Origin of the sequence: Cohnella nanjingensis (assembly GCF_014212125.1) — a bacterium.
GTDB classification, from domain to species: Bacteria; Bacillota; Bacilli; order Paenibacillales; family Paenibacillaceae; genus Cohnella; species Cohnella nanjingensis.
Genome location: NZ_JACJVP010000045.1, coordinates 67513 through 124256, shown reverse-complemented (window position 1 = coordinate 124256; position 56744 = coordinate 67513). Strand labels below are relative to the sequence as shown.

Annotated in this window: 50 protein-coding genes and 1 other RNA gene (1 of these 51 running past the window's edge); 15 read left to right on the top strand and 36 right to left on the bottom strand. The window is 61.7% G+C overall.

Annotated elements, in window-relative coordinates:
• The 3 genes from H7C19_RS27030 to H7C19_RS27020 form a co-directional block, all read right to left on the bottom strand.
• Positions 1 to 1542 (bottom strand): AAA family ATPase (locus tag H7C19_RS27030; RefSeq protein WP_185672197.1); only part of this gene is annotated, 1542 nt, incomplete at its 3' end.
• Between the two features lie 12 nt (positions 1543 to 1554).
• Positions 1555 to 2919, bottom strand: a complete 1365-nt coding sequence (locus H7C19_RS27025; RefSeq protein WP_185672196.1) for a metallophosphoesterase family protein — start codon at positions 2917 to 2919, stop codon at positions 1555 to 1557.
• Between the two features lie 44 nt (positions 2920 to 2963).
• Positions 2964 to 4112, bottom strand: coding sequence for a glycosyltransferase family 4 protein (locus tag H7C19_RS27020; RefSeq protein WP_185672195.1), 1149 nt, complete (start codon positions 4110 to 4112; stop codon positions 2964 to 2966).
• Between the two features lie 98 nt (positions 4113 to 4210).
• Here H7C19_RS27020 and H7C19_RS27015 point away from each other — a divergent pair, with 98 nt between their 5' ends.
• The gene (locus tag H7C19_RS27015) at positions 4211 to 5410 is read left to right on the top strand and encodes a GGDEF domain-containing protein (RefSeq protein ID WP_185672194.1); all 1200 of its coding nucleotides are present in this window, start codon (positions 4211 to 4213) and stop codon (positions 5408 to 5410) included.
• Between the two features lie 790 nt (positions 5411 to 6200).
• Positions 6201 to 7604 (top strand): RsmB/NOP family class I SAM-dependent RNA methyltransferase, encoded by a 1404-nt coding sequence (locus H7C19_RS27010; protein ID WP_185672193.1) that lies wholly within the window; start codon positions 6201 to 6203, stop codon positions 7602 to 7604.
• Positions 7605 to 7941: 337 nt separating this feature from the next.
• Here H7C19_RS27010 and H7C19_RS27005 read toward each other — a convergent pair whose 3' ends face one another.
• The 6 genes from H7C19_RS27005 to H7C19_RS26980 form a co-directional block, all read right to left on the bottom strand.
• Positions 7942 to 8706: an SDR family oxidoreductase gene (locus H7C19_RS27005; protein ID WP_185672192.1), complete on the bottom strand. Its 765-nt coding sequence runs from the start codon at positions 8704 to 8706 to the stop codon at positions 7942 to 7944.
• 122 nt (positions 8707 to 8828) lie between these two features.
• The gene (locus H7C19_RS27000; RefSeq protein ID WP_185672191.1) at positions 8829 to 9692 is read right to left on the bottom strand and encodes an NAD(P)-dependent oxidoreductase; all 864 of its coding nucleotides are present in this window, start codon (positions 9690 to 9692) and stop codon (positions 8829 to 8831) included.
• A gap of 184 nt (positions 9693 to 9876) precedes the next feature.
• Positions 9877 to 10452 (bottom strand): TetR/AcrR family transcriptional regulator, encoded by a 576-nt coding sequence (locus H7C19_RS26995; RefSeq protein WP_185672190.1) that lies wholly within the window; start codon positions 10450 to 10452, stop codon positions 9877 to 9879.
• A 185-nt stretch (positions 10453 to 10637) separates the two neighbouring features.
• Positions 10638 to 11435, bottom strand: coding sequence for a Cof-type HAD-IIB family hydrolase (locus H7C19_RS26990; RefSeq protein WP_185672189.1), 798 nt, complete (start codon positions 11433 to 11435; stop codon positions 10638 to 10640).
• Positions 11432 to 12295, bottom strand: a complete 864-nt coding sequence (locus H7C19_RS26985; protein WP_185672188.1) for a pseudouridine synthase — start codon at positions 12293 to 12295, stop codon at positions 11432 to 11434. The genes H7C19_RS26990 and H7C19_RS26985 overlap by 4 nt, the downstream gene beginning before the upstream one ends.
• Positions 12296 to 12332: 37 nt before the next feature.
• Positions 12333 to 14171 (bottom strand): RsmB/NOP family class I SAM-dependent RNA methyltransferase, encoded by a 1839-nt coding sequence (locus H7C19_RS26980; RefSeq protein WP_185672187.1) that lies wholly within the window; start codon positions 14169 to 14171, stop codon positions 12333 to 12335.
• Between the two features lie 102 nt (positions 14172 to 14273).
• Here H7C19_RS26980 and H7C19_RS26975 point away from each other — a divergent pair, with 102 nt between their 5' ends.
• Positions 14274 to 15242: a helix-turn-helix transcriptional regulator gene (locus H7C19_RS26975; RefSeq protein ID WP_185672186.1), complete on the top strand. Its 969-nt coding sequence runs from the start codon at positions 14274 to 14276 to the stop codon at positions 15240 to 15242.
• A 110-nt stretch (positions 15243 to 15352) separates the two neighbouring features.
• Positions 15353 to 15757 carry a VOC family protein gene (locus H7C19_RS26970; protein ID WP_185672185.1) on the top strand — a complete coding sequence of 135 codons (405 nt, stop codon included), beginning with the start codon at positions 15353 to 15355 and terminating at the stop codon, positions 15755 to 15757.
• Between the two features lie 179 nt (positions 15758 to 15936).
• Here the strand turns inward: H7C19_RS26970 and yjbM are convergent, their stop codons facing one another.
• Positions 15937 to 16740 carry a GTP diphosphokinase gene (gene yjbM, locus H7C19_RS26965; RefSeq protein WP_185672184.1) on the bottom strand — a complete coding sequence of 268 codons (804 nt, stop codon included), beginning with the start codon at positions 16738 to 16740 and terminating at the stop codon, positions 15937 to 15939.
• Between the two features lie 96 nt (positions 16741 to 16836).
• On the bottom strand, positions 16837 to 17931 hold the full coding sequence (locus tag H7C19_RS26960) for a quinone-dependent dihydroorotate dehydrogenase (protein ID WP_185672183.1): 1095 nt from the start codon (positions 17929 to 17931) through the stop codon (positions 16837 to 16839).
• A 235-nt stretch (positions 17932 to 18166) separates the two neighbouring features.
• Here H7C19_RS26960 and H7C19_RS26955 point away from each other — a divergent pair, with 235 nt between their 5' ends.
• Positions 18167 to 18310: a hypothetical protein gene (locus H7C19_RS26955; protein ID WP_185672182.1), complete on the top strand. Its 144-nt coding sequence runs from the start codon at positions 18167 to 18169 to the stop codon at positions 18308 to 18310.
• Between the two features lie 7 nt (positions 18311 to 18317).
• Here H7C19_RS26955 and H7C19_RS35560 read toward each other — a convergent pair whose 3' ends face one another.
• The 6 genes from H7C19_RS35560 to H7C19_RS26925 all read right to left on the bottom strand — a co-directional run bounded on the left by H7C19_RS35560 (position 18318) and on the right by H7C19_RS26925 (position 28067).
• Positions 18318 to 19826, bottom strand: a complete 1509-nt coding sequence (locus H7C19_RS35560; protein ID WP_185672181.1) for a L,D-transpeptidase — start codon at positions 19824 to 19826, stop codon at positions 18318 to 18320.
• A 149-nt stretch (positions 19827 to 19975) separates the two neighbouring features.
• Positions 19976 to 21556, bottom strand: coding sequence for a stalk domain-containing protein (locus H7C19_RS26945; protein WP_185672180.1), 1581 nt, complete (start codon positions 21554 to 21556; stop codon positions 19976 to 19978).
• 27 nt (positions 21557 to 21583) lie between these two features.
• Complete coding sequence (locus H7C19_RS26940) at positions 21584 to 24304, bottom strand: FecR domain-containing protein (protein ID WP_185672179.1); 2721 nt, start codon at positions 24302 to 24304, stop codon at positions 21584 to 21586.
• A gap of 64 nt (positions 24305 to 24368) precedes the next feature.
• Positions 24369 to 26207, bottom strand: coding sequence for a CHASE2 domain-containing protein (locus tag H7C19_RS26935; RefSeq protein ID WP_185672178.1), 1839 nt, complete (start codon positions 26205 to 26207; stop codon positions 24369 to 24371).
• A gap of 226 nt (positions 26208 to 26433) precedes the next feature.
• Positions 26434 to 26670 (bottom strand): ferredoxin, encoded by a 237-nt coding sequence (locus H7C19_RS26930; RefSeq protein WP_185672177.1) that lies wholly within the window; start codon positions 26668 to 26670, stop codon positions 26434 to 26436.
• A 125-nt stretch (positions 26671 to 26795) separates the two neighbouring features.
• Positions 26796 to 28067, bottom strand: a complete 1272-nt coding sequence (locus H7C19_RS26925; RefSeq protein ID WP_281384974.1) for a DNA polymerase IV — start codon at positions 28065 to 28067, stop codon at positions 26796 to 26798.
• Between the two features lie 253 nt (positions 28068 to 28320).
• On the opposite strand from H7C19_RS26925, the gene cimA reads away from it, so the two are divergent.
• A complete protein-coding gene (gene cimA, locus H7C19_RS26920; protein ID WP_185672176.1) occupies positions 28321 to 29934 on the top strand; it encodes a citramalate synthase in 1614 nt (537 codons plus the stop codon).
• A 151-nt stretch (positions 29935 to 30085) separates the two neighbouring features.
• Here the strand turns inward: cimA and H7C19_RS26915 are convergent, their stop codons facing one another.
• Complete coding sequence (locus tag H7C19_RS26915; RefSeq protein WP_185672175.1) at positions 30086 to 30655, bottom strand: TlpA family protein disulfide reductase; 570 nt, start codon at positions 30653 to 30655, stop codon at positions 30086 to 30088.
• A 151-nt stretch (positions 30656 to 30806) separates the two neighbouring features.
• Between H7C19_RS26915 and H7C19_RS26910 the strand changes: the two genes are divergently transcribed.
• Positions 30807 to 32117: an MFS transporter gene (locus tag H7C19_RS26910; protein WP_185672174.1), complete on the top strand. Its 1311-nt coding sequence runs from the start codon at positions 30807 to 30809 to the stop codon at positions 32115 to 32117.
• Positions 32118 to 32185: 68 nt separating this feature from the next.
• Positions 32186 to 32614, top strand: coding sequence for a M67 family metallopeptidase (locus H7C19_RS26905; protein ID WP_185672173.1), 429 nt, complete (start codon positions 32186 to 32188; stop codon positions 32612 to 32614).
• Positions 32615 to 32635: 21 nt separating this feature from the next.
• Here H7C19_RS26905 and H7C19_RS26900 read toward each other — a convergent pair whose 3' ends face one another.
• From H7C19_RS26900 to H7C19_RS26890, 3 genes are read right to left on the bottom strand one after another with little or no spacing between them, the layout of a single operon-like run.
• Positions 32636 to 33373 carry an exonuclease domain-containing protein gene (locus H7C19_RS26900; RefSeq protein ID WP_313732013.1) on the bottom strand — a complete coding sequence of 246 codons (738 nt, stop codon included), beginning with the start codon at positions 33371 to 33373 and terminating at the stop codon, positions 32636 to 32638.
• A 5-nt stretch (positions 33374 to 33378) separates the two neighbouring features.
• Positions 33379 to 34458: a DUF294 nucleotidyltransferase-like domain-containing protein gene (locus H7C19_RS26895; RefSeq protein WP_185672172.1), complete on the bottom strand. Its 1080-nt coding sequence runs from the start codon at positions 34456 to 34458 to the stop codon at positions 33379 to 33381.
• 54 nt (positions 34459 to 34512) lie between these two features.
• Positions 34513 to 35892, bottom strand: a complete 1380-nt coding sequence (locus tag H7C19_RS26890) for an ammonium transporter (RefSeq protein WP_246469825.1) — start codon at positions 35890 to 35892, stop codon at positions 34513 to 34515.
• A gap of 395 nt (positions 35893 to 36287) precedes the next feature.
• Between H7C19_RS26890 and H7C19_RS26885 the strand changes: the two genes are divergently transcribed.
• Both H7C19_RS26885 and H7C19_RS26880 read left to right on the top strand, forming a co-directional pair.
• Entirely contained in the window at positions 36288 to 36746 is a 459-nt protein-coding gene (locus H7C19_RS26885) for a MerR family transcriptional regulator (protein WP_185672171.1), read from the top strand.
• A gap of 62 nt (positions 36747 to 36808) precedes the next feature.
• A complete protein-coding gene (locus tag H7C19_RS26880; protein ID WP_185672170.1) occupies positions 36809 to 37492 on the top strand; it encodes a zinc metallopeptidase in 684 nt (227 codons plus the stop codon).
• A 118-nt stretch (positions 37493 to 37610) separates the two neighbouring features.
• Here H7C19_RS26880 and gltC read toward each other — a convergent pair whose 3' ends face one another.
• The gene (gene gltC, locus H7C19_RS26875) at positions 37611 to 38513 is read right to left on the bottom strand and encodes a glutamate biosynthesis transcriptional regulator GltC (protein WP_185672169.1); all 903 of its coding nucleotides are present in this window, start codon (positions 38511 to 38513) and stop codon (positions 37611 to 37613) included.
• A 34-nt stretch (positions 38514 to 38547) separates the two neighbouring features.
• The gene (locus H7C19_RS26870) at positions 38548 to 39150 is read right to left on the bottom strand and encodes a rhomboid family intramembrane serine protease (RefSeq protein ID WP_185672168.1); all 603 of its coding nucleotides are present in this window, start codon (positions 39148 to 39150) and stop codon (positions 38548 to 38550) included.
• 114 nt (positions 39151 to 39264) lie between these two features.
• On the opposite strand from H7C19_RS26870, the gene tpx reads away from it, so the two are divergent.
• Positions 39265 to 39783: a thiol peroxidase gene (tpx, locus tag H7C19_RS26865; RefSeq protein WP_185672167.1), complete on the top strand. Its 519-nt coding sequence runs from the start codon at positions 39265 to 39267 to the stop codon at positions 39781 to 39783.
• 89 nt (positions 39784 to 39872) lie between these two features.
• On the opposite strand, the gene H7C19_RS26860 is transcribed toward tpx, so the two are convergent.
• From H7C19_RS26860 to cshA, 4 genes are all read right to left on the bottom strand, one after another.
• Positions 39873 to 40256 carry a DUF1499 domain-containing protein gene (locus H7C19_RS26860; protein ID WP_185672166.1) on the bottom strand — a complete coding sequence of 128 codons (384 nt, stop codon included), beginning with the start codon at positions 40254 to 40256 and terminating at the stop codon, positions 39873 to 39875.
• Between the two features lie 80 nt (positions 40257 to 40336).
• A non-coding RNA gene (gene ssrS / locus H7C19_RS26855) (6S RNA) lies at positions 40337 to 40519 on the bottom strand.
• 88 nt (positions 40520 to 40607) lie between these two features.
• The gene (locus H7C19_RS26850) at positions 40608 to 41366 is read right to left on the bottom strand and encodes a YesL family protein (protein WP_185672165.1); all 759 of its coding nucleotides are present in this window, start codon (positions 41364 to 41366) and stop codon (positions 40608 to 40610) included.
• Between the two features lie 80 nt (positions 41367 to 41446).
• A complete protein-coding gene (gene cshA / locus H7C19_RS26845) occupies positions 41447 to 43108 on the bottom strand; it encodes a degradosome RNA helicase CshA (protein WP_185672164.1) in 1662 nt (553 codons plus the stop codon).
• 133 nt (positions 43109 to 43241) lie between these two features.
• On the opposite strand from cshA, the gene H7C19_RS26840 reads away from it, so the two are divergent.
• Positions 43242 to 44138 carry a YitT family protein gene (locus tag H7C19_RS26840; protein ID WP_313732012.1) on the top strand — a complete coding sequence of 299 codons (897 nt, stop codon included), beginning with the start codon at positions 43242 to 43244 and terminating at the stop codon, positions 44136 to 44138.
• A gap of 131 nt (positions 44139 to 44269) precedes the next feature.
• Positions 44270 to 45472: a putative glycoside hydrolase gene (locus tag H7C19_RS26835; RefSeq protein ID WP_185672162.1), complete on the top strand. Its 1203-nt coding sequence runs from the start codon at positions 44270 to 44272 to the stop codon at positions 45470 to 45472.
• A gap of 79 nt (positions 45473 to 45551) precedes the next feature.
• Here H7C19_RS26835 and H7C19_RS26830 read toward each other — a convergent pair whose 3' ends face one another.
• The 5 genes from H7C19_RS26830 to H7C19_RS26810 form a co-directional block, all read right to left on the bottom strand.
• Entirely contained in the window at positions 45552 to 46106 is a 555-nt protein-coding gene (locus tag H7C19_RS26830) for an NADPH-dependent FMN reductase (protein ID WP_185672161.1), read from the bottom strand.
• Positions 46107 to 46210: 104 nt separating this feature from the next.
• Positions 46211 to 46408 (bottom strand): DUF3906 family protein, encoded by a 198-nt coding sequence (locus H7C19_RS26825; RefSeq protein ID WP_185672160.1) that lies wholly within the window; start codon positions 46406 to 46408, stop codon positions 46211 to 46213.
• A gap of 1 nt (position 46409) precedes the next feature.
• Positions 46410 to 47378, bottom strand: a complete 969-nt coding sequence (pfkA, locus tag H7C19_RS26820; protein ID WP_185672159.1) for a 6-phosphofructokinase — start codon at positions 47376 to 47378, stop codon at positions 46410 to 46412.
• Between the two features lie 14 nt (positions 47379 to 47392).
• Complete coding sequence (locus H7C19_RS26815) at positions 47393 to 48469, bottom strand: tetraprenyl-beta-curcumene synthase family protein (RefSeq protein ID WP_185672158.1); 1077 nt, start codon at positions 48467 to 48469, stop codon at positions 47393 to 47395.
• 31 nt (positions 48470 to 48500) lie between these two features.
• Positions 48501 to 48839 (bottom strand): hypothetical protein, encoded by a 339-nt coding sequence (locus H7C19_RS26810; protein ID WP_313732011.1) that lies wholly within the window; start codon positions 48837 to 48839, stop codon positions 48501 to 48503.
• Between the two features lie 153 nt (positions 48840 to 48992).
• Between H7C19_RS26810 and H7C19_RS26805 the strand changes: the two genes are divergently transcribed.
• Positions 48993 to 50333, top strand: coding sequence for a multi antimicrobial extrusion protein MatE (locus tag H7C19_RS26805; RefSeq protein WP_185672157.1), 1341 nt, complete (start codon positions 48993 to 48995; stop codon positions 50331 to 50333).
• Positions 50330 to 51493, top strand: a complete 1164-nt coding sequence (locus H7C19_RS26800) for an MFS transporter (protein ID WP_185672156.1) — start codon at positions 50330 to 50332, stop codon at positions 51491 to 51493. The genes H7C19_RS26805 and H7C19_RS26800 overlap by 4 nt, the downstream gene beginning before the upstream one ends.
• A gap of 480 nt (positions 51494 to 51973) precedes the next feature.
• On the opposite strand, the gene H7C19_RS26795 is transcribed toward H7C19_RS26800, so the two are convergent.
• From H7C19_RS26795 to H7C19_RS26780, 4 genes are all read right to left on the bottom strand, one after another.
• The gene (locus tag H7C19_RS26795) at positions 51974 to 52921 is read right to left on the bottom strand and encodes a transposase (RefSeq protein ID WP_221469498.1); all 948 of its coding nucleotides are present in this window, start codon (positions 52919 to 52921) and stop codon (positions 51974 to 51976) included.
• A gap of 308 nt (positions 52922 to 53229) precedes the next feature.
• Positions 53230 to 54570 (bottom strand): hemolysin family protein, encoded by a 1341-nt coding sequence (locus tag H7C19_RS26790; protein WP_185672154.1) that lies wholly within the window; start codon positions 54568 to 54570, stop codon positions 53230 to 53232.
• 276 nt (positions 54571 to 54846) lie between these two features.
• A complete protein-coding gene (locus H7C19_RS26785) occupies positions 54847 to 56172 on the bottom strand; it encodes a replication-associated recombination protein A (RefSeq protein WP_185672153.1) in 1326 nt (441 codons plus the stop codon).
• A gap of 87 nt (positions 56173 to 56259) precedes the next feature.
• A protein-coding gene (locus H7C19_RS26780) for a CotH kinase family protein (protein ID WP_221469497.1) crosses the window boundary here: on the bottom strand, positions 56260 to 56744 show its end. It continues 553 nt past the right edge of the window; the window shows 485 of its 1038 coding nt (coding positions 554–1038); its start codon lies off the right edge, out of view; the stop codon is at positions 56260 to 56262.

Genomic DNA, 56744 nt, shown 5'->3' with positions numbered 1-56744 from the left:
GCCCTCGTCCTTCGGCCCGCCGCCGGCTTGGCGGCGGCGCGAGGCGCTCCGCCCCGCGTCCGCCGCGCCAACGCCAGAGCCTCCCGGCGCGGATGCCGCAGCCGCCCACGACGCCTCGCGCCCGGCGCGGTCGAGCTCCCGCAGCTCGTCCTCGAACGCGTTCCAGGCGCCCAGCAGCGCCTCCCGCGTGCCAGGAACGAACTGCGGGGCGCCTCGCGCCGCGTCCGCGGCCCAGGCATCGCCCGACGCTTCCTCCGCCTCCAGCTCCTCCTGCAGCGCCGCCTGCTGCCGGCGCACCCGCTGCGCCTCCGCTTCGAGCCGCTCCCGCGCGCGTTCCGCTTCGGCTAGGCGCAGCTGGAGCTGGCGGGCCTCCTCGCGTTCGGCCATCGCGGCGAATCGCCGCGCGTCGTCCTCCGTCCACGCCGGGGACAGCCGCTGCAGCGCCGCCGCTGCCGTCTCCTCCAGCATCCGCAGGTCCGCGGCGACTTCGCCCAGCTCCTCCTGCCGCGCGGCGGCCGCCTCGCGGCGCGCTTCCAGCGCCTCGATGCGCGGCGCCTCGGCGATCAGCGCCTCGTCCCAAACGAGCGCGTCGCGCTCGCTCCGCAGCTCCGCCACCGCTTCCTCCGCGAGCCGGCCGGCGGCCGCCGCATCCTCGCGCCGCCGCAGCAGCGTCTCCCACCGCGCGGCGGCTTCCTCGCCGAGCGGCGCCTGATCCCGCGCGGAAGGCGGAAGTTGCGCACGGAGCTCCGCCTCCTCCTGCCGGGCCGCTTCGGCTGCGAGCCACCACGCCCGCGCTTCGCAAGCGCCCTGCAGGAAGGCCGCCCTCTCGCGCAAGACCGGCATCTCTTCGTCCAACCGCTCCAGCATCCGGTCCGTCTCCGCCAAGCGAGCGAGCGCCTCTTGGTACGCGGAGATCCCCTGGCGGCTCTGACGCAGGGCGGCTTCGAGCTCCTTCATGCCGGCCAGCGCCAGATTCAGCGTCTGCGTCGAGCCTTTGGGCCGGTAGAGCCGGTCCATCTCCGCGTTCAGATACTTGCCGGCAGCCGTGAGCGACGCCCCGCCCGCCATGCCCGCATGGTACAGATAGTTGCCGATCTCCTCGCCCTGGAGGGTCCGCAGCTCGTGCAGTTCGTCCAGCGTCACGGCGAACAGCTGCTTGAACAGCCGTTCGGAGACGCCGCCGAGCAGCAGCCGCTCCACGTCGGCTTGCGTCAGCGGCTGCTCGGTTCCCGCCTCGTCGCGAAGCACGGCTGCAGGGCTTCCGCGCCGCGCCGGACCGTCCGCATAGCGCTCCAGCACGTATTCCCGTCCGTCGTCCCGCAGGACGAGACGCCCCCCGTGGCGGCCGCCGTACACGGGCTCTCCCCGCTCCGCCGGCTGCGCGCGTGTCGCGAAGCCGTACAGCATGCTTCGGATGAACCTCAGCACTGTGCTCTTGCCCGCTTCGTTCGGCCCGAGCACGACCGTGACCGGCGCGTCGAAGACGCAGCGCAAGCCGTTCCAAGCGCCGAAGCCGTCGATCTGCAGCTCCCGTATGTACACGTTTCCGCCTCCTTAGCGTTCGCCCTCCGGTTTGTCCTTCAGCAAGAGCGCCGCCAGCGCCGACGCGCGGTCCAGCAGCGCCGACCGCTCGTCCTCGCCGCGCCCGTCCAGCCACTCCCGGAGCCGCGGCTGACGGCGAAGCGGCTCCGTCGCCTCCGCCAGCAGCAGGCGCGACAGCTCCGGGTCTTGCCGGCCTGCGGCGGCCAATCGCGCCAGTTCGCCGAGAAAGCCTTGCTCGCCGTCCGCCGCCGCTTCATCGCGGTCGGCGCTCGTCGCGACGGCAAGCCGTTCCGCCCAGACCCAGTCGTCGCGATCGTCCGGATCGCCGATCCATTCCCGGAGCTCGCCCAGCCATTCCTCGGCTGCATTCTCGCGCAGGAGGCGCGCATGCAGCGGCCCGGCGCCGACGAGCCGGATCCGCAGCACGACCGGCCGGCCGCCGGCGGACGCGCGCGCCTCGTCGACGGATGCCAGCAGCCTGTCCTTCAATTGCTGCTCGCGGTCCGCGCCCGCTATCGAGACGTCGGTCTCCCGCCAGAGCACCGACGCCGTGTCCCGGAAGGACAGCGCGACTTGCCCTTCCGGCGAGACTCGGACCACGTACGCGCCCTTCGCGCCGGTCTCCCGGATGCTGCGGCCTTGGATGTTCCCGGGGTAGACGACATGCGGATATTCGCGCAGCACGCGGCGGTCGTGGACATGCCCGAGCGCCCAATAGTCAAAACCGGCCCCCGCCAATTCCGCCAGCTTGCAAGGGGCGTAATTGTCGTGGGCCGCGTTGCCGTCGACGTTGGCATGCAGAAGCGCCAGGTGGAACGGGGCGCCCGCCCTCGTCCGGTACCTGGACGCCAGATTGTCGGTTACGCTCGCTTCCGGGTACGAGATGCCGTACACGTGCGCCGCGAGCTCGCCGTCCCGCCGATAGGCCGGCCGGCACGCGACGTCCGACGTGCCGAACACATGCACCGCGTCCGGCCAATCGAGCTTCGCCTGCCAGCCGCCGGCGGGATCGTGATTGCCGTGAACGACGAACGTCTGCACGCCTTCCGCGGCCAGCTCGTTCAAGGCGCGCTGCATCCGCAGCTGCGCCTTCAAGGAGCGGTCCGCGGCATCGTACAGGTCGCCCGCGAGCACGACGAAGTCGATGCGCTCCCGGCGCACCGTCTCCACGAGGCGCGCGAACGCCTCGAAGGTCGACTCCCGCAGCCGGTCGCGCACCGCGGCGGGCACCTTGGACAGCCCGCGGAACGGACTGTCGAGATGCAGGTCCGCCGCATGCAGAAAAGTAAAAGGAACGCCCACTTCGATCTCCACTCCGTTCTTGGTCCAAATCGGGCCGACGGCGCCTTGTCGCAAGCGCGCGAAGAAGCCGCCCATTTGCAAAGGAGCCTCTATGCCTTGCGGGCGGGCGAATACGCTTGTTACTGCGAAGGCCCTGGCGCCTCCGCCGGCCCCATCGCGACGTATATTTTCTTCAATTCGTTGATGACGCGATTTAGGGAATAGGTCTTCTTCGCCTTGTTCATCGCCGCACGCGCCAGCTCGTACCGGTAATGCGGGTCGATGATGAGCTGGTCCAGCGCCTCCGCGAGCGCGGCCGGATCCTCCGGCGGCACCAGCAGCCCGTTGCTTCCGTTCTCGATCTGCTCGGCGATCCCGCCGACGTCCGTCCCGACGAGCGCGAGGAGGCAGAGCGCGGCCTCGGCGAATACCGATCCGAACGCTTCCGCGCGGGACGGCAGTACGAACACGTCGAAGAAGGGCATCATCTCTTCCGGATGCAGCATGTAGCCGTAGAAGATCGTCTCGTCATAGATGCCCAGATCCTGCGCCAGCTTCTCCAGCTCGGGGCGGATCGGCCCGTCTCCGATGATGTGCAGCACGAACTTGCGGTCCCGCTTGCGCAGCTCCGCGCATGCCTTCAGCAGCAGGTCGAGACCTTTGGCGGGGACGAGGCGGCATACCGTCACGAGCTGCGTCACTTCGTTCTCGTGGGAGATCGGCTTGAAGCGCCGTTCGTCGTAGCCGTTCGGGATGACGCCGACCGTCTCCGGCCGCTTCATATAAGCGCCCATGTACGCGGCGAACGAGCGCGAGACCGTCAGCAGCCGGTCCGTCCGGTGCTCCAGCTCGCCGTACAGCGAGGTAAGGAAGCGGTGCTCCGGTCCGTCCGCCGGTATGCGGCCGTTCAGGATGAGCTCCCGCTCGTAGCTGGAATGCACCGTCATCAAGAGCGGCGTATCGGGATAGATCTGCTTCATGGCCAGCGCCGCGACGGGATGATGCGCGTGGATCAGATCGTATTTTCCTTTGAGGCGGAGCCGGCTCCACCATACGTAATCTTTGAGGGTCTGGATATATTTGTCGACGACCGGATGGCCGGCGAACGCGCGCCAATCGAACGTAGCGAATGCGATCTCTTCCTGCCCTTTGTTGCGAATCCGCTTCGGGATGGAGAAGAGCTCCATCTCCCAGCCGATCTTGCGAAACCGTTCTCCGATATAAGGGACCATGGAAGAAACACCGCCCGGCTGCTCCGGGGGGAAAAACAGCGCCTGTAAAATGTTCATGAGGCGATTTCCTCCTCTGCCCTACTTTCTCGGTCTATCTAAGTTATGATATATTAGAACATATGTTTCTGTAAAGAAAACGCCCATGAGGAGCCCCTATGAACGTTGTTACCCTTTGGCATGACCGCGGTCTCCTTCTCGCCTTCTCTTCGGCCGTCGCCGTCGTCATTCTCGGCTTGATGCTCTTCATGTCCTACCGCTTGATCGCGCTCGGACGCCGCAAGGCGTACCGCACGCTCCTGATCTCGCTCGGCATCATCGCCGCGTACCATCTGTTTCAATTGATTACCGCGCTTCACGTCTGGGAAGCGCCGCCGATGGCGCTGTTCGGCGGCGCCGTCATGCGCGCGCTGGCGTTTATTCTGCTCAACTTCGCGGTGTTCGAGCTTTATTACAAGCGGCGTCCGCGCACGCGGGCCTGGCTGTTCGGCCTCTTCGCGATCGGAGTGACGATCGCGGTCTGCGACGTGTTCGTGGGGACCGCCGGATTCGCGAAGCCGATGGCCGACTCCGGCCTCCTCGCGCCGGTGCTCGACGGCTATATGCTCGTGCTGAGCCCCCTGTTCGCGCTGATGTTCGGCCCTCATCTCCTGCAATCCCGGCGTTACGTGGCCGGCCTGGCCTTCGCCTTCGGCGGCCAGCTCGCGCTGATGGCGGGCGCCTATTGGGGTGCCGATTCCCCATTGTATGCGGGTGCGGCGGCGCTTCTGCCGGTCGGCTACTACATCTTGCTCTTCATGCTGCTGTTCGAGCGCGTCGTCGAGCTGCTCCAGTCGGCTTACCGTTCGTCGATCACGGACGGCCTCACCAACCTGTTCAACCGCCGGTTCTTCATGGGGCAGCTGGATTATGCTCTCCGCGCCGGCAAGGCGGTCGGAGCGATCTTCTGCGACATCGACAACTTCAAGAAACTGAACGACACCCAGGGCCACCAGCAGGCCGACGTGGTGCTGAAGCAGGTGGCGGCCATCCTGATGGAGGAGACCGAGGGGATCGGCCTGGCGGGCCGCTACGGCGGCGAGGAGCTCGTCGCCTTCGTCTCCAGCCCGGACACCTCCTCCCAAGCGGTCGCGGAATTGATCCGCTCGCGGGTCGCCAAGGAGACGATCGTCACCGTGAGCGTCGGCCACTGTACGGCGGAAGCGGGCATGTCCGGCGACCAGCTCATGAAGCGGGCGGACGAGGCGATGTACCATTCGAAGCGCTCCGGCAAGAACCGCGTCACCGATTATGCCGCGCTGGCCGGCGCCGACGACTTCGGGTTGGAGAGCGCGGCTTCCGGCAGGCGGAAGCGGTAAGCCCAGCAATCCCAGCTCATGTCCCATCGGGTATCTTGAACCGCCGGACCCCGTCCGCGGTCGAGATACCCATTTTATTTGGGAGCCCGCCACGTTCCGCGGCAGTCTATTTTGTGCTGCAACGATGCTTTTTCGTTACAGCACGCCGAGGCGGTCCGTTTCGAGCTGTAACGATATTTTTTATCGTTGCAGCATCCTGCGGCGGTCCGTTTCGAGCTGTAACGATATTATTTATCGTTACAGCACGACGAGGCGGTCCGTTTCGAGCTGTAACGATATTTTTTATCGTAGCAGCATCCTGCGGCGGTCCGTTTCGTGCTGTAACGATATTTTTTATCGTTGCAGCATATTGCGGCGGTCCGTTTCGAACTGTAACGATATTTTTTATCGTTGCAGCATCCTGCGGCGGTCCGTTTCGAGCTGTAACGATATTTTTTATCGTTGCAGCATACTGCGGCGGTCCGTTTCGAGCTGTAACGATATTTTTTATCGTTGCAGCATACTGCGGCGGTCCGTTTCGAGCTGTAACGATATTTTTTATCGTTACAGCATACTACGGCGGTCCGTTTTGAGCTGTAACGATATTTTTTATCGTTGCAGCATGCCGACACGGCCCGCTTCCCCTTGTCACGATACTTCCTATGGTTACAGCGCCTCAAGGCAGCCTCCTTCCCTAAGTATCATTTCGAGCCTCTGGCCTCGGCCTCGCGCAGCGTACCTGGCGTCGTGTATACTAGGACCATTGATTTCGACGCGTGGTCCATTTCACGCTACCGAAGGAGAGACTGACATGACGCCATCGTTACCTGCCGCTTTTATCGCGCGCATCCGGGAGCAGCTTGGCGAGGAGGCCGACGCTTTCCTTCGCAGCTTCTCGGAACCGCGCGCATACGGCCTGCGCTTCAATCCGCTGAAGCCGGATGCGCCGCGCCAAGCGAAGGGCAGGCTCCCTCTGCCGCAACCGGTCGAGACGGACTGGGGGCTGAAGCCGATCCCCTGGTGTCCGGACGGCTACTTCTATGACGAGACCGCCCGGCCGGGCAAGCACCCCTACCATGCCGCGGGTCTGATCTATATCCAGGAACCCAGCGCGATGATCGCGGCGGAGCTGCTCGATCCCCGGCCCGGCGATCTCGTGCTCGATCTCGCGGCGGCGCCCGGCGGCAAGACGACGCAGCTGGCGGGCAAGATGAACGGGCGCGGCCTGCTCGTCGCCAACGAGATTCATCCGGCCAGGGCGCGCATCCTGTCCGAGAACGTCGAGCGGATGGGGATCGCGAACGCGGTCGTCGTGAGCGCGGCGCCCGGACAACTCGCCGAACGCTGGCCGCAGGCCTTCGACCGCATCATGCTGGACGCGCCTTGCTCGGGCGAGGGCATGTTCCGCAAAGACCCCGAGGCGATCGTCGAATGGTCGCCGGACGCGGTCGAGACCTGCGCCGCGCGCCAACGCGACATCCTGCCGGACGCCGCCGCCATGCTGAAGCCCGGAGGCCGCCTCGTCTATTCCACCTGTACGTTCAACCGGGCGGAGAACGAAGAGACGATCGCCTGGTTCCTGCGCGGGCACCCCGACTTCGCGCTGCTGGCCGAGCATCGCATGTGGCCGCATCGCGGAGAAGGCGAAGGGCATTATGCAGCCGTATTGGAGAGACAAGCCTCGGCGACGGCGGAGACGGAACGGCCGTCTTCCGCTGCCTCCCGCAAGGGCGGACGCAGCGGCAAGCCATCGGCCGCTTCTGCGGCGGCCGATGCGGCGCTGCAGTCGTACCGGGCATTCGCCGCCGATGCGCTGCCGGGCTACGAGCTCTTAGCCGACGGCGTGCCGCTCCTCTTCGGCGAGGCGTTGTACTGGTTTCCCCAGCCGCCGGGATCGTCCGTGTTGCCCGCCGCGCTCGCGGGCCTGAAGGCGCCTCGGCCCGGCCTGCACTTGGGCGATGTCCGCAAGGGACGGTTCAAGCCCGGGCACGCCCTGGCGCTGGCGGTTCGGTCGGAGCAAGCCGCGCTCTCGGCGGACTATCCGCCCGACGCGCCTGAAGTCGCCGCCTACCGCAGGGGCGAATCGTTGCCCGCCCCCTCAGGCGAGCGAGGATGGGGCCTGCTCTCGGTCGGCGGACATCCTCTCGGCTGGTTCAAGTCGAGCGACGGATGGCGCAAGAACCGCTACCCCAAAGGACTGCGCATCCAAGGTTGACGGAAGTCCCTTCACAACTCGCGAACGTTGACGATTCGCCTTGCCATTCGCGGACCGTAGCGGGAATCTTCGGTTCCCTGCACCGGATTGTCGATTAACCAAACATCACATTGGCCCCGCTGTAGCGAAAACTCGCAAAGAGATGTACGGGGTACATCACATTAGCCTCCGTACAGCGGAATCTCGCAATGCGATGTACGGGGTACACGAACAGCAGCGTCTCCCCTGATAACGTATCCTTTCGGATACGTCAAGAAAAGGACTGCAGCGGGTTGCTCTCCGCAACCTGCCGCAGTCCTCTTCTGCTCTATCAATCTCCGCGATGATTCCGCGCTAGTTAATGATGCGGAGCCACGACGCCCTGCGCCAGACCGCCGTCGACCGCCAATTCGACGCCCGTGGTGAAGGTCGCCTCGAACGCCAGGAACAGCGCTGCGCGCGCGACCTCCTCAGGCTTGCCGATACGCTTCATGGGCGTAACGGTATTGCCTTCCTCCTCAAAGGCGGCCATCTCTTCCTTGGAGGCGCTGGCGACGCCCATGGTCGGCGTCTTGATGAAGCCCGGGCTGACCGCATTCACGCGAATCCCTCTTGGCAAGAGTTCGGAAGCCAGCACTTGCGCGAACGACCGGAGCGCTGCCTTGGACCCGGCGTATACGCTCATGCCGGGATAGCCCATCACATCGGCGACCGATGTCGTAAAGACGATCGAGCCGCCGTCTCGGACGAGGGGAGCCAATCGCTGGACCGTAAAGAACGCGCCCTTGGCATTGATATCGAACGTCGCGTCGTAGGAAGCCTCCGTGACTTGGTCGAACGATTCCAGCACCGAATAGCCGGCATTCATGAACACGGCATCGATCTGGCCTAGCTTGGCTTTTACAACCTCGCCCAACTGCCGGATGTCCGCCATGCTCGTCGCATCGGACCGGACCACGTGAACTTGCGGACCGAGCTCTCTGCTTACAGCCTCGAGATTGTTCGCGTTCCGGCCCGTCAGGAGCACTTCTGCTCCTCCTTCGAGCAGCGCTTTGACCATCTCCAACCCCATGCCGATCGTACCGCCGGCTACTACGACTTTCTTCCCCTCGTATTTGTGCATCGTCGTTTATTCTCCTCCATTTTTTCGTTATAAACAAAACAGTTTAGTTTCTATTTGGTCAAAAAAAATATTTCCGCTTCGTAAGTAAGGCCCCGCTCATTCGCCTGCCGGCGCGATGCCGGTTAACGCAGCACCTTGATGAGGGCACCAAGCTCCTCGTTGCCGTATCCGGCGTCCAGCGCTTGCTGGAACAGCCCCAAGGCAAAGGCGGGGAATTCGGCATTGATTCCGGCTTCCCTTGCTTGCTCTATGAACAGTTTCACCGTAACCATGCAGGTATCGAGCGAGCTCTGCGGCGGCGTAAACGACCCGGCTTGAATGACCTCCCCCTCGTGCTTGATCATCTCCCCGATGACGGGAGCGATCTCCGCGATCATCGATCCGAAGGCGTCTACGCGAAGGCCGTCCGATTCAAGGATGCGGGACGCATGGAAGAATCCCAGCATCGCGCCGAATAACGTAGAGAGGAAAGCCAAATCCGTAGACGAAGCTGCGCTCACTTTCTCCCCCAAATAAGGCGCGTTTCCTGCCAAGCTCTTCAGGAAAGGCTCGCTCTTCCGATAGGCGGTGCCGGATCCCGACGTGAAAATGGTGGTGTCCGGTCTGCCTATCTGAGGCGGCGTAGCGGCGATCGCCCCATCGAGATAGTCGGCGCCGCGCTCTCTCGCCCACGCTTCATTGTCTCTTGCCTGCTGGGGGCTGCCGGTGCTCAACTGGACCAGAACCCGACCCTCGAGGGCCGGAACGACTTCTTCGCGATCCAGAATGCGATACGAAGTCTCATAGTTGGCGACGCACACGATCGTGACCGGGCTCGCGCTCACCGCGGCGGCAGCGCTGGGCGCTAGAATCGCGCCCTCGCGAACCAGCGAATCCGCCTTGGCGCTCGACCGATTCCACACGGTTACCCGATGGCCGTTACGCAGCAGCGCCTGGGCGAGTGCTGCGCCCATGGGCCCCAAGCCGATGACCGATACTTCATTCATTCCGCGTCACTCCTTCAAAAACGTTTAATTTTGAAACGAAACAGTTTAGTTTTGTTTCATGCAATACAATACAACACAGTTTCGTTTCGAGTCAAGGGGTGAAAATAAAAAATTCCCTCAAGCTCGTCTGAAATAACCCCGGGTTATCTCGGCGACGCGCTTAAGAGAATTCGGTGGAACGCGCTTAGCTTGAAACATTGTCTAAGTGCATTTCGATCAGATGAGTGGCTAAATTCTTCAGTTGAGCGGCCGGGCCGGAGAAACCATACACCGGAACGGAAGACAAGGCGCCATTGATCACCAGCATCAGCTGATCCGTCAAGCCTTCATCGCTCACGCCGGCCTGCTGGGTCAGACGAGACAGCCGCAGCCGAATGGCGCGATTGTATTCGACGGCCAGCAGATGGACGGGGTGATCCTCTTCGGAAAATTCGGCAAGCGCATTTAAGAAATGACATCCGCGATGATAGCCCGGCTCCAACATCTCGATCGTAGCATCGATCAAGGCCAACAACTGTCCCTTAGGCGAACCTTCCTGCAGCGCGATCGCTTCATCGATATGCTCCCAGTTGATGTGGTCCTGCGCTTCGAGATAAGCGATCACGAGGTCGTCCCTGGTAGGGAAATGACGATAGAGCGTGGCCTTGCTCACGCCGGCTCGTTCTACGATCATATCTACGCCGACGGAACGGATGCCTTCGCGATAGAACAATTCGGAAGCCACGTCAAGAATGTGCTGACGTACCGATGCGCGCGCCATTTCCCTCACCTGCCCCATTTGAATTCGATTTTAAAACGAAACAGTTCTGTATCATATTGTAGCATTCCATCCCTTTCTCATCAAGAGGACAAGGCCGGCGCACTGTTTATGAAAGGTTGATCGGATGGTTGAAGACCCTCTGACCGTCTCGCTTATTCGTTCCGGCAGAGGAAGGTTTACAGGCATTAAACCTCTCCAAGCACCTTCGCCTCGAGCACGACGGCCACGCCGTCTTCGTTGTTCGAGACGGTCACTTCGTCGGCCGCCTCTTTGACGCCGTCCGGTGAATTCGCCATGGCGACGCCCCAACCGGCGAAGCGCAGCATGCCGATGTCGTTGTAGTAGTTGCCGATGGCGAGCACTTCCTCCCGCGGAACGCCGCGCATCGCGGCAAGCTGCGCGAGCGCCGTTCCCTTGGAGGCATCCATATGCTGGACGTCGATGAAGGAATCGCCGCTGCGGATCGTCTGCAGCTCATGCTGCCAATCCTTCCACGCCGTCTCCAGCTCGTCGAGGTCTTCCTTCGGCGCGAAGATCGAGATCTTGACCGTACGCGCCGGCATCCCCTCCGCCTGGGACCGCAGAATCGGCATCGTCAGCATCCGCCCGTACATCGCGGCCGTCTCCTCGTCCAAATGTTCCGTGTACAGCTCGAACGCCGTGTTCATGTCGAAGTGGATGCCCCGCGCGCGGCACAGGGCCAGATACCGCTCGACCGCCTCCGCCCCGATCTCGGCTTCGTGCAGCACCTCGCGGGTGACGCTGTCCACCATCGACGCGCCGTTATGGGTGACGATCGTGCCGGACAAGCCCAAATGCGCGAGCACCGACAAGGCGCTGGCCGATCCGCGGCCGGTGCAGAGCACGATCTCCGCTCCCCGCTCGGCGGCCGCCCGCACCGCCCGGGTGACGCGAGGCGTCAGCTCGTGGTCGTCGTTAATGAGCGTGCCGTCCACATCCAATGCGATTAATCGGTAGGTCATGATGTCGTCCCCCGTCTCTGTTGTTCGTTGCGCAGCTGGTCCACCTCTGCATCCGCGAGCTCGCGCCACTCGCCGGGCGAGAGTCCGGGATCGAGCGGCATCGGCCCCATCGCCACGCGGCGCAAGTACAGCACCTGCTTGCCGACGGCCTGGAACATCCGCTTCACCTGATGGAATTTGCCTTCATGGATCGTCAGCTCGATCCAGCTCAGCTTCCCGTCGCCGGCCAGCGTCTGTGCATACGCCGCGCGGTTCGTCGTCAGCGGCGGATGGCTCTTCAGCCGGGCGACGGCAGCCTCGGCTTCGTCATCCGCGAACGGCGCCGCTCCCTCCGTCCGGGACAGCACCCGCAGCGCCGCGGGCAGCGTGACGTATCCGTCATCCAGCGCGACGCCCGCGGAGAAGGCCCGCGCATCCGGCTCGCCGACCTCCCCGGCGACCAGCGCCCGGTACGTCTTCGGCACGTGCTTGCGCGGCGAGAGCAGCTCGTGCGAGAGCTTGCCGTCGTTCGTCAGCAGCAGGAGGCCCTCCGTGTCCTTGTCCAGCCGTCCGACCGGAAAGGGAGAGAAGACGCTCAGTTCTTCGGGCAGCAGCTCGAGCACGGTCCGGTCGCGCGCGTCCTCCGTCGCCGAGACGTAGCCGGCCGGCTTGTTCAGCATCACGTAGACGGTATCGCGATAGACGACTCGCTCCCCGTCCAGCTGAATTTCGTCCCGTTCCGGATCGATTTGCATGCCCGCATCCTTCGCCCGCGCCCCGTTAACCGTCACCGCCCCTTGCCGGACGAGCTGCTTGATTCCGCTCCGCGTGCCGTATCCGAGATTGCCCAGCATCTTGTCCAGGCGCATCGTTTTTTTCATCGCTATCCCCTTCTTCTCCATGCCCGTCGGCCGGCGTCTAGATCCAGCGCCAACCCGGCAGCAATTCGTTCTTCATCGTCGCGCCGTCCCATCGTCCCCAGCCCGCGGGATAGCCGTCGATGCAGACGAGCGTCCAGCCGCGGCCGGAGGAGGGATGCCCATCGCGTCCCGTCACCCGGTCGGCATCGGGCTGCAGCGTCTCTCCCCGCAGGTAGCGCAGCGCAAGGTCCTCGCCCGCGTCCAACAAGAGCGTCCGCGCGGCGTCGCCCGCGGTCAGCCCCATCGCCAGCGCCTGGGAAGGCTCAAAGCGGTGCTTGGTCGCCACGCCGAGCAGCCAGCCCGGCCGCACGACCTTCAGGCGCTGCAGCTGACGCTCCGATAATTCACGGGGCAGCGCGTACAAGTAATCGCCCTTCGCGAGAAGCCGCCCGGGCGGCTGCCACCCGTCCAGCGCTTCGGCCGCGAACGCGGCGAACTTGCCGAGCACGTCCGTCTCCGCTCCCGCCGCGCGCGGTTTGCTTGCGCCTTTCCCATGCGCCCTGCGGGTCGGAGCGGACCGCGATGGCAACGTTTGCTCCACGGCGCGATCCGCCCGCCTTCCGCCTTTCCCCGCGCCGCTAGACGGCGGCCGGTCACCGGCTTCCCGGCTGCGGCGATCTGCGCCCGGCCGCGCGGCGCGCCCGAGGGCATCCGCCGCGTCGGACGACGACGGGCCGTTCTCTATGCCGTCCGTTGCCTCGACTCCCGCGGATGCCGGATGCCCCTCTGTCGATACGGACCACACGGACGTCTCTGCCGGCTTGTCCCCCGTTGCCGCCCCTGCTGACGTCTCTGCCGGCTGGGCCTCCGCTGATGCGCTTGTCGTCTCGGCCTCCGCTGATACGCCTGCCTGCTTGTCCCCCGCTGATGCGCCCGCCGTCTCTGCCTCCGCGCTTTCCCGGCGCAGCAGCGCGGCGAAGTGGCCCTCCCCGCGGCAGCGGTGCGGCCACAGCCGGACGGCGCCGGCCAGCGACGCTTGACGTTCGGCGCCCAGCGCAGCCGCTTCCTCCGGCGTCAACCAATCGGGCCGTCCGGGCGCAAAGCCCCATGCCTCCGGCGCGGCGATCGGCACGACCGAGAAGTCGGGCGACGCGGCCAGGAACCGCGCGATCGTGCCCTCGTTCTCCACCGGCGTGAACGTGCAGGTCGAATACAGCAGCCTTCCGCCGGGCGCCACCATCCGCGCCGCGTCCGCCAGAATCGCGTCCTGCATCGCCGCATACCGCCGCGGCCAATTCGGCTCCCACAGCCGAGCCATATCTTCGTCCTTGCGGAACATGCCTTCTCCCGAACAAGGGGCGTCGACCAGCACCCGATCGAACAGATCGCCGAACGCCGCTGCCAGCCGGCTGGGCTCTTCATTCGTCACGACCGCGTTGCGCACGCCCGCGCGCTCCACGTTTTTGGCCAGCGCCTTCGTCCGCTCCGCGGCGTTGTCGTTCGTGACGAGCAGCCCCCGGCCTTGGAGCTTGGCCGCGAGTTGGGTCGTCTTGCCGCCCGGCGCCGCGCACAAGTCCAGTACCCGGTGGCCCGGCTCCACGCCCAGCAGCTCGGCTGGCGCCATCGCGCTCGGCTCCTGAATATAGTAGAGCCCCGCGTAGTAGTGCGGGTGCTTGCCCGGCCGCTCGTCTTCGTCCGTCTTATAGTAACCGCCGTCGGCCCATGGGATCTCCTGTCCGCCGCGGCCGAATCGCGCCGCGTAAGCCCCGCCGGTCAGCTTCAGTCCGTTCACGCGAAGCCCTGCCTGCTTCGGCTCGTCATAGCTCGCGAAGAACCGCTCCGCTTCGTCCCCCAACAGCGCGGCCATCTCGTCCGCGAATCGTTCCGGTAACCGCATCTCTCGCTGAATGCCCCCCGTTGTGCGTCTTTCGCTATCAGCTATAATGTAAGGGAGTCTTCCGCGCTTGTCCATGCCAGAAAAGCCGAAGGAGCCCAAAAGATGTCCAAAGCCGACAATATGTTATCCATTCTATGGCTTCTCAAGACGGGAAAGCAACTGACGGCGAAGCAGCTGGCCGAGGAGCTCGAGATTCACATCCGTACGGTGTACCGCTATATCGACGCGCTATGCGCGAGCGGCGTGCCGATCATCGCCGACGCCGGGCCGGGCGGCGGCTACAAGCTGCTTCGGCCGCTCGACGACGCCCCTCTGTTCTTCGACTTGGACGAACAGAAGGCGCTCGTGCACGCGGCGCAGTTCGCGCGGGAGGCCGGCTATCCCTACGGCGACGCGCTCGAACGCGCCGTCACGAAGCTGAAGCGATACACAAACGAAGAGCAGCGCGAGGCGATCGACCGCCATGCCTCGGGCTTGAACGTAATCAGCCCTTCGCCGGACCGCACGGTCGCCGAGATGCTCCAGTCGCTCGAGCAATCCGTCGCGGACGCCCGCACGCTGCGGATCGATTACCGCAAGGAACGCGGAGCGTTCGCCGAGACGCGCCGCATCGACCCGTACGGGCTCATCCATTGGAAGAGCAAATGGTATGTCATCGGGCACTGCCATCTCCGGGGCGAGGTCCGCAGCTTCCGCGCCGACCGTATACAGAGGATCGACTCCACGGAGGACGCGTTCGTCCGGCCCGCCGACTTCGACGCGCGCCGCTTTTTTCTGGGCAGCCTGCTCCCCGATGCCGAACGCGAAGAAGGCACTTTCACGGTCCGCTTGATCGGCCATCCTGCAGCGCTGGCCGACCTGTGCGAGCATTGGCAGTTCGGTCACGGCCTGCTGCATCATTCGGATCACGAGATCGCGTCCCGCATCCCCGCGGCTTCGCTCACGACCTATCTGCCGTATATCCTCCTCTCCTACGGCAGCGCGATTCAAGTCGTCGAACCCCCGGTCCTCAAGGAACGGATGATCTCCCTCGCTTCGGAGCTGTCCGCGCACTATCGGGAAACGGATTAACCGGGCCGTCTTGCCTTTTACACTGACCGTTTCTGTCAGCCGTCCGCTTGTACAATGAATCTGTAGCTGCCCGCCGAGCGCGGGACATCAGATACGAGGAGGCTGCTCAAATGAACGCGAAGTTTTTCGGGACAAGACTGTTGGTAAGCGACTTCAAGGCGAGCGTCCGGTTCTACCGGGAGGTGCTCGAGATGAAGGAAGAATGGCACCAGGACGAGCCCGGCGCGGAATACGCGCTGTTCTCGGTCGGGGAAGCCAAGTTCGAATTGATGCCGAAGAGGAGCATGTTCGAAGCGCTGGGCGAAGTCCAAGCGGAGATCGGCGAGGCTGCGCCCCTGCACGTGGTGCTGGACTTCGGCTGCGAGGACGTAGACGCCGAAGTCGAGCGGCTGCGCGCCCGGGGCGTCCGGTTCGTCACGGAGCCGCACGACCGTCCGGCCTGGCGGGCCCGGGTCGCGCACTTCCGCGACCCCGAAGGGAATCTGTTCGAGCTGTACACGACCTTGCCGCAATAAGCCGGAGTCGCCGCCGGCATGAGGCATCAGCGCGGACGCAAGTTCAGCCGAAGCCCGAGGCTTCCATCGGACGCTCGGCGAATCTCGATTCGATACAGACGCCATAACGGGATACAGACGCAAAAAACGGGTTCGTCGTCCTTCGGGACGCCGACCCGTTTTATTAGCTGTGAAGGGTGTTACGTATTCGATCCCTTGCCCGCCCGGATGAGCGCGGCTTGGATCTCCTGCGACAGCTCGGCGAGCGCCCACATGTCCTCCTGCTCCCAGAGCTCGTTGAAGCGGAGCTGGAACTGCGCCGCCTCCCGGACGCGCCGGAAGAAGTACAGGCCTTGGATGTCGTTGAGCACTTTGCGGACGATGCCGGACTTCTCTTCGAAGTCCTGCTGCGCGTCGACGATCTCCTGGCGGATGCTGGACATCTCCTTGTCGAGCTGGAACGCCGCCTCCGCCGCCTTGCGGAGCCGATCGCGCACGTGCTCGGGCAGATGCTCGCGGTATTTGTAGTTCAGCGAGTGCTCGATCGTCGCCCAGAAGTTCATGGCCAGCGTCCGGATCTGGATCTCGGCCAGCACCGGCATCGATCCGAGCGAGGTCTGAACCGGATACTCGACGATGATATGGTAGCTCCGGTAGCCGCTGTCCTTGTAGTGGGTGATGTAATCCTTCTCGTAGACGACCTTCCAATCCTTGCGAAGCCGGACGAGATCCGCCACCCGGTGGATGTCTTCCACGAACTGGCACATGATGCGGATCCCGGCGATGTCCTCGATGCCCGTCTCGATCTTGTCGATCGGCACGCTGAGCCGCTTCGCCTTCTCCAGGATGCTCGAGATCCGCTTGACGCGGCCGGTGACGAATTCGATCGGGGCGTATTCGTCGCGCGCCTTCAGTTCGGTTCGCAGCGCCTTGAGCTTCACCTTAAGCTCCTCTACGGCCTGCTGGTAGGGCAACAGGAACTTGCTCCAATCTCTACCGTCCATCATTCAACTTCCTCTCTGCCGCGCGTCCGGAGGGGGCGCGCTTGAACCTAGCCCGTTTCATCGGGGATGCAAGTCCCGCTCCTGCTTCAAGCCCCGTTATCTGTGGTCGGCGCCGACCGCTTCGGCGATCCGCTTGAACCCGTCCCGGCGCAGACGTTCCTTGAGCCCTCCGGCAATCTCCCGCACGACGCCCGGCCCCTTGTAGATGAGCGCCGTATAGACTTCGACCAGGTGCGCGCCCGCGCGGATCTTGTCGTAGGCGTCGTCCGCGGTGAAGATGCCGCCCGATCCGACGATCGGCAGCTTGCCGTCCGTCAGGGCGTACAGGGAGCGGATGACCTCGGTGGACCGCTTCGTCAGCGGGCGTCCGCTGAGGCCGCCCGTCTCTCCCGCGTTCGCGTGCGTCAGCCCTTCGCGGCCGATCGTCGTATTCGTCGCGATGATGCCGGACATGCCGCTCGATCGGATCGCCTCCGCCATATAGGCGAGCTGCTCCTCGTCGTTGTCCGGCGCGACCTTCACCAGGATCGGCTTCGGCAACCCGCCCTGCCGCTCGGCCTGGGTCGCCATCTCGTCCTTCACCGCGTCCAGCAGCAGCTTCAGTTCGTCGCCGTGCTGCAGCTTGCGAAGGTCCGGGGTGTTCGGGGAACTGATATTCACCACGAAGAAGTCTCCGTAAGCGTAAAGCTTCCGCAGACACGCGCGGTAATCGTCGGCCGCGTTCTCGTTCGGCGTCAGCTTGTTCTTGCCGATGTTCACCGCGATCGGAATGCGGCGCTTGCCCAGCTTGCCCAGCCGTTCGGCCATCGCGTCGGCGCCTTCGTTGTTGAAGCCCATCCGATTGATGAGCGCTTCGTCCGGCGGCAGCCGGAACAGCCGGGGCTGCTCGTTGCCCGCCTGTCCGAGCGGGGTGACCGTGCCGACTTCCATGAAGGACAGCCCGACGCGGGAGAAGCCGGCGACCGCCTTGGCGTTCTTGTCCAGTCCCGCCGCCAGGCCGACCGGGTGGGCGAAGCGCAGCCCGAACAGATCCACCGCGAGCTCCGGCGACTCTCCCACGCCCCAGATGCCGGAGAGCAGCGCGGGCATGCCGGGCACGCGAGCGGCCGTCCCCATCCCGTCTACGACCAAGTGATGGGCCGCTTCCGGGTCCATGCGGAAAAACAAAGGTTTTGCCAACTTATACAGCAACTTTTTTCAGCATCCTTTCATGATCCAAGCCGCGAGCCTTTCGGTTAGGCAAACGCGCAATGCCGTTACTGGCAAAATGATCAAATAAACCCTCGGGTAACAGTTTAGCCTTTTCTCGCCTAAAAGAAAAGGGAACAGGCGCCCGTTCCGAACCGATTCGCCTTCTGGCGTTTTAAGAAGCAAGCGTTTACAATGAGAGGAGATTCCCCATCTATTCATGGAAAGGTTGATCCGCATGAGCGCAACCAAAAAGAAGCCCCCTATCTCGCGCAAGCCGCAGCAAAACGAAACCGTAAACAAGCGGGCGCTGATCTGGACGGGGGCCGTCTTCCTCGTCGTCGTCATCGTCATGGCGGTGCTGCTGATTCTCAACGGTTAACCAGCCGTTAATTCAACCATTTGTACGTTTTACGGGGGTTGGTCTCGTCCTGCGCGGGCTTCAGGCGGAAGCGCTCCGCCGGCGCGCGAAGCTCCGAGGGCAGCCCCCCTTGCGCGATCGTCACCTTCGTGCCGAGCGGCGCCAGATCGTACAGCTCCTCCAGATCCTCCCGCTTCATTCGGATGCAGCCCAGCGATTCGCTCTTGCCGATGCTGTCCGGCTCATCCGTCCCGTGTATGGCATACAGCGTATCCGAAAGGGTCATTCCGCGGCTGCCGAACGCGCCGTCCGCCCGCCCGTTCGGGTTGCGCACCTTCTCCGTGATCTCGAAGCTTCCTTCGGGCGTGGGGGTGTCCTTCGCTCCGATCCCGATCGCATAATTGCGCAGCAGCACGTCGCCGGCAACGACCGCCAGACGATGCCGGGTCTTGTCGATCCGAATCTCGAGCGTCCGCTCGGTTAACGGGCTTAGCCGTCCCGCGGGCTTCCCTTGTCCATCCGCCGGCCCGCCATCGCTCGGCCATCCCGCATCATCCGGCTGCTTGGGGGCGCTCGCGGCGCCCGATTCGTCGCGGATCGCCTTGAACCACCCTTCCAGCGCCTCGTTCGTGCCTGCGACGGCGTTGTTCGGGTAGGCGCCGGCGAGCGACGACAGGCTGGACGGCCACTTGCCGGTCCGCTCCTTGTAATGAACGACCGCCGAGCGCAGCATGAGCTTCCCTTCCTGAAGCGGCTTCCAGGCCCGGACTTGCTTGGCGGCCGGCGCGCCGTCCTGCGCCGTATTGCAGGGACACCAGCCCGGGGCGAACCAATCGACGGCGGCGGCCGCTTGCTTGCCGGCCGGCCTCACCTGGGCGAGCGGCCGCCCGCTGCGCTGCCAGTCCGTCCATTTGCCCAGGACGGGCGTCTCGACGAGCAGCGAAGGCGCCGCCGTCTCCCGATGCAGCAGCAATTCGCCCAGAGCGCGCCGCCCGTCGCCCGCCGGCTCGGACGCGCCCGCGACCAATGCGATCTGCGGGCCTCCGCCGCCCGGAGTTGCCTTGCCGGCGGCCTGCGGCGGCGCATCGGATCCCGCGGGAGACTGCGGCGCAGCCGTCGCGTCGCCTGGCTGCGTCTTCGCCGGGGGAGCCATCGCTTCCGCGCTTGTCGGCGCATGCGCCCTGTCGCCGGCGAGCAGCAAGCCCAAGGCGAGCAGCAGCCCGCCGCCCGCCGCCAACAGGACGCCGCGGCGCCGCCTTCGCGTCCGTCCCGCGCCGCCCGTCCCGTCGGCCGCGTCTCCGGCGAGCGGATTGGCTTTCTCCTCGAACGCCTCGTAGACCGGGCCCGCTTGGCGAAAGCAGTAGTTCGCCTTGGCGGTCTCGCCGCGAGCCATATATTGTTTGCCCAGCAAATACCAGGCCATCTGATTGTTCTCGTGCTTCAGCAGATAATCCTTCATCGGATGGGCATCCGGCACTTCCGGCACTTGTTCGTAGAATTGATCGATTTGCTTGTTCAAGCGGTCATCCTTGCTCACGTCCCCGCCTCCTTCCGCCTCATCTCTCCTTTTCTATATCGGCCGGGGGACGCTCCCGCTTTAATCGGGTCGGGACTTGCGCTCGCTCATGAAGAAGACCGCCCCGGGCCGCGAACGGTCCGGGACGGTCTATCACCTTGCTCCGATCGTTAGAAATTCTTGCTGCGGATCACGACGGCGCCCGCCGATGCGTCCCACTGAATATCCAGGTCCGACTCCGTCGCGAAGAAGCGTACGGGCACGTACAAACTGCCATTCCGGACGACCGGCGCGCCGTTCAGGACCAGTTCGGACGACGTTCCGCCTGCTTGCTTGACGACCTTCTTCTGCCCGTTCGCGATGGCATAGACGACGTCGCCCTTAGCGAGCTTGCCCGTCTTCGCCTTGCTGTCGAAGCTCACGGCATAGCCCAGCGCTTGGCCGACGCTGCGCAGCGGCAGCAGGACCGCTCCTTGCTCCAGCAAGGCGGGAGCCTCGGTCTTGAGCAGAACGCCGTTCAGCAGCGTCTTCACTTTGCCGTCTTTGGTTACGGTATTCGACCCGCTGTACTTGGCCAAGATGCGAACCTTTTGCCCGTTCTCGTCCGCGATGGCGAGGCGGCCGTCCGAGAGGATGGCGACGTCCGTCGGGTGGTTGAACGTAGCGGCGGTTAGGACGCCGTCAGCTGCTCCGTACTCGCCGCCTTCGCCCGCGAGCGTCGCGACCTTGCCGTCCTTGAGCAGCCGAACCGCGTGGTTCAGACCGTCCGCGATGACGAGCGTGCCGTCCGGTGCGACCGCGAGACCTTCGGGCGCGTGGAACCTTGCGTCGGCGGCCGGGCCGTCCGCATAGTCGCCGGCCGCATAGAGGCTGCCTGCCGCATAGGTAGGCGCGCCTCCCGCCACCGTCGTCACCGTCCCGGCGGCGAAGTCGATATAGCGGATATTTTGGTTCCCGCGATCGCTGACGTACAGATTGCCTTTCGCGTCGAGGGCGAGGCCGCTCGGCTCGTTGAACTTCGCGGAGGCGATCGGGCCGTCCGCGAAATCTCCGGCCGACTCCACCGCGCCCGGCACAACCTGCACGGCGCGGGTCGAAGCCGCGTTCAGGGTCGTGACCGTACCGTCGGGCGCGACTTTGCGGATGAGGTGATTCAGCGTGTCCGCGACGTACACGTTGCCGCGGTCGTCCGCCGCCACGTCGGAAGGCGCGAAAAACGTCGCCTTGGCGCCCTGGCCGTCGTCGCTCCCGAGCAGCCCGTTCCCGGCCAGCGTCGTCACGGTTCCGCCCTTTCCGATCTTGCGGATTGCATGGTTCCCGGAATCGGCGACATAGACGTTGCCTTGCCCGTCGACGGCGACGCCCTTCGGCGAATCGAACGCCGCTTGCGGCACCTTGTCGTCGTGATAAGCGCCGAGCGGCAGCCCGGATGCGTCTCCGCCGATCGAGAGGCCGCTATAGGTCGCAAGCTGGTCCGGCGTCAGCGTCCGGATCAGGTGATTGCCGCGATCGGCGACGAGCAGCTTGCCGTCCGACAGTTGGGCGATGCTGTACGGATAAAAGAGCGAAGCCTCGGCCGGCTTGCCGTCCTTTGCGCCCGGCTCCGCCTGTCCGGCCCACGTGCGCACTTCGTACAGCTTGCCCGACTGGGTCCAGCCGATGTCGGCGGCGGCGGACGCCGCAGCCGGCCCGGACACGGCAATGGCGAGTCCCAGTGCCGCCGCGAGGACTTTGCGAGAGGGGAGTTTCATATGCATGCTCCTTTGTTGGCGGATAGATTAAACAAGAATCGGGATGGAGAGGATGAAGCGCGTCGGATGGCCGTCGATAATCAGATCGAACCGGTACTGCCGCCTCCCCGGTTCCGAACTCTCGATTTGCTCAAGATCGCTCAAGGGAATTTGAACGGTCGGAGCATCGGAATCAAAAGTATGAAGCACCGACTCCCCCGCTTTCAGTTCAACCAAGCGGTCCGCCGAAGCCGTGATCAGAATCTCGTCCTCGGGGTTCAACCAATTGGCAACGATTTGATAAGTCGGCATGTCTCCGGAATCGGGTTCCTTGCTCCAATCCAGCTTGACTTCGTCCGTATCGGTGATTTTGAACTTCGCGAGCCCTTCCGGCAAGTTTTGGTGAACCCGCAAGACGATTTCGAACGTTCCCATACGGATAAAGTACACCGTTCGCTCTTCCGTCAAAGGAAGATGGATGCGCCCTTCGGCATCCGGCCCGAATTCCGTATTAAAATCCCACGTTAGCGCCGAAACGGGCGTTAGCCCCAGCTCGTTCGCCTGGATCACAAGTTCGTTCGTGCTCGGCGTCACGCTTGCCGAGAATGACAGTCCGCCTTCGATCGAATCGTCTTTTTCGGCATAGATGGCCTTTCCTTGACCGTCCTGAAGTTGGAACGGCAGCTCTTCCAGGTCTCCATTCTTGACGAGCATGGTCTGAGGTTGGCCGATCGTTTCCCCGTTTTCATCCAGCAACGTAAACGTGACGGGAAAGATTCGATTCAAAGGCAGGTTTTCCGCCCCATAGGTGAACGAGCTTGCATCGCGATTCATGTCCCGGTTCACCGGCATTCCCGTTCCGTCCGTGTAGGCGATTTGGACTCTGCGCACCTGATCGGTTGCTTGAATTACTAAGTCAAGGGTATGGGCATTCCATCCGTCAAAATCCAGAAAGTATCGATTCGGGGCCAAATAGAGCGGGGAAAGCCAAGCTTCCATACCCCAGACACCCCAACCCAAGATGCCCTCCGGCGTGTCCGCCCTCTCGACTTGTAACGTATATACCGACTCGTCATTGCCGGATTGTTCATCGGACGTCCAGATGGAGATCACGTTGAAGTCTTCGCGCCCGGAACGATGCAGCGGAATGCTGTATTCCCCGTCCGCATTCGGCGTATACGAAATGTCGTTGACCCAAATTTTCTTAATCGGCAAATCTGCAGAAATGTTGCCCGTGATTGTGAGATAGGCGTTGTTGGCGCTGACTTTCATTTCATAGACGTGTTGATCCGGCGCAAACGCCAATTGCAGCGGCTCGCCCTTCGCGTCCACATACTTCACGCCGTAGAAAGGCGCCGGCGTCGGCGACGGAGATGCCGTCGGCGTTGCGCTGGGCGTCGGGGAAGGAGAAGCCGTCGGTGTCGGTGTAGGCGTCGGTGTCGGCGTAGCCGTAGGTGCAGGCGTCGGCGTCGGCGAACCGCCGGAACCGCCAGATCCTCCCGGCGAGACCGGCGTAGGCGTAGGTGCTGGCGTGGCCACCGGCGGCAGACCGAGGGCGGCGCGGTTCTGCTCGAACGCATGGCGCTCAGCCTCGGTCAGCCCTTTCAAATAGGCGTCCAGCGCCTGCTGATCAAGGACCATCTGCCTGTTCCGGTTCTGCTGCGTGAGCCGGGTTTTCTCCTCTTGAATTTTCTTCAGCATTTCCATCATCTTTTTTTGAAGCTCTTGCATCTGCTTCATCTGTTCTTCCTTGAGCTGCGCCTCGTATTCGGCCTGGGCTTTCTTGGCCGATGCCGATTGGGAGGGATCGGTCCCCGCTGCGGGATCCAGCGGTTTGACTTTGCCGAGATTCAGTTTTTTACCGAGATCCGAAATTTTGCTGTTGGCTTCGTCGATCGCTTTTTGAATGTCGCTTGCGCTCGACTTGCTTTGCTCGATCGCTTTTTGGGCGAGATTGCCGACGAGCTGTTCCAGGTTTTGCTGTATGGGGCTCAAGTCGGAGGGAATTTGGAAAGTGGACGTAGGCTGCGGGAGCGCAATCCCGTTTTGAAGCCGTTGAATGAACGCCTCGTTTTCCTGGTTGATCTCCGACGCCTGCTTGATGATGGCCTGAATTAAATCGCTTGAAGCCGACTGGACAAACGCGTTCAGATCCGCGAAGCCGATCTTCGCCTCCGGCTGACGATCCGACGGATTCAGCTGAATCTGCTGCGTCGGATATACGGGGGCGGTCGCCGGCGCGGACGGCAGCCCGGTCTGCACGATTCCGGACAGGACGAGCAGGGTCGTCGTCCCGGTCTTCGGGTCGACGACGACGGCGAAGTTCGTGCCTCTTACGCCCATGCTGGCCGTCGGCGTCTCCAACTGAAACGCGTCCTCCGCGGATTTGATCGACTTGACGTGAGACCAGACGTTTCCTTTCAGGACGCTGACCTTGGTGACGGTTCCTTTTTTGTCCGACACTTTGGCGAACGTCATCGACGTATCCGCGCCCAGCGTCATCTGGTCGTCTTCCGACGATCCGTTGGCGAACTGCAGCACGGCGGATCCTTTCGGACCGCTCGTGATGATGTCGCCCTGGTTGAGGCTCATTTTGGCGAAGGCTTTGAACGACTTGCTGCCTCCGGCCTTCTGAACGGACACCTCTCCGGTCAGCGACTTGACGATCGCCACGCGGGAAGAGGCGGCGAACGTCGGCTCCGCAAGCACCCCTAAGAGCGGGAGTGCCGCCAGAAGCACGGATAACAAACGAATCAGGGCTTTACGCAACTCGGATTCCTCCTTGAAATGAACATTGCATTCCATGCCGATATGAAAATGAGACCATCCGGATTTAGTCGGCCGAAGCCGGACCTAACAGCGTATACACCCGAATGGGCTGCGACTTGCCCTTGAACAAACGATCTTCCCCATCGTCGTAGCGGAAATTCTTCCGCGTCCGCTCGAAGACGGCCTCGGAAACCATGATCTGCCCGGGCTTCGTCTGCGACTCGATCCGGGCCGCGATGTTGACGTTGTCCCCGATCGCCGTATAGTCGACCCGCAAATAGGAGCCGATATTGCCGACGACCGCCTGGCCCGCGTGAATGCCGATGCCGACGTTCACTTCGCAGCCGTAGCGCTCGCGGATCCGTTCCCGAATGTCGACCATGCCTTGCTGAATCTCGTAGGCCGTCCGTACCGCCAACCGTTCGTGTTCCTCTACGTCCAGCGGCGCGTTGAATAGGATCATGGCCGCGTCCCCGATGAATTTGTCGATCGTGCCCCGATGCCGGAGCGTCGTCTCGGTGATCATATTGAACATCGTGTTCAGCGTATCGACGAGCTCGGGCGGCGTCAGCTTCTCCGAGAGCGGCGTAAAGCCGCGAATATCGAGGAATAGGACCGTGATCTGCTTGGCGTCCCCGCCGAGCTTGATGTCGATATCCCGGGCGACGATCTGCCGGACCAGATCCGGGGAAATGTAACGGCCGAACTGGCGCGTGACGAATTGCTTTTGCGCGCTTTCGAGATAGGACTTGAGGGAGACGTTAGTCAGATAAGCGAGCGTAATGGCCAGGATCGCGTCCGCCACCCGGATTTGCAGCGCGGATGCCCGATAGAGTTCCATCTGGCCGTAGAGCAGGGCGCCGGCGACGGCGAGGAACGCGAGGATGGAGATGACGTTTTTGAGCCGCCAAGGCAGGATTGCGAACGCGGCGAACAGCAGCAGCTCGCCGAGGAGAAGGGTCCATGCCGGCGGATAAGAGACGCTGCTGCCGTTCAGCAGCTGGTTGACGATATTGGCATGGACGTAAACGAGCTGCATCTTCTTCTCGATCGGAGTCGCCCCGCTGTCCTGTCCGGACGCGTCGGACAGCCCGGTCGCGGTGAAGCCGACGAGGACGACGGCGTCCTTGAATACGGTCGGATCGATCTCGCCGTTCAGCACGCGGCTGAAGGAGACGGTCGTGACGTCCTCCGTATTCAGATGGTAGTCGATCGTGAGCGTGTTTTTGGCGACCGCGCTTCCGGATTCGAACAGTCCCGCCGGATCGGTCATGCCGTCGTACCGGCTGAGGTCCGCCCCGGCCATTCGGGCCGCCTCGTAGGCGAGCGACGGCACGACCTGACCGTCCGGAGTCGCCAGCTTCAGCCACGTCTGGCGGATGACCCCGTCCGGGCTGACGACGCGGTTGATGTTGGCCAGCTTCGCATGCTCGGCGAACATCGGGAGCGGCGCATCCAGCCGGTCGACCGCGAGCCATTTGTCGGGACGGGCCTCGCGCTTGCCGAATACGTCCCCCTCGGTGACGCCGATGACCGGCAGGATGACGTTGTCCGAAGAGGAGAGCGCTTCCGCGAAAGCCCGGTCGCTGTCCGGGTCGGATGCGTCGTTGAACAGGATGTCGAAGGCGATCGCCTTCGGCTTGCCGTCCGGCTGATTCAGCATGTCGAGGAACGGCGCGTAAACGGCGCGATCCCACGGAAATCGGCCCAACTCGGCCAGGGAATCGTTGTCGATCGCGACGACGACGATATCCTTCGGCAGATGCGTCGCGGCCTGCCGCATGTTGGCGTCGAACAGCAGCGCGTCCAGGCGCCGCAGCCACCGCTCCTGATCGACGAAGAAGACGGCAAGCAGGAGCACGACGTTCATCGCGATCGCGATCCGTTTGATTCTCTCTCTCAACTCGGAACCCACCTATGTAAATCTTGGCATTGCTTTTAGTATAATGGAAGTCCTAGCGGCTGTGTTGGATTTTGTCAAAAAATGAGGGCGCGCGTCCTAGGTTTTTGACCGAAAAGGACGGCGGTCGTGTCTGTAGGCGGGAATGCGGACGGGAACGCCTTGAAAAGACGCAAAAAAACCCTCTCCGGGCCGAAAGCCCGATAGAGGGTGGATCGCAGTCGTAAAATTACATGTTGAAGGGGCCGTCCGCAATCTTGATGGAATCCGTCGGGCAACCGTCCGAAGCGTCTTGAAGATCGTCGTACAGATCCTCCGGAATCTCGGTATTGCCATGGTTGCCGTCGTTGCCGAAGATGACTTCCGCAAGTCCTTCGTCGTCGTAATCGTAAATATCGGGAGCCGTCGCGCCGCAGGCGCCGCAAGCGATACAGGTGTCTTTATCAACATAAGTGAATTTAGCCATGGGATGAACCTCCTAAAAAATTCAATCTCGCTCAATTACGCGAAACTAGGACCTCTGAAGTTCAATATAATACAAAAGAGATCGGAGATCAAACGAAATTGAAGATGATACCGTTCTGGGCGGCGTTAGGGATCGTCGTGGCTGCGCTCTCTTAAGAAGTCGGTCTGGAGCGACGTCCCCCGGGTACGGGTGTTGCGAATGAGCGCGGACGGATCGTCGGTCAGCATGCCGGCCGTGAGGACGGCGCTCTCCCCGAACTTGTCCCGCAAGCGATCCATGACGGAGATCAGCTCCGCCTTGCGCGGCGCCTCCTCGTAGCCGAACAGATCCAGCTGGACGGCCGTCTCCGTCTTGGGAGACAGCCCCTGCAGCGTGATGCCGAGCAGCCGGACGGGCGAGCCGGTCTGCCAGTGCCGGTCCATCAGCCGGCAGGCTTCCCGATGCACGTCCTCCGCCGCGTCGGTCGGCACGTCCATCGTCGTCGACCGGGTGATCGTCTTCATGTCCGGATCCCGGATCGTGATCTGCACCGTCTGGCACATCATGAGCTGCCGCCGCATGCGGCGCGTCGTCTGATCCGCCAGATTCAGGAGCACCCGGCGGTATTCGTCTCGCGTCGTCAGATCGGCCGGCAGCGTCGTCGTATGCCCGATCGACTTGGCCGCCTCCGAGATCAGCTCGACGGGCGCGTCGTCCAAACCGTGGGCCGCCCGCTTCATCCAGGCGCCGTAGACGCCGAATTTATCCGTCAGAAGCCGCTCCTCGGCGGCCGCGAGCTCCCCGATCGTCCGGATGTTCATCCTTAGTAGCTTGTCCGCGGTCTTGCGGCCGATCCCATACAATGTTTGGCACGGCTTGCCCCAGAGGAGCTGCGGCACCTCGCGTCTGCGAAGCACCGTGACGGCATCCGGCTTGCGCATATCGGAAGCCATCTTGGCGAGCAGCTTGTTCGGCGCGATGCCGATGGAGCAAGGCAGGCCGAGCTCGTCCTTCACCCGGCGGCGGATCGTCTCCGCGATGTCGACGGGCGTGCCGAATTGCCCGCTGCCCGTGACGTCGAGGAAGCATTCGTCGATCGACACCGCCTCCACCTGCGGCGTATAATTGCCGGCGATGCGCAGAAAGGCGCGGGAATAGCGGCGGTACAGATGAAAGTCGGGGGCGATCATGATCAGCTCGGGGCAGGCCCGCAGCGCCTCGCGAACGGTCATGCCGGTACGCACGCCGCGCGCCCGCGCTTCATACGAGCTGGTCACGACGATCCCTTTGCGCAGCTCGACGCTGCCGGCGACCGCCGTCGCTTTTCCTTGGTACAGCTCCGGCTGTTCGGCGGCATGCACGGAGCAGTAGAAGGCGTTCATATCGATATGCAGGATGTATCTCCGCGACCCGCTCAATGCGCCCGCCTCCTTCGCTCCCAGCCGTCCGGCCTTTTCTTCTATTATATACGTTCGCGGCTCGCGTCGCATTAACGGCGTATCGGGCAAGCGCTCGGACTCCCCGCTTCGCGCCCCCTGCCGAAGGCCTTAGAAGCCGCGTCCCGCGCCGGATGAACCGGGCTCTCTGCTCTCTACATTTGACATGAGCCATGCTATAATAGATAAAATTGTTTGCGCAATGCATTAGAAGTTAGGAGGCATCACGTACTTCATGACCACTTCCATCAGCATCTTTGATACCACGCTCCGCGACGGCACCCAAGGCGAAGGCATCAGCTTGACCGCGGAGGACAAAGTCAAGATCGCGCTGAAGCTCGACGCTCTTGGCGTTCACTATATCGAAGGCGGCAATCCGGGCAGCAACAGCAAAGATATCGAATTTTTCAGACGCGCTCGCGAACTGAATCTGCAGGCCAAGCTGACCGCTTTCGGCAGCACGCGCCGCAAGAACAGCAACTGCGAGCAGGACGTGAACCTGAAGAATCTGGTGGAAGCCGGCGCCCAAGCCGCGACGCTGGTCGGCAAGACGTGGGACTTTCATGTGCACACGGCCCTGCAGACGACGCTGGAAGAGAATCTGGCCATGATCTACGAATCCATCGCCTACGTGAAGCGGCACGGCATGGAAGCCGTGTTCGATTCGGAGCACTTCTTCGACGGCTACAAGGCGAATCCCGACTATGCGCTTGCCGCGCTCGCCAAAGCCAAGGAAGCCGGCGCCGACTGGATCGTGCTCTGCGATACGAACGGCGGCACGCTCCCGAGCGAGATTCATGAGATCGTCTCCCGCGTGAGCGGCATCATTCAGGCGCCGATCGGCATCCATACGCACAATGACTGCGAGCTCGCCGTTGCCAATACGCTCGCGGCGGTGACTGCGGGAGCCCGGCAGATTCAAGGCACGATCAACGGGTACGGCGAACGGTGCGGCAACGCGAACCTCTGCTCGATCCTGCCGACGCTGCAGCTGAAGATGGGCTACCGCGCGATCACGGACGAACAGCTGAAGTCGCTGACGACCGTCGCGCGTTATGTCGGCGAGATCGCCAACGTCGTCCTGCCGGTGAACCAGCCTTATGTCGGCACGGCCGCGTTCGCCCACAAAGGCGGCATTCATGTCTCGGCGATCCTGAAGGATTCGAAGACCTACGAGCACATCTCTCCCGAGCTGGTCGGCAACAAGCAGCGGGTCCTCGTCTCGGAGCTGGCCGGACAGAGCAATATCCTCTCCAAGGCGCAGGAGATGGGCCTTACGGTCAGCACCGACAACGCCAAGTCCCGCGACGTGATCGAGAAGATCAAGGATCTGGAGCACCAGGGCTATCAATTCGAAGGGGCCGATGCCTCGCTCGAGCTGCTGCTGCGGGATGCGTACGGCGACTCGATCGACGTGTTCACGGTCGAATCGTTCAAGATTCTGGTCGAGAAGACGCATAGCGGCATTCAGACCGAGGCCATCGTCAAGCTAAGCGTAGGCGGGCAGCAGGTCTACACGGTCGCCGAAGGCAACGGACCGGTCAACGCCCTCGACAGCGCGCTGCGCAAAGCGCTCATGCAGTTTTATCCGGGGATCAACGATATCCACTTGTCGGACTACAAAGTCCGCGTGCTGGACGAGAAGGATACGACGGCGGCCAAGGTGCGGGTACTGATCGAGTCGACCGACTTCAAGGATACCTGGAGCACGGTAGGCGTCTCCTCGAACGTCATCGAAGCCAGCTGGGAAGCGTTGATCGACAGCATCCGCTACGCGCTGCTCGGCATGGCCCAGAGCGACTACGAACCGGAAGCGCCGCGCGAATCGCTCGGACTGGTCAACCATTAAGCCTTCTGCTTCGTCCTTCGTCTCGGGCGCGACTGCGCCCGCTTAACGCTCACCCAAGAAGCCTCCGCTTCGCCTTGCGGCGAAACGGAGGCTTCTGGATTGCCGGCCGGAACTTCGGTTCGGATCGACGAAACGTTATCGATACATGTCCTTAGGACGCCTTCCCAACGAGAGGGTCCAGCATCTTCGCCCACTCCTCCAGCGGCTGCGGACCGTCGATCCGATGCTGGACGACGCCTTCGCGGTCGACGATAAAGCTGATCGGATAGGAGAACACCTTGTAATCGTCGCCGACCTTGCCGTCTTTGTCCATCATGATGGGGAACGGCAGCGCCTGTTCCTTCACGAAGTCCTTGGCGCCTCTTACCGTATCGTATTTGGTGGCGTTCACCGCGTACAGATCCACCGAATTCTTGTATTTCTCGTAGAGCTTAACCAAATCGGGCGCTTCCTGTTCGCAAGGCCAGCACCAGGAAGCCCAGAAATTGACGATCAGCACTTTATCGCGCTTGCCGCCCACCTCGTAGGTCGTATTGCCATCCAGCGACGCAAGCTTATAGGAAGGCGCCGGGGAACCGACGATCGGCGCGGCGGACGCTTCCGCGGAGGCTTGGTTCCCCGTCTTGGCCTCCTTGGACGGTGCCCGGGATTGGTTGTTCCATACGATAATGGCAATAATGGCTGCAACGACGATACCCAGAATGACAATATTGCGCTTCATGAAGCTCCACTCCTCAAACCCCTTCTCGATCTTTCCATCATACCGCACCTCCGCCCGGATTCCAACCGGTTGTCCCCGCTTGCGCATGGGCGAACCGCGGAACGGGCACATTACCTCTGTTCAGCGCGATATCCCGACAAGGAGGAGCCCGATGGCAACCTCGGAAGCGAAATCCAAGCTTAATGTGACCTTTACGAGCGAGATGGAGCCTAGAGCGACAACCGTTAGCGGCGGCGGCTCTTCGGGCAAAGGCAAGGGCAACGGCGTCAAGGGCAAAGTGCTCGAATACGCCGCGCTCGCATCCGTCCCGTTAGTGCTCGTGCTCGGCAACTCGATGATCGTGCCGATCCTCCCCACGTTGACCAGGGAGCTCAAGATCACCTCGTTCCAGAGCAGTCTCGTCATTACGCTTTTCTCGGTTACCGCCGGTCTTATCATTCCGATCGCGGGATACTTATCCGACCGGTTCAGCCGAAAGGCGGTCATGATTCCCGCGCTGATCCTGTACGGCATCGCCGGCATCCTCTCCGGCATGGCCGCGGTCTGGCATTCCTATGCCTTCCTGCTCGGCGCGCGAGCCGTGCAGGGCGTGGCCGCCGCCGGGACGACGCCGATCGCCATGGCGCTGGTCGGCGATCTGTACAAGGACGCCGAAGAGAGCAAAGCGCTGGGCCTGATCGAAGCCTCCAACGGCTCGGGCAAGGTGATCAGTCCCATCCTGGGATCGCTGCTTGCCCTGATCGTTTGGTACGCCGTGTTTTTCTCGTTCCCGATATTCTGCGCCATTTCGCTCGCGGCCGTCCTGTTCCTCATAAAGGAACCGAAGCGCAATGCGCCGCCCGTGGCGCTGAAGCCGTATGTGCACAAGATCGGGGAACTGTTCAAAAAACACGGCCGCTGGCTGATCTGCTCGTTCTGGGCGGGCTCGACGGTCATGTTCATTTTGTTCGGCGTCTTGTTTTTCCTGTCCAATATCCTGGAGGAGACGCCGTACAATATCAAAGGCGTAACCAAAGGTTTCGTGCTCGCCATCCCGCTGTTCGGCATGGTCGCGACGGCCTATATTACCGGAGCCGTTATCCGCAAGAACGGGGTGCTGATCCGGTGGCTGATGAACATCGGGCTGGCGCTGATGGTCGTGGCGCTGGGGCTCGCCGTCTGGATCAACAAAGACAACCTGTACGTCTTTATCGGTCTGCTGACGGCCAGCAGCATCGGCACCGGGCTGCTCTTGCCTTGCTTAACGACGATGATTACGGGCGTCGTGGACAAAGCGGAACGGGGCATGATCACCTCCCTGTACAGCAGCCTGCGGTTTCTCGGCGTCGCTTTCGGTCCGCCGCTGTTCGGCTGGATGATGGACATTTCCCATCGCACGGTATTCATTACCGTCTCTTGCTTGTCGCTCTTGACGCTCGTGCTCGTGTTCTTCTTCGTCAAACCCGACAAGCAGGTCAAGTAGCTTGCGCGATCGCCGCCGCTCCCCCATACTGAGTCTAAAGTTCGGCTCGGCGGAAAAGGGGATTCGGGATGACGGCCATTGCCAAGGTATACGTATCGGAATCGATGCTCGCGGCGCTGTTCGAGACCTGCCGGCGCCGCCTTCCCTATGAGTCCTGCGGCATCGTCCTCGGGGCTTGCTCGGCCGGCGCAGCCGTCGCGGAGACGTTCGTCCTCCTGCGCAACGTCTCCGCCGATCCGCTTCGCTCGTTCCGGTTCGACCCTGCCGAATGGACGGAAGCGTACGGCGCAGCGCAAAAAAACCAACGCGAAATCGTTGGTTTTTTTCACGTGCATCCGGATGCCGATCCGGTTCTCAGCCCGCTCGATCTGCAAGGCTGGGACGGATCGGGAACGTGCTGGGTGATCGGATTTCCCGCGGGCGATCCCATCCTGGCCGTGTATTCGCAGCAAGCCGATGGTTCGGTGCGGCTGCTGCCCGTCGCGCGGCGGCCTTGACGCCTCCCCCGCTTCGCCCCGTTAATGCCGGCTCAGGTAGGCGTACAGGTCGCCCAACGTGACGACTTGCTTCGCCCGAATCTGTTCCAGAAATGCAAACCAAAGCTTGGCCGTCATCACCGAGTCGTGCAGCGCATGATGCCGGTAAGTGATATCGATCCCGTAGCTCTCCAGCAGCTCATCCAATCCGTAGCTCTTGCGCTTGGGTTCGAGCCATTTGGCGATCATCATCGTGTCGAGCACCCGATGCGTCAAGTTGACCTTCGACGTCTTCCATAGCGCCGCATTGAGAAACTGCTTGTCGTGACCGCTGCCGTGCGCGATCAGCACCCGCTTGCCGATGAAGTCTAGGAAATCGTGCAGACCTTGCATGAGCTCGGGCGCGTTCTCCGCCATGTCGTTAGTGATGCCCGTCAGCTCGACGATATGCTTCGGCACCTTCCGCTTCGGATTGACCAGCCGATAGAACGGCTCGGCGTCCTCCAGCTCCCCGCCCCGAATCATCACGCCGCCGATGGACAGAATCTCGTCGCCGTTGTACGGATTGAAGCCGGTCGTCTCCAGGTCGAACACGACGGCCTCCATCTCCGAGAGCGGCATCTCGAGCGGCGACTCCTTGCGCTGGTCCCGCGACATCGAGCGGATGAACGCCATCTGCTGGGCGTTGGACGAACCGAGCATGGAGGCGATCGCCGGGGTGATCCCGCCTGTCTTGTACAGATGCCACATGCGCCCCATCGGGCTTTTGGGCTCTTTCACGCTGTTCACCTCCCGCCGAAGCGGTGTTGCATCTCTCTCTCCAGTTGGCGCTGAAGCTTGCGTCCCAGCCTCAGCGCCTTCTTCAGAGGCGCCCGCAGCGACACATCCAGTTGCCCTGCCGCGATCTTGCCCGTCCCGATCCACTGGCCGTCTTCGCTCCGGGAGATGGAGAGCAGCCGCAAGCGCAGGAACAGCGCGAACGCTTCCGTCGCCTCGTCCGCCGTCTCGGCCGGTAGCAGGCCGGCTTCGCGCAGCGCCCGAATCCGCTCCAGCGTCCCGGTCTCCCGGATGTTCGCCCGCACGGCCAGCAGCCGGAAGACGTTCACCATCGGGATATAGGCCCCGTACTTGATGTCCAGGCTCCCGGCATGCTCCCCGTAGCGCTCCACCAGCAACTGGCCGAATACGCCGACGAGCATCTTGTGGCGCAGCGTGTTCTCCAACATGCGCCGCGCCAGAACGGGACGGGAGAGCATATCGCCGAAGAAACGGTTCTTCCACCGCTCCGCCAACGCCGCGTCGCCGGCCAGACAGCGACCGTCCGCGACGATCAGCAGGTAGCGCACGTTCTCCCAGCTCGGTTCGGAGAACCAGTCATCCAGCTTCCGCTCCCAGGCCGAGATCGGCAGCCGCCACGCCGGGTTCGAAGCGATGACGTTCCCTTCGCAGGGCGGATAACCGAGCGCGGTTAGATGCTGCACCGTCCGCTCGCTCAACACCCGGAAGTACGTCTCCGCCCGTTCGGCCTCTGCCGGATCCCGCGCGTCGGCGTAGACGAGCCCGCTGTCTTGGTCGCTGGACGCCGTCTGTTCGCTCCTCCCGCCGCTTCCGAACAATAGATAGGCATAAGGCACGGGAGGGGCCCCGTACCCCAACCGTGCCGCCTCTTCTTCCGCGAGCTCCAGCGCCCTGCGTATCAGCGCGTCGTGAAGCCCGTTCAATTCCTCGACCGCTTCGATCACCGAAACATCGGGCAGGGACGCGATAAGGCGTCCCTGCTCGGTTTCCCGTACGATCCGCAATTGTTCCAGACTGCCGGCGCCGGTGATGTCAAGCAACCGCTTCTCCCCGCGGAGATTGGACATGCGGTCTCTTCCCCCCTGGTTATACGCCGGTATACGTTCGACTTGCCGAAGACTTTAGACCGACGTCGTCGTATTGCCCGCTTTTTTCATCGCTTCCGGATAGCCGTAGTTGCCGTGTTCGCTCAGGTCCAGACCGATAATTTCTTGCTCTTCGGTGACGCGCAGACCGATGACTTGCTTCACGACCCACAGGACGATGAACGAAGCGGCGAACGCGAATGCGCCGCAGACGACAACCGACTCGAATTGCACCCACAGTTGCTCGCCGCCGCCGCCGTAGAACAAACCGGCTTTACCTACGCCGACTTGCTCGACGAGTTTAGGCGTTGCGAAGAAACCATTCGCCAGCGTCCCCCAAATCCCTGCTGCGCCGTGTACGGACAGCGCGGAGATCGGATCGTCGACGCGGACTTTCTCGAAGAATTGGGCGACCAGGAAGACCAGTACGCCAGCGATCAGACCGATGACCACCGCAGCCCAAGGCTCGACGTAGGCGCAAGATGCGGTGATGGCGACGAGACCGGCCAGCGCGCCGTTCAGCATCGTCGGGATGTCCGCCTTGCCTTTGACCAGCCAGGAGATCAGGAGCGCCGCTACCGCGCCGCCTGCCGCGCCGAGCTGCGTGGTGAAGGCGACGTAGCCGAAGAATCCTTCGCCTACGGAGACCGCGCTGCCCGCGTTGAAGCCGAACCAGCCGACCCAGAGGATCAATACCGACAAGGAAGTGAATACTTGGTTATGTCCGAGAATCTCGTTGGCGGAACCGTCTTTGTTAAACTTGCCGATCCGCGGCTTCAGCAGGATCGTCGCCGCGAAAGCAGCCATGGCGCCCGTCAAGTGAACGACGGTCGAACCTGCGTAGTCCTGCGAGCCGTCGGCCGCGAGCCAGCCGCCGCCCCAGATCCAGTGCGCGATGATCGGGTAGATCACGGCCGTAAAGATCACCGTGAAGATCAGATAGACGGACAGCTTGGCGCGTTCCGCGAAGCCGCCCCATGCGATCGACAGCGAGACCGCCGCGAACGCGAGCTGGAAGACGAAGAAGATGGTGGATGGATAAGACTCGCCTTCGCCCGCCAGGATGGAAGGATCGAAGAAGAAATTGCCCATGCCTATAAACTTGTTCAGCGTCTCGCCGGCATCGCCGCCGAACGCGAATCCGTAGCCGACCGCCCAGTAGATCAGCGAGGCCAGGCCGACCGTGAAGATCGTCTTGCCTGCGACGTGGCCGGCGTTCTTCATCCGCGTGGAACCCGTCTCCAGCAGGATGAATCCGCCTTGCATCAAGAGGACGAGAATGGCGGCAACCAGGATCCACAAGGCATTAAGTCCCATGTCCAGCGTCGTTGCCGAAGGTCCTTCATCCGCCGCGAACGCCATCGTGGGGAATAATACAAGCAAAGCGCCAAGTCCGATCAAACTCTTCTTAATCAAGCCGACCACTCCCTACATGTAATGTTTCATAACATTTTAAGAAAGCCTTGATGTCATTATAGTAAGAAGTTCACGATTTGACAATATGATCTTTCTATAAATATGCGTTTTTTTCGCTAAATATCTAACATTGGATCCTGCAATAGTCCTTAATGTTAAGAAATAGACGTTATTCCGTAGGCTTTTTAGCCCAAATCGCCTTGGCAGCCGCATTTCATCGCTTTGTGAACTATCTCTAAAACCAAATACATGTCAGCTATCATCTCATTCGCTTCTTTTGACGGACAAACCGCCGCTTCGGATCGGGACGGGCGCCGGGCAAAGCATCACGTTTGACTGTATGGTTACAGATTGAGTATGATGGCTTTACGGATCTTTATTAGGAGGTGTGAGCCTTGCGTCACGGACAATCGGAACCCCCGCGCAACCTGTACAAGATCGGGGAACTCTCCAGGCTCTCCGGCATCAGTCCGCGGACCATCGATTATTATACGGGTCTGGGTCTGCTGTCCCCCGTCAAGCGCTCGGGCGGCAACTATCGCTTATACGACGATGAAACCTTAGATCGCATTCGCCGTATTGAACTATTAAAGGCGCAAAAATTCTCACTCGAGGAGATCAGGGATCAATTCGCCGCCCTGAACCGGGTCACCCCCAGCGAACAAGTCACCCGCAAGCTCGCGGACCTGCATACGCATCTGTCCCAGCTGGAGCGGGAGGTCAAGGAACTGGAGCCGGTGCTCGAACAACTGAAGCCGCAGCAGGCCAAACGTCTATTCCGGGCCATCACGCCGCAGACCGCGGCTTGCGTCGAAGCGCTGCTGCTGCTGTTGAACAAGAGCAACCTCATGTAAGCTTTCCGTCGCACCTCTGCAGCGAGAGCGCCTACTTTAAATCAACGGAGGTCAACCGCGATATGAATGCCAACTGGATGTACGTCTTAATCATCCCAACTTTCTTGCTGTCGCTGTGGGCGCAGTTCCGGGTACGCGGCACGTTCAACAAGTGGTCCGAAGTGCGCGTCGAGAGCGGCCTGACCGGCTACGAAGCCGCCCGACGCATGCTGGACCGCAACGGCCTTCACGACATCCCGATCGAACCGGTGCCCGGCGCGCTATCGGACCATTACGATCCGGTTCACCGGGTGGTCCGGTTGTCCGAGCCGGTCTACTACGAGCAATCGATCTCGGCCGTCTCCGTCGCCTGCCATGAAGTCGGCCACGCCATTCAGCATCAGCAGCATTATCCGATGCTTGTCCTGCGCCACCGGATGTTCCCGGTCGTGCGCTTCGCTTCCGGCCTCGCGCCGTTCCTGTTCATCGCCGGCATCCTGTTCGCCGCGACGAACCTGATCGGCCTCGGCGTCATCTTCTTCGCCGCGGCGGTCGCCTTCCAGCTCGTCACGCTGCCGGTTGAATTCAACGCCAGCAACCGCGCGCGCGAACTGATGGTCTCCGAAGGATTCATCAGCAACCACGAGGAACGCGGCGTCGCCAAAGTGCTGAACGCGGCGGCTCTCACGTACGTCGCGGCCGCGCTCCTGTCCCTGCTCGAGCTGATCCGCTATATCCTGATCTTCACGAACAGCAACCGCGACTAATCTTCGTCCCGCATGGGCGAAATCAAATAAGGCCGGCCGTTCGCAGCATCTTGATCCGCTGCGAACGGCCGGCCTTTTGTTGGCCTAACGGGAGACGTCCAGCGCTTCGCGCTAGCGTTCACCAGGCTTTGTAATGGTTCTTGAAGTAATCGATAAGGTACGCGTGGAACAGCTGAACGACCGTGGAGGGCTTCTCCCCCGCCCGACGGATGAGCCCGATCGTCCGGGTCACGTGAGGCTCTCTGATGCGAACGATCGCGGGCATGATGGAGCCCGTATGATACAGCGCCATCTCGGGCAGCAGGCTAACGCCCATGCCGGCCGCCACGAGGCCGCGGATCGTATCCGTCTCCTCCCCCTCGAAGCCGATCTGCGGCACGAAGCCGGCGGCCCGGCAGGCGTCCCAAACGAGCGGACGCAACGAGTAGCCGTTGCTGAACAGAACGAACGTATCGTCCTTCAGCTGGTTCAGATGGATCGAGTCTTCCTTGGCGAGCGCATGGTTCGGCGGCAGGATCGCGTACAGATCCTCCGTGAGCACCACCTCGCCGGTCACCTGCTCATGCCGTTCGGGGAACGGCGAGATGAACGCCAGGTCGATCTCCGCCTCCACCACGTCCCGGATCAAAGAAGGATACATTCCTTGGCGGAAACGGAATTTGACATTGGGATGCAGTTTCCGGAAGGACGCGATGACTTGGGGGATGAGATGAATGCCCAGACTGTGCGGGAAGCCGATCCGGATCTCTCCGACTTCCGGGTCCAGGAACTCGTGAATCTCCGTCACCGCGCGTTCCAGGTCCAGCAGGATCGTCTCCGCCCGCTTCAGGAACAGCTGGCCGACCGGCGTGAGCTGAACGTTGCGGCCGCGCTGCATGAACAGCCGGACGCCGAGCTCCTCTTCGAGCCGGTGAATCTGGCGGCTCACCGCCGATTGGGCGACATGCAGCTCCTCGGCGGCCTTCGTCACATGCTGCAGACGCGCGACCTGCACGAAGTATTGCAATTGTCTCAGCTCCACGCGCCGAGCCTCCTTCTCTCCATATGCTGCGGGGTCAACGGTTCAGATTACGGCGGCCCATCGCCCCGTACAACAAGAATCCGGCCGCCAGGCCTCCGATATGCGCCCAATAGCCGATGTGCGGAATCAGGAAAGACGTGATCAGCCCCACCGCCAGAATCCCGTACACGGTCGTGCGCGAACCCGCGTCCAGCATATGACGCTGGAACAGCGTGATAAAGAGGTACGCGCCGTAGATGCCGTAGATGGCGCTGGACGCCCCTACGCCGATCCACTCGCCGCGGGCCAGGAAGACAGCCGCCGCATTGCCCAGTACGCCGGATGCCAGGTAGAAGAGCCCGTAGCGCCAATGACCGAAGATCCGCTCGAGCGGCGGCGCGAATACGAACAGCGCAAACAGATTGAACACGATATGCTCCCAACTGCCGTGCAGGAACAAGGCCGCGACATAACGCCACAGCTGATCGTATTCAGGTACGTTGGTGATCGCTCCGAGACGCAGCAGCGTCATGACGTCGCCCGGCCCGCCGTTCGCCAGCTCGATGCCGAACATGACGATATTGGCCGCCAGGAGCAGCGCCGTAACCGGGTATAGCCGCAAGTACTGCCTAAAACTCTCGTATCGCAGGAAAATCAATCGGCCAGTCACTCCTCGCTTCTGCATTTTCTGATTGGCGTAAATTGGACAAGCGCGAATCCGGACCTTATAATTATTTACGGCAAGTCCAATCTTGTAAGGAGGTATGTACGCATGAGCCAAGAACGCTCGAACGTAGCTACGTTCAAAGGCAATCCCATTACGCTGATCGGACCGGAATTGAAAGCCGGCGACCAAGCGCCGGATTTCCAATTGAACAAGAACCTGTTGGAAACGGTCTCTCTTCAAGATTATGCAGGCAAGGTCAAACTCATTAGCGTCGTGCCGTCCATCGACACGGGCGTCTGCGACGCGCAAACCCGCCGCTTCAACGAGGAAGCCTCCAAGCTCGGCGACGGCGTCATCGTCCTGACGGTCAGCGCGGATCTTCCGTTCGCCCAAGCCCGCTGGTGCGGCGCCGCCGGCGTCGACCGCGTGGTCATGCTGTCCGACTACAAGGACAACAACTTCGGCAAAGCCTACGGCGTCCTGATCAAGGAATTCGGCCTCGATCTTCGCTCCATCTTCGTCCTCGACGCGAACGACAAGATCGCCTACGTCGAAGTGCTGAAGGAAATGACCGAGCATCCGGATTACGAAGCGGCCGTCTCCGCCGTGCGGAACCTGCTGTAATCCATACCGCACAACGACCGAACATGCAACAAAAGCGAGGCAGGCCCAGCGCCTATCCTCGCTTTTTTTATTTATCGATGTAATGGAAGTTACTGCTTGTACGAGGACAGCTTCTTGTCCAGCACCGCGTAGATCTCCTGAATGACGCGGTAGTTCGCGCCAAGATCTCCGAGCGAGCCGCGGGATGCCGAGTAGATATCGACCGCGGACGTGCCTGGGCCGGTACCGACGATCTGCACCGTGATGTCCATCGTTCTGCCGGCCATCGTCTTCTTCTCCAAGACGAGTTCGCCGATGTTCGGCACTTCGTGAAGCACGCGATAGCCTTGCATTTTCTTCAGAACGGAGCCCACTTCTTCGAAGGCTCTGTCTTTAGACAATCGGTAATAATGGGATTTCAACTTCGGATCCTTCGCCTTGTCGCCCGTATGTTCTTGGCTGCGAAACAATCCGACGAGTATTCGCTTCAGCAAAATACGTTCTCTCCCTCCGGGTGACAATGCGCTATCTACAATCATACCATGCCTGTCCCGGGGATTAAAGCCATTTCAGGAAAAAACCCGCCTATGCCGTTCGACGTGCTTGTTTCTGAACCCGCTCTCGCAGGTGGGTGTCCGCAGCGTTGCTTTTGACTTCCCCTTTCGAAGGCATGCCAGCCGCGCGGCAATGTGAGACTCCCTAAGAAACAGCATTGGTTCAAAACAAGGTGTCGTCGTAACGAACATGGCAGGATGATACCCATTATAAACAGGCCGACGGCAAAAGTAAACCGAACGCTGCGCGATCCCCGGATGATGCGCGACGAGACTTGCCGGCCGAGGGAATCAGCGCTTGGAGGGCTGCTCCTCGTCCTTCGTCGGCGAATCCTCGATCGGCAGTTGCTCCTCGTCCGATTGGGCGGCGAACTGCATCTTCTGAACGGTGAGATAGAAGTTGTAGAACGCGAACACCGCGATGATGCTGCCCATGAAAAACGGGATCAGGAACGTGAACCTAAGGCTGATGTACACGACGAAGGCGCTGACGATCGCCGTAGACAGCGAGCGGAGCGGACGTCCGATCGTGAGGATGACGGCATTCTTGATCAACTGAAGCGTCTTCATATGAAAATGCGACAGCAGCGAGAAAAACTGGAACAGCGAAATGATCAGCAGCACCATGAGCGCTAGGAACAAAATCGACAGCACGCCCAGGTTCGGAATGCGCTTCAAGTACACTTGGTAATCGACGATCAGCACCGCGAAGATGGCCGCGTAGAGCAGACCGCCCAGCATCGCCTGCAGGTAGTTCTGCTTGTAGCTGCGGAAGAACGTCTTGAGGAGCGGAACGTCCGTATCGCCCATGACCCACTTCCGGGCCACGGAGAACATCGCGGCAGTCGAAGGGAACCAAGTAAAGGGAAGCAGAATGCAGATCGGAACGATCATCGCGACAAACTCGTCCGTTGTAGACGCTCTCAAAAGCAGGATCAACAAGTACCAGACCGGCAGAGAAGTCAGTACCCATAGCACGTTCGTTACGGACAAGCGCATGATCCATTCCGAGATCTTGTAGAACCCGCCCATCATGCCGCGCATTTCCATGGGAATTCCTCCTGATTACAGCGGAAGGTGCGGCACGGCCTAAGCCGCGCGCACCATATGCCGCCGTGAAGAGTCAGCGATTAGATGTTCACGAAGTCTTCGTTGTGGGACCGGGTGCTGCGGGAATCGTCCCGGCGTTCGGTGCGGCCGCCGCCGCGGGTGCCGCCGTCGCGCCAGCTGTCTTCCCGGCGTCCGCGGTTGTCGTCGCTGCCGTAGGGCCGGCGATTGCCGCCGCTTCCGCCGCTGCCGCTATAGCTGCCGCGTCCGCCTTGACCGCCGTAGCCGCTGCGGCCTTGACCGCCGCCGCTGTAGCCGCCGCGTCCGCTGGAGGAGCCGTAGCCGCCGCTCCGGCGCTGACCGCCGTAGCCGCCTCCGCTGCCGCCGCGTCCGTCGAACTTGCGCTTCTTCGAGCGGATCGGGTCTTCCGGGGTCAATTCGACGTTGACGTCCTTCTTGTCGCCCGCCAGCAGCTTAATGGCCGCGGAGAGGAGATCGACGGAGTCGTGCTGCTCGAGAAGCTGCGAAGCGATGCCTTTGAATGGCGCGATATCGCCTTCGCCTTCGCTGCCGAGGGCTTCGAGCAGGCGGTCGGCGATGACGCGCTGCTTGCCTTCGATCGCTTCGGCGGTCGTCGGCAGCGCCTTCTTCACGATGCGGAAGCGCGTAACCCGCTCGATGAAGTGCAGGTGATCGGATTCGCGATGGGTCACGAACGACCATGCCGTGCCTTCCTTGCCCGCGCGGCCCGTACGGCCGATGCGGTGCGTGTAGCTCTCCGGATCTTGGGGCAGGTCGAAGTTGATGACGTGCGTCACGCCGGAGACGTCGAGACCGCGGGCGGCGACGTCCGTCGCGACCAGCACGGCGATGCTGCCGTCGCGGAACTTGCGCATGACGGCGTCGCGTTGGTTCTGCGACAGGTCCCCGTGGAGTCCGTCAGCCGCATAGCCGCGCTTCATAAGGGCTTCGGACAGTTCCGCTACGCGGCGCTTCGTCCGGCCGAAGATGATGGCGAGCTCCGGCGGCTCCATGTCGAGCAGCCGGCAGAGGCCGTCGAACTTCATCCGTTCCTGCACTTCGATATAAAATTGCTGGATCGAGCTGCTCGTCGTGGACGTCTTCGGAATGACGGAGATGTGCTCCGGGTTCCGCAGGAACTGCTGAGCGAGCTTCTGGATGTTCGCCGGCATCGTCGCCGAGAACAGGAGCGTCTGGCGCTCTTCCGGCACGAGCTTCAGAATCGACTGGATGTCGTCCATGAAGCCCATGTCCAGCATCTCGTCGGCTTCGTCCAGGACGACCGTCTGAACGTCGTCCAGGCGGATGGTCTTGCGGTTGATATGGTCGAGCAGCCGTCCGGGGGTGCCGATGATGATCTGCGGCTTGCGGCGCAGGCCGCGGATCTGTCGCCCGATGTCTTGGCCGCCATAGATGGCCAGGGAACGCAGGCCTTTGAAGCGGCCGAGCTTCTCGATCTCTTCTGCGACTTGAATGGCAAGTTCGCGCGTAGGCGTCATGACGAGGGTCACGATGCGGTCTTCGGAGGCTGCGATCTTGCTAACTAGTGGAATCCCAAATGCGGCCGTCTTGCCGGTACCCGTCTGGGCCTGGCCGATCATATCGCGTCCGCTAAGGGCAACAGGAATCGCTTGGCTTTGGATCGGGGTCGCATCTTCGTACCCCAGTTGCGAAATGGCTTGAAGAACGTCTGTCTCCAAACCGAAATCCGTGAATTTACTCAAATTGGTTTCATACTCCTTCTGTGTATGGGGCCATCAACTAACGGTGCCGGGCCATCAACTAACGGCTTCCAAAAAAATATACAGATCATTATAACACATAAACCGCGACAAACTCCAGCTTCATCGCATGGCCTTGGAAACGCAGGGAACGATAACCGCAAACGGCAATGCCGGCAACCTGTTCACGGGGGTGTTTCTGATGCGCGTCAAAGCGACGGATGCGGTTCATATCGGCATCATGATCGCGGGATCGGCCATCGTCGCTTGCGGATTCCAACTGCTGCTGATTCCGGAACAGCTAATCAGCGGCGGACTGTCTGGCGTGGCCATGCTCATCGGTTATGCGACGGGGTGGAACATCGGCATTCTTTATCTTGCGCTAAACATCCCCGTTCTCATGTGGGGGTGGCGCGAACTCGGTCGGCGATTTATCGTATACAGCATCGTCTCCGTATTGGCCGCGTCCGCTTTGATGCAGGTAATCCCTGTGCGCGCCTTCACCGACGAGCGGCTGCTCGCGGCCGTCTTCGGCGGCGTGCTGATCGGGACGGGCACGGCGGCGGCGCTTCGATTCGGCGGCTCCTCCGGCGGGTTCGACATCGTCGCCTCGATCATCTCGCGGCGGCGCGACTTGCCGGTCGGCCTGCTGATCTTCGCGCTCAACGGCAGCGTGGTCGTCGCCTTGGGGTTGTTGAACGGCAATTGGGATGCCGCGCTCTATTCTATGCTCGCGATCTTCCTAACGGGAAAAGTGATTGATGTCGTCCACACCCCGCATCGCAAGGTTACCGCGTTTATCGTCACGAACCGGACCGAGGAGCTGGCGGCGGAACTGCTGAAGATGCCGCGCGGCGTCACGATTCTGAAGACCAAAGGCGCGTTCACGAGCGAGGAGCGGGACATGCTCATGACCGTCACGTCCCGCTACGAACTGTCCGAGCTGCGCAAGCTGATCCGCACCGTGGATCCGAGGGCTTTCGTGAACGTCGTGCAGACCGTCGACGTCATCGGCGAGTTCCGGAAGAAATAGGCGCTGCGAACGCGCCGCGAAGCCGCTGGCAGACCTCGCGTTTTTCCTCCAATATCCTACAAAATACCCCTGTCTCCTCTGTTTGAACTCGTTTATAATCGGGTTGTAAGAGTTTACGGGGAGAGATTATGATGGAAGCACTAATCGCGTTGCTCCTCCTGCTCCGCTCGGCTACATACGGCGCGCAGGAAGAACATCCGACCGATCTGGGAAAAGTTTGGAAGCTGACGACGCACGAGATTCGACAGGCGGAAGGAACGCAAGGCGGAGCCGGCACCGGGAAGCCGACGCCGACCGGCACGGACAAGCCCGCCGACGGCCCCCCGCCCCGCGATCCGCAGCCCGACGCCCCCGGCGTGAAGGGCGTCTACGTCACCGCCTACAGCGCCGGAGGGCAGCGCATGGCCACGCTGCTCGACCTGGTGGACAAGACCGCGCTCAATGCCATGGTTATCGACATCAAGGACGACAACGGGTACATAACCTACAAGACGGACAACCCGGAGCTCCAGAAGCTCGGCACGCCGCAGCCGTTCATCAAGGACATCGGCGGCCTGATGGAGACCTTGAAGAAGCACGAGGTATATCCGATCGCGCGAATCGTCGTATTCAAAGACACGGTGTTGGCCAAGAAGCACCCCGATCTGTCCTACGTAAAGAAGGACGGCACCCTCTGGTCGAACGGCAAAGGGGACAGCTTCGTCAATCCGTACCGCAAGGAGGTCTGGGACTACAACATCGCTATCGCGAAGGAAGCCGCCAAGCTCGGGTTCAAGGAGATTCAGTTCGACTACGTCCGGTTCCCGGAAGGCTTCGAGAAGAAGGCCGACGACCTCAAGTTCACGAAAACCGCGGACAGCCGCGTCGACGTCGTGGCCGGCTTCGTCAAGTACGCGCAGGAGCAGTTGGCGCCGCTCGGCGTGCGCGTATCCGTAGACATCTTCGGCTACGCCGCGTCGGTGCCCGCGGCCGAAGGGATCGGACAAGACTTCGTCAAGATCTCGTCCGCGGTCAACGTCATTAGCCCGATGATCTACCCGAGCCATTACAGCGCCGGCTGGTTCAAGCAAGCCAACCCCGACTTGGCGCCTTACGCGACCATCAAGGGCGCCATGGACGACACCCACAAGAAGCTGAACGCGCTAGGGGCGGACAAGCCGCTTATCCGGCCGTGGATTCAGGACTTTACGGCAAGCTGGCTCGGCAAGGGCCATTACACGAAGTACGGCGCCGCGGAAGTGAAGGCGCAGATCAAAGCGTTGGCCGACAGCGGCGTTAACGAGTACTTGCTATGGAATGCCGGCAACAAGTATACGCCCGGCGTGGACTATTGAATTCTTCCTCCCATTCGCGAGAGCGGCTGGACCGGGTGCCCCGGTCCAGCCGCTCTTCGCTTATTCGGGATGACTTCGTTCACCGCGTTGCGCCGCTTGGCAGCGGGCGCAGCCGCTCGGCCATGCCGACGAAGTAGTCCAGCACGCGTTCCACCCGCTTCTGAACGGCTGCGTTCAACGGATTCCCCTCCTCGTCGAATGCCCGCTGATCGCCGCCTATGGAGATCCACTCCGGGCAATTGATGCCGTGGAGATTCCGCACGATGATTTGCAGCTGGGTCAGCGCGCTCACGCCCACGGCGCCGCCGGACGCGCTCAAGGCGAGCGCCAGCTTGCCGTCGAAGTGGTCGCTGCCTAGATAGTCCAGGGCGTTCTTCAACGCGCCGGACAGGCTGCCGTGGTACTCAGGCGTCGAGAGCAGCACCGCGTCCGCGCCTGCGACCGTCTGCCGCAGACGGACGACGCTCTCCGTCACGTCCTCCGCTTCGGGGGAGAAGATCGGGAGCGGATGCTCGTAGAGATCGAAGACTTGGACTAGATGTCCGGATTCGGCCAGCAGCCGGCCCGCGTAGCGCGCGAGACGGGTACTTGCGGAGGCGCGATGATTGGCGCCGGTTACGATTGCGATTCGCATTCGGATCCGCTCCTTTTTCAAACTTTACATATAATATAGTATGTAAAGTATGGAAAAGTCAACGGGGCCGCGCAAAAAATTCGCGGCCCCGCTCGTTCGACCTTCTATTCGATGACGTATGCGGCGCCCTTGACGGCGCGGCGCTTCTCGAGCAGCACGATCTCGCGGACGTCTTGCTTGCCGACGAAGTGCTTCTCGATGTGAACCTCCGCGTTTTCCAGGACGTCGCGGTCCGAATCGCCCATCACGATGAGCGTGACGGTACGATCTCCGATGACGGCTTCCAGTTTGTAGAGGTACATGTTATTGGGCCAACCGGATCGCGAGATTGTACAGATCCATGTTGAAGGCCTTCTTGGAGGAGACGACCTTGTCGATGTCGGTCGTCACGAGCTCGCCGCGAACGATGCCGCACGCCTTGCCGGAATCGCCCGCCTCCAGCTGCTGCACCGCGAAGTCGCCGAGTTGGCTCGCGAGGACGCGGTCGTTGTGCGTCGGCGCGCCGCCGCGCTGGATGTGCCCGAGCACCGTCACCCGCGGCTCGATGCCGCTGTGCGCGGTAATGTCGCGGGCGATGTCCTCGCCGCGGCCGACGCCCTCGGCCACGAGCACGATACTGTGGCGCTTGCCGTTCTGAAAGTTCTCCTTCATACGCTGGGAGATCTCGCGGATATCGAACGGCACTTCGGGCACGAGGATCGATTCGGCGCCGCTCGCCAGTCCCGCGTACAGCGCGATGTCCCCGCAGTGGCGTCCCATGACCTCGACCACCGAGGACCGCTCGTGCGACGTCATCGTGTCGCGGAGCTTGTTAATCGCGTCGACGACGATGCTCGTCGCCGTATCGAAGCCGATCGTGAAGTCCGTGAACGGAATGTCGTTGTCGATCGTGCCCGGCAGCCCCATCGTCTTAATGCCGAGCTTGCTGAGCTTGTTCGCCCCTTGGTAGGAGCCGTCGCCGCCGATCACGACGAGACCGTCGATGCCGTGCTTGCGCAGCACCTCGGCGCCCCGCTGCTGGCCTTCGGGCGTCAGGAACTCCTTGCAGCGGGCGGTCTGCAGAATCGTGCCGCCGCGTTGAATGATATCGCCGACGCTCCGCAGATCCATCTGACGCAGATCTTCGTTCAAGAGGCCTTGGTAGCCCCGTTGCACTCCGTACACTTCCAGACCGCGATACAGCGCGCTCCGCACGACGGCGCGAACCGCCGCGTTCATTCCTTGCGAATCCCCGCCGCTCGTCAGTACGGCAATCTTGTTTACTGCGCTCATCCCATTCTTCCCCTTTACATCGCTTTGCGTATCAGATGGCTGTTCAGCCAGAAAAACACCCTTGTCCATGGGCTTCCCTTCATCAGCAGCCGGGCCGTCCGGCGGACGCTCTGCTGCCCCTTCACCTTCGGATCGGACAGGTACAGCGCGACCAGTCCTTCGACGATCATCCGGTGGAACCGCGAGAACGGCAGCCGGTCGGCCGAGCTGCGGGCGGCGCCTACCATGCGCTGCAGCCGGTCGTCCAGCTCTTCCTGGCTGTCGTAGTAGCTGCAGAAGTTCAAGTCGCCGCCCACGGCGTCCTCCGCCTGGTCGATCAGATAGTCGAGCAGGATGTGCAGCCCGTTGATCGACGGGAAGTACGACTCCCGGATCTCCTTGCCGATCTTCGCCGGGAGAGACTCGTCGCTCGCGGCCAGGAACAGCATGAACATGCCCAACGTCGATCCCGTGGCGGCCGCGAACTCGTTCCACATGAGGCCCGGATAGGCGTGCGCGTGCGTCTCCCACCAGGCGAGCAGTTCCCGCTCGCGCCGGTCGTGCGAAATGTGCTTGTAGACTTGCAAGTCGCCGTACAGCGAGACGAGCTCCCGCACGTACGGCTGCACCTGCGCGTAGGAGGGCAGGCGCGCCGCGCACGTCTGGCACCGCCGGACGAGGAGGCCCAGGTAGCCGCCGTCGTCCTGCTCCGCGCGCAAGGCGTAATAATTGGCGATCGGCGCGCCCGGCGTCACGGCGTCGAGCATGCTCTGATGCAGCAGCCTGAAGTCGTCCGGATCGAGCGAGGTGCTCCGGTCGCACAGGTTGTCCAGATAGTCGCTGATCGTCTGCAGCGCCACGATCAGCGGGATAAGCACGTCGCGCCGCTCCAGGTTCGCGGCCGCGTACACGGCGCCGCCGATGCAGTGGAACTCCTTCGCGGTCATGCTGTCCAGCGCCTGCTTGCGAAGCTCCGGGTCGGGGATCGCCTCCGCGATCTTCCGCCAGCCGCCCAGCGCTTCCTTCACGCCCGGCAATATATACTTATACACACGGACCATGAGCGAGAAGGGTCCGCGGGGGGAACGACCCGCCAACAAATCGTAGTCCATCACAGCGGTACCTCCACCTGCTTCGCGACACTCAGCTGTGACGCTTGGTCTCATCTTCCATATCCTGTTGGGTGCGATACCAGATCTGCAGATCGTTGATCCGGCTCGCGAGCTCCGCGATCTCTCCGTTCAATCGGCAGGCGGCCTCGAAGTCCTCTTCCTCGTACAACGCGCCCTGCTTCGCCCGTATGACCGCTTCCGTGCGGAGGATGACGTCCGGGATCTGCCCCCGGATGATTTCCCATCGGGCGATGACGGCGGCTTGCCGCTCCGGGCTGCATTGCTCCCATGGCACGCTAAGCCGCGGCAGGTCGATGCCGAGTCGTTCGTCAGAAACGAACTGGTCCAGCAACCAACTCTCATTTTTCACCGAAAATCTCCTATTCAATCCTCGCGCGTTGCTTCAATCTCTAATTTATCATTTCGACCAAGCTAAATCCAGTTAAAAAGAATTAAAAACCGCCCTCCGCAAGGATCAGACCTGCTATAATAGCCGAGTACGAAGTAAGGGAGATGAACTTCATTGTCGGCACATCGCGAACCGGTCACGCTTGCGCGTCTTTTTCTGTTTTTCATCCCGCTCGGCGTCTCCGCCCTGCTGATCAACTTGTCCCACGTCATCATCAACGGCACGCTCGCCCGGGCCGACAACCCGGAGCTGATCATCGCCGGCTACGCGACCGCCATGAGCCTGCTCTCCGTCACCGAGCGGCCGGCGGTGCTGTTCCGGGAGACCTGCTCCGCCCTCGTGCGGGACCGCGTCTCGTACCGCGCGATCCTGAAGGTCGCCTTCATCGTCTTCGGCGGCTCGCTCGTCTTCGGCGGCATGATCGCCTACACGCCCGTCGGGCATTGGGTATTCCGAGGCGTCTACGGCGCGGAGGCGGAAGTGGCGGATGCGGCGGTCAACGTCTATCACGTCCTGATGTTCCTCAGCATCTTCTCCGGCATCCGCTGCCTGTTCCAAGGCGTCATTATCTATAAGATGCGCACGCGCTGGCTGACGATCGGCATGGTCTTCCGGCTGGCGGGCATGTTCCTGCTCTCGCAATATATCATTCACCAAGGGGTGACCAGCTCCCAGCAAGGCGCGGTTATCTTCGTGTTCGGCATGATGATCGAAGCCGCGATCAGCTGGATGGAAGGCCGCAGCCTCGCGCGCAAGCTGCCCGAGCGCTCGCCCGACTGCGAGGTGGAGCGGCCGAAGCAGATTCTGACTTTCTATAGCCCGCTGCTTTTCTCCTCGTTCATCGTGGTGTGGGTTCCGCCCATTCTGAACGCGCTGCTCGGGCATTCCGACCACGGCACGCTCGCCATCTCGTCGTATGCCGTGGCAGGCAGCATGATGAACCTGTGCTTGGGTTTTTTTACTTATTTCCACCAGATCGCCCTGCAATTCTACCGGACCGACCCGGGACAGGTGAGGCGGTTCGTCCTGCTCATGGGTTTCACCCCGGCGATCCTCGTCTCGACGCTCGCGTTCACGCCGGCCGGCCCCTGGATGCTCGTCCATCTGATCGGCGTAGAGGACCGCCTGCTCGACGCCAGTATCCACGCGCTGCGCGGATTCATCCCGTTCGTTCTCGTCTACCCGTGGCTGGACACGCTGAACGGGGTGATCCTCTCCCGGGGACAGACGAAGCTGATGTTCGGCTCGCAGACGGCGAACGCCATCCTGACGACCGTCTTGATCGTGACCTTGACGCTGGCCATTCCGAGTTGGACGGGCACGCTCGGATCGCTCTCCCAGTCCGGCGGCATCGTCGCGGAGCTGGCGCTGCTTGCTTGGCTCTATAGACGCACGTTGAAGCTCGAAGGCTGGAATGCCGGGCGCAGAACCTCTACAGGAGAATTGGACGCATGAAAAACACGAACCGGAACGCGATGCAGCTCGGCCTGCTTCGCACCCTGCATTTCGCCAATTACGCGACGCAAGCGTTGATCGTCACCTTCTTCCCGCTCTACTTCGACGATATCGGCTTCACCAAGCTGCAGATCGGAGCCGTCTACTCGATCGGACCGATGCTGTCCATCTTCGCCAACCTGCTCGCCGGCATCGCCAGCGACAAGTCCCGCGGCCTGCGCCGCGTCTTGAACCTGATCTTCCTAGGCCAGCTGATCGCGCTCGCCTTGCTGCTGCCTCAGCGCGAATTCACGCCGATCGCGGTGCTGATGGCGCTCTTCTACCTGTTCCAGACGCCCGTCAATTCGATGATGGACAGCATGACGCTGCTCGCGGCCAGCCGCATGAACCGCAGCTTCCCCTCCATCCGGATGTTCGGGTCGCTCGGGTTTGCCTTGTGCTCGCTCCTCTTCGGCCTCCTGCTCAAGCAGATCGGCTCCGACTGGACGCTATGGCTGGCGCTGGGCACGGTGCTGATCTCGCTGACGTTCTCGCTGCTCATCGCGGACTTCCAGACGAAGATGGGCAAGTTTCAGTTCGGCGGCCTGTGGACGATCCTCCGGCGCAAGGAGACCCTCATCTTCTTCGGGCTGGTCGCGCTCGTCTCCGTCGCCCACCGGATGAACGAAGGCTTCCTGGCCGTCGCCATGCGGCAGCTGGGCGCCAGCGACTCGCTCATCGGCGGCGCCTGGCTCGCTTCGGCGGCCAGCGAGATTCCGATCTTCTTCCTCTTGGCCAAGTTCGGCCACCGCTTCAAGGAGATTCCGCTGCTAGCGCTGGCGAGCGCCCTCTATATGGTGCGACTGGGCTTGCTGAGCTTCATTCACGAGCCGGCCTGGTTCGTCGTCATCCAGACGATGCATAGCGTGACGTTCGGCATCTACTACATCACCGCGCTGCGCTACCTGCAGTCGATCATCACCGACGACTTCCGCTCCTCCGGCCAAGCGCTGTTCGGCGTCGTCTGGACCGGCATCGCCGGCCTGATCGCAGGCACGATGGGCGGATGGCTCTACGACGCCTTCGGATTCGCCGCGGTGTTCCGCCTCGGATCGGGCTTCGCCCTAGCGGCCGCCGTCGGCTTTCTCTTCGTCCACTTCCGGCGCGCTTCATTGAATTAGCCTACAAGAGTAGCTCTTCGTGAGTGGGGGGCTACTCTTCATTTCCTCCTTTTGCACGATATCCCTTTCGCTCAGGAAGCAAGCGTTTCTGCGACCGTTATGAGAAAAGTTCCTTGAATGTGCACCTACATCGTTACTGCAACGCGTACTACTAAGTCTATGTACGACATCGTACGACTATCGGGCTGACTTCTACCGAATAGCTCCTTTGCACGAAATCCCCTTCGCTCAGGTGCGCTAGGTGCGCTCGTGTTCGCTCTAGTGTACTCGTGGGATCGGCCTATCGTGCGTATGCATACAGAATATCTCGAACAAGAATCGTTCGAAATCGTAAGATCAGGCTTTAATCTCAGACCCATACATAAGGCATTTTTTCAGGAGTTCACAGCGTTACACTTGTGTGGTTATTCACATTCGTTTGAGGATTTCTCATATGGGCAGATGCTCAAATATCGAGCTTTCATGAAGTAATGGAGGGCATTACGCGACAGCTCTGCCGTTAGCGATTCGTTGCGGCGTATGGAAATCACCGGCGGGATGTGAAAATGGCTTGCGTCGGGTCAACTGTCGATAGGTAATGGTTATGGTCTGCGCACAGAGTGCCGGAAGATTGTCCATCAACTCTCTTTTGCCGGCGGACAGGTTGGTACGATAACAGAATTCATCCAAATAGGCTTGCAGGTGCTTGGCTCCTATCCCTCGGAAGGTGGCGCTGAGCCAGCGAAAAGCTTGCCGGCACATGAGGGCAAGCGCAACGCAATATTGCTTCGATGGACGCGGCGTAATCACCACCGAAATAGGGTTCGAAGCCACATGCTGCGTTGCAAAATGCTCTCCTGCAGCACGATCCGGAAAGCGGGACCTGCAGAAACCGCGTCCAACTTGCCTCATCACGATCTTCTCGACTTTCCCTTCGTCATCCATCTCCGCGCCCGCGATAATTGGCTGATCCTTCTCGTGCGGAACGAGACTGGAAAGGTAAGGAGAGCCCGTGTACATGTCGTTTTGTATATGAATATGGGCTGCTAGCAGGACGCGCCCGTTGGCATGCATCATGGCGTGACGCAGTTTGTGATTGATCAGCCAGGCCGTCTTGTACGTCACGCAAATCCGTTCCATCAATTCTGTCGCGCTCACGCCAAGGGACATGAGTTGCATGGCTTGGAACCATTTGCAAAGCGGCGTCCGCGTACATTCCATGATGGTGCCGGCGATCAGCGAAGTCTGGTGCGTACAATGTCGGCATTCAAATAGCGGATGCTGTCGCGTGCGGATGAGGTAGTAATCCGGGTGTGCGCATATCGGGCAACGAAAGCCGCTCGGCCACTTCGCTCGAAATAACGCAAGCGCGCAAGCTTCTTCCGTCTGGTACGTCTCCTCGACTTCGCGGAGCTGGATGTACACTTCGATTCCTCCAAACAAGAACATTTGTTCCTATTTCGAGTATGAAGAACATTCGATCTCTTGTCAAGAAAAAAATGAGGAAAGGAATTTCCTGAGTGAATGGGATATCGTGCAAAAGGAAAATGGAGCGATTATGAACCGCTGGCGCGTGGTAATAATTGGTTTTTCACGAATGACGTTTGCTGAATCAGCACCATACGAAAAAGGCGGTCCCGAATGGCGCTGATGCTGCGCGCGGAACCGCCTGACTAAGATAGAATAGCATGACGCGAAAAGGAGTGATGCAGAGGGAAAATCTCCAAGTCGATCCTAATCGCCCCGGATCTGACTGATTAGCCGGAAGCGGCTTGCGGCTCTTCCCAGTCGACGGGCTCCTCCCGGATGACGGAGATGCGGGATACCCGAAGATGGTCCGTCTCTTCGATGACGAAGCGAATGCCGCCCTCGTGCTCGACCGTCTGGTACTTCTTCGGCGGAATCTCGATCTGGGAGTACATCCAGCCGCCGATCGTATCGTAATCATCCGTAGGGATATCGAGCCCGAAGAAGCTGTTCACCTCTTCGATCAGCATCATGCCGCTGATCGAGTAAGTGCGTTCGTCCCTGCGCTCCACATCCGGACGCTCTTCGTCGAATTCGTCTTGAATCTCGCCTACGATCTCTTCCATGATGTCCTCCAACGTCACGAGGCCGGCCGTACCGCCGTATTCGTCGATGAGGATGGCGATTTGGGTCTTCCTCTTCTGCATGAGCTTCAGCAGGGCGCTGATCGGCATGCTCTCCGGTACGGTCGTCATCGGACGGAGCAGATCGCGAATATCGTGAATGGTATTATCGGATACTTTGAGCAGGTCTTTGATGTGGACGAAGCCGATGATGTTGTCCTTGTCGTTGTCGCATACCGGATATCGCGTATGCATCTCCTTCAGGGCGATCGCCTTGTTGTCTTCGAACGAGAGGTTGCCGTAGAGGCAGATCATCTCGGTTCGCGGGATCATGATCTCGCGGGAGTTGGTCTCCGCGAATTCGAAGATATTGTCCACCAGCGTGAGCTCCGTATTGTCGATCAGGCCGCTCTTGTGGCTCTCCTTCATCAGGATGCGGATCTCCTCTTCGGTGTGGGCGGAGGAGGACTCCGATGCCGGCGCGATGCCGAATACCTTCAGCAGCTGGTTGGCCAACCCGTTCAGGAGCCAGATGAACGGGCTCATGATCTTGCGGAACAGCACGAGCGGCGCGGCCGTCCAGAGCGTGATCGTCTCCGCCTGGCGGATGGCGAACGTCTTCGGCGCAAGCTCGCCCAGCACGATATGCAGGACGGTAATGAACGTGAAGGCAATCACGAAGGATAGAGGATGAATCCAGCTCTCCGGCAGATGCAGGGACGAGAACAGCGGGGTGAGCACGTCTGCGACCGCCGGTTCCCCGATCCAGCCGAGGCCTAGGGACGCCAGCGTAATGCCCAGTTGGCAGGCGGATAGATACGCGTCGAGATGGTTCGTCAGGTGAGAGGCATAGCGCGCCCGCTTGTTTCCTTCCTGCACCAACGTGTCGATGCGGGTTCCGCGCACCTTGACCATCGCGAATTCGGCCGCCACGAAGAAGCCGTTCAGAAACACAAGCAGCAATACCAAGACCAAGTTCACGACTAGCGGAAAAGGGTCACCGTCCAAATCGTCCCTACTTCCCGAGCGGAAAGTAGGTGCACCTCCTTTAGTGTCACGCAGATAAAATATGGTAAAATGTTGAAACTCCTCGCTTTATTCTAGCTTAGACGTTTTGCCCCCTAGCGTCAAACGGCGGTTCGGGCCGTAATCGGCCGTAGTATCCATCTGTATTCGCCTCCACCCGATTTCGATGCGGATTTTTGGCCGGAACGGCCTCATATTCCGAATTTAGCGCCTTTAACGGCGTTGACTGACCCCATCAGCCTGTACTCGCCGTGCCCGCTAGCTGTCTCCGCGCGCCTTCGTCCGCTTGCGCTTGTCCTGATTCTGGCGAATCCGGTCCTCCATGCCCTGAGCGGTCGCCTCGTAGAACGACCGATCCTTCAGCTTGTCCGGCAAATACTGCTGTTCCACGTAGTGCCCCGGATAGTCGTGCGGATAGCGGTAGCCGACGTGCCCGAGCTTCTTCGCCCCGCCGTAGTGCCCATCGCGCAAATGAAGCGGCACCTCGGCCGACTTCGTCTCCTCGAACGACGCCATGATCTTCCCGATCGCGACGGCGACGGCGTTGGACTTCGGACTCTCGACCGCGAACAGAATCGCTTGGGCGACGATATACTTCGCTTCGGGCCAGCCGATCCGATGGTAGGCCTCCATCGCGCTCACCGCCTGCACCATCGCTTGCGGATTCGCAAGGCCGATATCCTCGCTGCAAGCGACCGTGAGGCGGCGCAGGAACGTCATCGGATCCATCCCCAGCTTCTCGACCGCGTACAGAAACCAATACAAAGCGGCGTCGCTCGACCCCCGGATACTCTTGTGGAAGGCGGACAGCACGTCGTACTGGGTGGACTCGTCCGCCTGCACGGTCGGTTGGCGGATCGACTCTTCGGCGATCTCGAGCGTCACGACGACCGAGCCGTCGGGCTCCGACGGCGTCGTCACCGCCGCGAGCTCGAGCGCCGTGAGCGCGCGGCGGATGTCGCCGTTCGCCATGGCCGCGATATGCGCGAGCGCCTCTTCCTCTACCCGCAGCTTCATGAAGGCCAGCCCCTTCGCCGGATCGGCGAGCGCCCGCCGCATCGCGAGGAGCGAATGCTCCTTCGTCAGCGCGTTCAGCCGGAACAGCGTGGAGCGCGACAACAGCGCCCCGTTGACCGAATGGTATGGGTTCTCCGTCGTCGCGCCGATGAAGACGATGATCCCCTTCTCGACGGCCGGCAGCAGGGCGTCCTGCCGCGCGCTGTTGAAGCGGTGCACCTCGTCGAGAAAGAGGATCGTCTTGCGTCCGTACATGCTCTTGTTCCGTTCGGCCTGCTCGATGACGTCGCGGACGTCCTTCACGGAGGCGTCGACCGCGTTCAGACGGACGAAGTCCCCTTCGGTCCGCTTCGAGATGATGTGGGCGAGCGTCGTCTTCCCGGATCCCGGCGGACCGAACAGCAGGATCGACGTCACGGCGTCTCCCTCGATCGCGCGCCGGAGCAGCTTGCCCGGACCTACGATATGTTCCTGACCGATATATTCGTCTAACGATTCCGGCCGCATGCGGTCGGCCAGCAGCCTGGCCCTCGGCTGCGACTCCTCGCCGAAGCTGAACAAATCCATCGTTCTCCCGTCCTTTCCTTTCTCCCATCATAGCAGAATCGGGACCCGACAGAAAGAAGAGAGGAACGTACGTTCCGCATTCGGCTGCTACATTCGCTTGATCGCCCGAGCGATGATCGCCCTTCGTTCCCCGATATAGTCGCGGATGACGCTCAATTCGCCCTGAAATTCGGAGTACGTCCATTTGCGCGAGACATCCCTTCTATAATAAGGGGCGATGCTCCCGTGCAGCTCGGCGGCCACGGGCATGATCTGCTTCTCCGCGAACCCGGTCGCGAGCGCCCGCTTGAGGATCGCCTTGTACCGCTGCCCGTTGGCCTTGCGCTCCAAGAGCTTGTCGGTCAAATGGTTATACCCGGTGACGGCCACCAAGTCGCTGCTGACGATCCGTCCGTAGCAATTGCGGCCCCACGTCCCCTCGTAATCCCACGGCACCATTCTCCACTTGCCGCTCGCGCGGTGCCGGTAGATGGCGTAGTTCTGCTCGAAACCGTCGTAGTTGCCGGTCAGGACGGCTCCGGCCAGCCACTTCAAATAATTGTCGACGTCCAGATGCCGGCTCAGGAAGGCGG

Bases quoted from the DNA above. Each gene is read 5' to 3' on its own strand.
- H7C19_RS27025 (WP_185672196.1), bottom strand. From the start codon at position 2,919: ATGGGCGGCTTCTTCGCGCGCTTGCGACAAGGCGCCGTCGGCCCGATT.
- H7C19_RS27020 (WP_185672195.1), bottom strand. From the start codon at position 4,112: ATGAACATTTTACAGGCGCTGTTTTTCCCCCCGGAGCAGCCGGGCGGT.
- H7C19_RS27015 (WP_185672194.1), top strand. From the start codon at position 4,211: ATGAACGTTGTTACCCTTTGGCATGACCGCGGTCTCCTTCTCGCCTTC.
- H7C19_RS27010 (WP_185672193.1), top strand. From the start codon at position 6,201: ATGACGCCATCGTTACCTGCCGCTTTTATCGCGCGCATCCGGGAGCAG.
- H7C19_RS27005 (WP_185672192.1), bottom strand. From the start codon at position 8,706: ATGCACAAATACGAGGGGAAGAAAGTCGTAGTAGCCGGCGGTACGATC.
- H7C19_RS27000 (WP_185672191.1), bottom strand. From the start codon at position 9,692: ATGAATGAAGTATCGGTCATCGGCTTGGGGCCCATGGGCGCAGCACTC.
- H7C19_RS26995 (WP_185672190.1), bottom strand. From the start codon at position 10,452: ATGGCGCGCGCATCGGTACGTCAGCACATTCTTGACGTGGCTTCCGAA.
- H7C19_RS26990 (WP_185672189.1), bottom strand. From the start codon at position 11,435: ATGACCTACCGATTAATCGCATTGGATGTGGACGGCACGCTCATTAAC.
- H7C19_RS26985 (WP_185672188.1), bottom strand. From the start codon at position 12,295: ATGAAAAAAACGATGCGCCTGGACAAGATGCTGGGCAATCTCGGATAC.
- H7C19_RS26980 (WP_185672187.1), bottom strand. From the start codon at position 14,171: ATGCGGTTACCGGAACGATTCGCGGACGAGATGGCCGCGCTGTTGGGG.
- H7C19_RS26975 (WP_185672186.1), top strand. From the start codon at position 14,274: ATGTCCAAAGCCGACAATATGTTATCCATTCTATGGCTTCTCAAGACG.
- H7C19_RS26970 (WP_185672185.1), top strand. From the start codon at position 15,353: ATGAACGCGAAGTTTTTCGGGACAAGACTGTTGGTAAGCGACTTCAAG.
- yjbM (WP_185672184.1), bottom strand. From the start codon at position 16,740: ATGGACGGTAGAGATTGGAGCAAGTTCCTGTTGCCCTACCAGCAGGCC.
- H7C19_RS26955 (WP_185672182.1), top strand. From the start codon at position 18,167: ATGAGCGCAACCAAAAAGAAGCCCCCTATCTCGCGCAAGCCGCAGCAA.
- H7C19_RS26945 (WP_185672180.1), bottom strand. From the start codon at position 21,556: ATGAAACTCCCCTCTCGCAAAGTCCTCGCGGCGGCACTGGGACTCGCC.
- H7C19_RS26930 (WP_185672177.1), bottom strand. From the start codon at position 26,670: ATGGCTAAATTCACTTATGTTGATAAAGACACCTGTATCGCTTGCGGC.
- cimA (WP_185672176.1), top strand. From the start codon at position 28,321: ATGACCACTTCCATCAGCATCTTTGATACCACGCTCCGCGACGGCACC.
- H7C19_RS26915 (WP_185672175.1), bottom strand. From the start codon at position 30,655: ATGAAGCGCAATATTGTCATTCTGGGTATCGTCGTTGCAGCCATTATT.
- H7C19_RS26910 (WP_185672174.1), top strand. From the start codon at position 30,807: ATGGCAACCTCGGAAGCGAAATCCAAGCTTAATGTGACCTTTACGAGC.
- H7C19_RS26905 (WP_185672173.1), top strand. From the start codon at position 32,186: ATGACGGCCATTGCCAAGGTATACGTATCGGAATCGATGCTCGCGGCG.
- H7C19_RS26895 (WP_185672172.1), bottom strand. From the start codon at position 34,458: ATGTCCAATCTCCGCGGGGAGAAGCGGTTGCTTGACATCACCGGCGCC.
- H7C19_RS26880 (WP_185672170.1), top strand. From the start codon at position 36,809: ATGAATGCCAACTGGATGTACGTCTTAATCATCCCAACTTTCTTGCTG.
- tpx (WP_185672167.1), top strand. From the start codon at position 39,265: ATGAGCCAAGAACGCTCGAACGTAGCTACGTTCAAAGGCAATCCCATT.
- H7C19_RS26850 (WP_185672165.1), bottom strand. From the start codon at position 41,366: ATGGAAATGCGCGGCATGATGGGCGGGTTCTACAAGATCTCGGAATGG.
- H7C19_RS26835 (WP_185672162.1), top strand. From the start codon at position 44,270: ATGGAAGCACTAATCGCGTTGCTCCTCCTGCTCCGCTCGGCTACATAC.
- H7C19_RS26830 (WP_185672161.1), bottom strand. From the start codon at position 46,106: ATGCGAATCGCAATCGTAACCGGCGCCAATCATCGCGCCTCCGCAAGT.
- H7C19_RS26825 (WP_185672160.1), bottom strand. From the start codon at position 46,408: ATGTACCTCTACAAACTGGAAGCCGTCATCGGAGATCGTACCGTCACG.
- pfkA (WP_185672159.1), bottom strand. From the start codon at position 47,378: ATGAGCGCAGTAAACAAGATTGCCGTACTGACGAGCGGCGGGGATTCG.
- H7C19_RS26815 (WP_185672158.1), bottom strand. From the start codon at position 48,469: ATGGACTACGATTTGTTGGCGGGTCGTTCCCCCCGCGGACCCTTCTCG.
- H7C19_RS26800 (WP_185672156.1), top strand. From the start codon at position 50,330: ATGAAAAACACGAACCGGAACGCGATGCAGCTCGGCCTGCTTCGCACC.
- H7C19_RS26795 (WP_221469498.1), bottom strand. From the start codon at position 52,921: ATGTTCTTGTTTGGAGGAATCGAAGTGTACATCCAGCTCCGCGAAGTC.
- H7C19_RS26785 (WP_185672153.1), bottom strand. From the start codon at position 56,172: ATGGATTTGTTCAGCTTCGGCGAGGAGTCGCAGCCGAGGGCCAGGCTG.